This is a genomic window from Fictibacillus sp. 7GRE50 (genome assembly GCF_015903875.1).
Classification (GTDB): Bacteria; Bacillota; Bacilli; order Bacillales; family Fictibacillaceae; genus Fictibacillus; species Fictibacillus phosphorivorans.
The window spans coordinates 1,382,749-1,436,365 of the sequence record NZ_JACZDW010000001.1 but is presented as its reverse complement, the minus strand read 5'-3'; the positions used below and the strand labels follow the sequence as shown (position 1 = coordinate 1,436,365).

At 40.6% G+C, this 53,617-nt stretch carries 50 protein-coding genes, 4 tRNA genes and 1 riboswitch; of the genes, 42 read left to right on the top strand and 12 right to left on the bottom strand.

What is annotated here, in order from left to right; all coding sequences use genetic code 11:
• Window positions 1-205 precede the first annotated feature (205 nt).
• From IHV12_RS07000 to dnaA, 8 genes are all read right to left on the bottom strand, one after another.
• The gene (locus IHV12_RS07000) at window positions 206-1,324 is read right to left on the bottom strand and encodes an HD-GYP domain-containing protein (RefSeq protein ID WP_197132720.1); all 1,119 of its coding nucleotides are present in this window, start codon (window positions 1,322-1,324) and stop codon (window positions 206-208) included.
• Between the two features lie 90 nt (window positions 1,325-1,414).
• On the bottom strand, window positions 1,415-3,967 hold the full coding sequence (gene gyrA, locus IHV12_RS06995) for a DNA gyrase subunit A (protein ID WP_197132722.1): 2,553 nt from the start codon (window positions 3,965-3,967) through the stop codon (window positions 1,415-1,417).
• A gap of 186 nt (window positions 3,968-4,153) precedes the next feature.
• On the bottom strand, window positions 4,154-6,100 hold the full coding sequence (gene gyrB / locus IHV12_RS06990) for a DNA topoisomerase (ATP-hydrolyzing) subunit B (RefSeq protein ID WP_197132725.1): 1,947 nt from the start codon (window positions 6,098-6,100) through the stop codon (window positions 4,154-4,156).
• 32 nt (window positions 6,101-6,132) lie between these two features.
• Window positions 6,133-6,402: an extracellular matrix regulator RemB gene (gene remB, locus IHV12_RS06985; RefSeq protein ID WP_066399572.1), complete on the bottom strand. Its 270-nt coding sequence runs from the start codon at window positions 6,400-6,402 to the stop codon at window positions 6,133-6,135.
• A 10-nt stretch (window positions 6,403-6,412) separates the two neighbouring features.
• Window positions 6,413-7,534 carry a DNA replication/repair protein RecF gene (gene recF, locus IHV12_RS06980; protein ID WP_197190319.1) on the bottom strand — a complete coding sequence of 374 codons (1,122 nt, stop codon included), beginning with the start codon at window positions 7,532-7,534 and terminating at the stop codon, window positions 6,413-6,415.
• Between the two features lie 11 nt (window positions 7,535-7,545).
• Window positions 7,546-7,761, bottom strand: coding sequence for a S4 domain-containing protein YaaA (gene yaaA, locus IHV12_RS06975; protein WP_066399568.1), 216 nt, complete (start codon window positions 7,759-7,761; stop codon window positions 7,546-7,548).
• Window positions 7,762-8,098: 337 nt separating this feature from the next.
• Complete coding sequence (gene dnaN / locus IHV12_RS06970; protein WP_197190318.1) at window positions 8,099-9,241, bottom strand: DNA polymerase III subunit beta; 1,143 nt, start codon at window positions 9,239-9,241, stop codon at window positions 8,099-8,101.
• 171 nt (window positions 9,242-9,412) lie between these two features.
• Window positions 9,413-10,768: a chromosomal replication initiator protein DnaA gene (gene dnaA / locus IHV12_RS06965; protein ID WP_066399562.1), complete on the bottom strand. Its 1,356-nt coding sequence runs from the start codon at window positions 10,766-10,768 to the stop codon at window positions 9,413-9,415.
• Window positions 10,769-11,313: 545 nt separating this feature from the next.
• Between dnaA and IHV12_RS06960 the strand changes: the two genes are divergently transcribed.
• The 13 genes from IHV12_RS06960 to IHV12_RS06900 all read left to right on the top strand — a co-directional run bounded on the left by IHV12_RS06960 (window position 11,314) and on the right by IHV12_RS06900 (window position 22,229).
• Complete coding sequence (locus IHV12_RS06960; RefSeq protein ID WP_197190317.1) at window positions 11,314-11,568, top strand: hypothetical protein; 255 nt, start codon at window positions 11,314-11,316, stop codon at window positions 11,566-11,568.
• Between the two features lie 87 nt (window positions 11,569-11,655).
• Window positions 11,656-11,790 (top strand): 50S ribosomal protein L34, encoded by a 135-nt coding sequence (rpmH, locus tag IHV12_RS06955; protein WP_007201576.1) that lies wholly within the window; start codon window positions 11,656-11,658, stop codon window positions 11,788-11,790.
• Window positions 11,791-11,980: 190 nt separating this feature from the next.
• Window positions 11,981-12,328: a ribonuclease P protein component gene (rnpA, locus tag IHV12_RS06950; RefSeq protein WP_066399560.1), complete on the top strand. Its 348-nt coding sequence runs from the start codon at window positions 11,981-11,983 to the stop codon at window positions 12,326-12,328.
• A 4-nt stretch (window positions 12,329-12,332) separates the two neighbouring features.
• Entirely contained in the window at window positions 12,333-12,560 is a 228-nt protein-coding gene (yidD, locus tag IHV12_RS06945) for a membrane protein insertion efficiency factor YidD (RefSeq protein ID WP_082861542.1), read from the top strand.
• Between the two features lie 37 nt (window positions 12,561-12,597).
• Complete coding sequence (spoIIIJ, locus tag IHV12_RS06940) at window positions 12,598-13,371, top strand: YidC family membrane integrase SpoIIIJ (protein ID WP_197190316.1); 774 nt, start codon at window positions 12,598-12,600, stop codon at window positions 13,369-13,371.
• Window positions 13,368-14,000, top strand: a complete 633-nt coding sequence (gene jag, locus IHV12_RS06935) for an RNA-binding cell elongation regulator Jag/EloR (RefSeq protein ID WP_197132735.1) — start codon at window positions 13,368-13,370, stop codon at window positions 13,998-14,000. The genes spoIIIJ and jag overlap by 4 nt, the downstream gene beginning before the upstream one ends.
• A gap of 274 nt (window positions 14,001-14,274) precedes the next feature.
• Window positions 14,275-15,651 (top strand): tRNA uridine-5-carboxymethylaminomethyl(34) synthesis GTPase MnmE, encoded by a 1,377-nt coding sequence (mnmE, locus tag IHV12_RS06930; protein WP_197190315.1) that lies wholly within the window; start codon window positions 14,275-14,277, stop codon window positions 15,649-15,651.
• A gap of 18 nt (window positions 15,652-15,669) precedes the next feature.
• Window positions 15,670-17,556, top strand: coding sequence for a tRNA uridine-5-carboxymethylaminomethyl(34) synthesis enzyme MnmG (gene mnmG / locus IHV12_RS06925; RefSeq protein WP_197132739.1), 1,887 nt, complete (start codon window positions 15,670-15,672; stop codon window positions 17,554-17,556).
• 17 nt (window positions 17,557-17,573) lie between these two features.
• Window positions 17,574-18,290 carry a 16S rRNA (guanine(527)-N(7))-methyltransferase RsmG gene (rsmG, locus tag IHV12_RS06920; protein WP_197190314.1) on the top strand — a complete coding sequence of 239 codons (717 nt, stop codon included), beginning with the start codon at window positions 17,574-17,576 and terminating at the stop codon, window positions 18,288-18,290.
• Between the two features lie 127 nt (window positions 18,291-18,417).
• The gene (noc, locus tag IHV12_RS06915) at window positions 18,418-19,281 is read left to right on the top strand and encodes a nucleoid occlusion protein (RefSeq protein ID WP_066399545.1); all 864 of its coding nucleotides are present in this window, start codon (window positions 18,418-18,420) and stop codon (window positions 19,279-19,281) included.
• A 461-nt stretch (window positions 19,282-19,742) separates the two neighbouring features.
• Window positions 19,743-20,516 (top strand): ParA family protein, encoded by a 774-nt coding sequence (locus IHV12_RS06910; protein WP_197190313.1) that lies wholly within the window; start codon window positions 19,743-19,745, stop codon window positions 20,514-20,516.
• Window positions 20,497-21,339: a ParB/RepB/Spo0J family partition protein gene (locus tag IHV12_RS06905; protein ID WP_197190312.1), complete on the top strand. Its 843-nt coding sequence runs from the start codon at window positions 20,497-20,499 to the stop codon at window positions 21,337-21,339. The genes IHV12_RS06910 and IHV12_RS06905 overlap by 20 nt, the downstream gene beginning before the upstream one ends.
• A 155-nt stretch (window positions 21,340-21,494) precedes the next feature.
• Window positions 21,495-22,229: a DUF554 domain-containing protein gene (locus tag IHV12_RS06900; RefSeq protein ID WP_197190311.1), complete on the top strand. Its 735-nt coding sequence runs from the start codon at window positions 21,495-21,497 to the stop codon at window positions 22,227-22,229.
• A gap of 38 nt (window positions 22,230-22,267) precedes the next feature.
• Here the strand turns inward: IHV12_RS06900 and yyaC are convergent, their stop codons facing one another.
• Window positions 22,268-22,900, bottom strand: coding sequence for a spore protease YyaC (gene yyaC / locus IHV12_RS06895; RefSeq protein WP_197132746.1), 633 nt, complete (start codon window positions 22,898-22,900; stop codon window positions 22,268-22,270).
• A gap of 224 nt (window positions 22,901-23,124) precedes the next feature.
• On the opposite strand from yyaC, the gene IHV12_RS06890 reads away from it, so the two are divergent.
• From IHV12_RS06890 to dnaB, 10 genes are all read left to right on the top strand, one after another.
• The gene (locus IHV12_RS06890; protein ID WP_231618389.1) at window positions 23,125-24,009 is read left to right on the top strand and encodes a mechanosensitive ion channel family protein; all 885 of its coding nucleotides are present in this window, start codon (window positions 23,125-23,127) and stop codon (window positions 24,007-24,009) included.
• Window positions 24,010-24,023: 14 nt separating this feature from the next.
• On the top strand, window positions 24,024-24,221 hold the full coding sequence (locus tag IHV12_RS06885; protein WP_066244210.1) for a DUF951 domain-containing protein: 198 nt from the start codon (window positions 24,024-24,026) through the stop codon (window positions 24,219-24,221).
• A gap of 197 nt (window positions 24,222-24,418) precedes the next feature.
• Window positions 24,419-25,516, top strand: coding sequence for a redox-regulated ATPase YchF (gene ychF, locus IHV12_RS06880; protein WP_137791310.1), 1,098 nt, complete (start codon window positions 24,419-24,421; stop codon window positions 25,514-25,516).
• Window positions 25,517-25,897: 381 nt separating this feature from the next.
• Complete coding sequence (rpsF, locus tag IHV12_RS06875) at window positions 25,898-26,188, top strand: 30S ribosomal protein S6 (protein WP_066399533.1); 291 nt, start codon at window positions 25,898-25,900, stop codon at window positions 26,186-26,188.
• A gap of 21 nt (window positions 26,189-26,209) precedes the next feature.
• Complete coding sequence (gene ssb / locus IHV12_RS06870) at window positions 26,210-26,755, top strand: single-stranded DNA-binding protein (RefSeq protein WP_066399530.1); 546 nt, start codon at window positions 26,210-26,212, stop codon at window positions 26,753-26,755.
• Between the two features lie 57 nt (window positions 26,756-26,812).
• Window positions 26,813-27,046 carry a 30S ribosomal protein S18 gene (rpsR, locus tag IHV12_RS06865; protein WP_066399523.1) on the top strand — a complete coding sequence of 78 codons (234 nt, stop codon included), beginning with the start codon at window positions 26,813-26,815 and terminating at the stop codon, window positions 27,044-27,046.
• Between the two features lie 458 nt (window positions 27,047-27,504).
• Window positions 27,505-28,449: a YybS family protein gene (locus tag IHV12_RS06860; RefSeq protein WP_197190310.1), complete on the top strand. Its 945-nt coding sequence runs from the start codon at window positions 27,505-27,507 to the stop codon at window positions 28,447-28,449.
• A gap of 11 nt (window positions 28,450-28,460) precedes the next feature.
• Entirely contained in the window at window positions 28,461-30,434 is a 1,974-nt protein-coding gene (locus tag IHV12_RS06855) for a DHH family phosphoesterase (protein ID WP_197132751.1), read from the top strand.
• Window positions 30,431-30,874 (top strand): 50S ribosomal protein L9, encoded by a 444-nt coding sequence (rplI, locus tag IHV12_RS06850; protein ID WP_197132754.1) that lies wholly within the window; start codon window positions 30,431-30,433, stop codon window positions 30,872-30,874. Before IHV12_RS06855 ends, rplI begins: the two co-directional genes overlap by 4 nt.
• A gap of 252 nt (window positions 30,875-31,126) precedes the next feature.
• Window positions 31,127-32,491, top strand: coding sequence for a replicative DNA helicase (gene dnaB, locus IHV12_RS06845; RefSeq protein ID WP_144696584.1), 1,365 nt, complete (start codon window positions 31,127-31,129; stop codon window positions 32,489-32,491).
• 16 nt (window positions 32,492-32,507) lie between these two features.
• On the opposite strand, the gene IHV12_RS06840 is transcribed toward dnaB, so the two are convergent.
• On the bottom strand, window positions 32,508-32,912 hold the full coding sequence (locus IHV12_RS06840; protein ID WP_197190309.1) for a UPF0158 family protein: 405 nt from the start codon (window positions 32,910-32,912) through the stop codon (window positions 32,508-32,510).
• 218 nt (window positions 32,913-33,130) lie between these two features.
• Between IHV12_RS06840 and IHV12_RS06835 the strand changes: the two genes are divergently transcribed.
• The 15 genes from IHV12_RS06835 to rlmH all read left to right on the top strand — a co-directional run bounded on the left by IHV12_RS06835 (window position 33,131) and on the right by rlmH (window position 46,198).
• A complete protein-coding gene (locus IHV12_RS06835) occupies window positions 33,131-34,417 on the top strand; it encodes an adenylosuccinate synthase (protein WP_197132760.1) in 1,287 nt (428 codons plus the stop codon).
• Window positions 34,418-34,604: 187 nt separating this feature from the next.
• Window positions 34,605-34,680: transfer RNA gene (locus IHV12_RS06830), tRNA-Lys, on the top strand.
• A gap of 17 nt (window positions 34,681-34,697) precedes the next feature.
• A tRNA-Glu gene (locus tag IHV12_RS06825) sits at window positions 34,698-34,772 on the top strand.
• Window positions 34,773-34,811: 39 nt separating this feature from the next.
• A tRNA-Asp gene (locus IHV12_RS06820) sits at window positions 34,812-34,887 on the top strand.
• A gap of 7 nt (window positions 34,888-34,894) precedes the next feature.
• A tRNA-Phe gene (locus IHV12_RS06815) sits at window positions 34,895-34,970 on the top strand.
• A 465-nt stretch (window positions 34,971-35,435) separates the two neighbouring features.
• The gene (locus IHV12_RS06810; protein ID WP_197190308.1) at window positions 35,436-36,011 is read left to right on the top strand and encodes a glycerol-3-phosphate acyltransferase; all 576 of its coding nucleotides are present in this window, start codon (window positions 35,436-35,438) and stop codon (window positions 36,009-36,011) included.
• Between the two features lie 202 nt (window positions 36,012-36,213).
• The gene (locus IHV12_RS06805) at window positions 36,214-37,674 is read left to right on the top strand and encodes a peptidoglycan DD-metalloendopeptidase family protein (RefSeq protein WP_197190307.1); all 1,461 of its coding nucleotides are present in this window, start codon (window positions 36,214-36,216) and stop codon (window positions 37,672-37,674) included.
• Window positions 37,675-38,129: 455 nt separating this feature from the next.
• On the top strand, window positions 38,130-38,834 hold the full coding sequence (yycF, locus tag IHV12_RS06800; RefSeq protein WP_066244253.1) for a response regulator YycF: 705 nt from the start codon (window positions 38,130-38,132) through the stop codon (window positions 38,832-38,834).
• 5 nt (window positions 38,835-38,839) lie between these two features.
• Window positions 38,840-40,675: a cell wall metabolism sensor histidine kinase WalK gene (gene walK / locus IHV12_RS06795; protein ID WP_197190389.1), complete on the top strand. Its 1,836-nt coding sequence runs from the start codon at window positions 38,840-38,842 to the stop codon at window positions 40,673-40,675.
• Window positions 40,672-42,078, top strand: a complete 1,407-nt coding sequence (locus IHV12_RS06790) for a YycH family regulatory protein (RefSeq protein WP_197190306.1) — start codon at window positions 40,672-40,674, stop codon at window positions 42,076-42,078. The genes walK and IHV12_RS06790 overlap by 4 nt, the downstream gene beginning before the upstream one ends.
• The gene (locus IHV12_RS06785) at window positions 42,075-42,914 is read left to right on the top strand and encodes a two-component system regulatory protein YycI (RefSeq protein WP_197190305.1); all 840 of its coding nucleotides are present in this window, start codon (window positions 42,075-42,077) and stop codon (window positions 42,912-42,914) included. The genes IHV12_RS06790 and IHV12_RS06785 overlap by 4 nt, the downstream gene beginning before the upstream one ends.
• 16 nt (window positions 42,915-42,930) lie before the next feature.
• Window positions 42,931-43,728 (top strand): MBL fold metallo-hydrolase, encoded by a 798-nt coding sequence (locus IHV12_RS06780; RefSeq protein ID WP_197132778.1) that lies wholly within the window; start codon window positions 42,931-42,933, stop codon window positions 43,726-43,728.
• A gap of 156 nt (window positions 43,729-43,884) precedes the next feature.
• Complete coding sequence (locus tag IHV12_RS06775) at window positions 43,885-45,093, top strand: S1C family serine protease (protein WP_197132790.1); 1,209 nt, start codon at window positions 43,885-43,887, stop codon at window positions 45,091-45,093.
• A gap of 380 nt (window positions 45,094-45,473) precedes the next feature.
• On the top strand, window positions 45,474-45,638 hold the full coding sequence (locus IHV12_RS06770; protein WP_231620646.1) for a CxxH/CxxC protein: 165 nt from the start codon (window positions 45,474-45,476) through the stop codon (window positions 45,636-45,638).
• An 80-nt stretch (window positions 45,639-45,718) separates the two neighbouring features.
• The gene (gene rlmH, locus IHV12_RS06765) at window positions 45,719-46,198 is read left to right on the top strand and encodes a 23S rRNA (pseudouridine(1915)-N(3))-methyltransferase RlmH (RefSeq protein ID WP_197190387.1); all 480 of its coding nucleotides are present in this window, start codon (window positions 45,719-45,721) and stop codon (window positions 46,196-46,198) included.
• Here the strand turns inward: rlmH and IHV12_RS06760 are convergent.
• Window positions 46,170-46,544, bottom strand: coding sequence for a hypothetical protein (locus IHV12_RS06760; RefSeq protein ID WP_197190304.1), 375 nt, complete (start codon window positions 46,542-46,544; stop codon window positions 46,170-46,172). The genes rlmH and IHV12_RS06760 overlap by 29 nt on opposite strands.
• Window positions 46,545-46,957: 413 nt before the next feature.
• Between IHV12_RS06760 and IHV12_RS06755 the strand changes: the two genes are divergently transcribed.
• The 4 genes from IHV12_RS06755 to IHV12_RS06740 all read left to right on the top strand — a co-directional run bounded on the left by IHV12_RS06755 (window position 46,958) and on the right by IHV12_RS06740 (window position 52,291).
• Window positions 46,958-48,469, top strand: a complete 1,512-nt coding sequence (locus IHV12_RS06755; protein ID WP_197190303.1) for a protein kinase domain-containing protein — start codon at window positions 46,958-46,960, stop codon at window positions 48,467-48,469.
• A gap of 94 nt (window positions 48,470-48,563) precedes the next feature.
• Entirely contained in the window at window positions 48,564-49,943 is a 1,380-nt protein-coding gene (locus IHV12_RS06750; RefSeq protein ID WP_197190302.1) for an SIR2 family NAD-dependent protein deacylase, read from the top strand.
• 174 nt (window positions 49,944-50,117) lie between these two features.
• A riboswitch (glycine riboswitch) is annotated at window positions 50,118-50,196 on the top strand.
• Between the two features lie 130 nt (window positions 50,197-50,326).
• Window positions 50,327-51,673, top strand: coding sequence for an amino acid permease (locus tag IHV12_RS06745; RefSeq protein WP_197190301.1), 1,347 nt, complete (start codon window positions 50,327-50,329; stop codon window positions 51,671-51,673).
• Window positions 51,674-51,811: 138 nt separating this feature from the next.
• Window positions 51,812-52,291 carry an SRPBCC family protein gene (locus tag IHV12_RS06740; RefSeq protein ID WP_197190300.1) on the top strand — a complete coding sequence of 160 codons (480 nt, stop codon included), beginning with the start codon at window positions 51,812-51,814 and terminating at the stop codon, window positions 52,289-52,291.
• 217 nt (window positions 52,292-52,508) lie between these two features.
• On the opposite strand, the gene IHV12_RS06735 is transcribed toward IHV12_RS06740, so the two are convergent.
• Complete coding sequence (locus IHV12_RS06735) at window positions 52,509-53,432, bottom strand: DMT family transporter (RefSeq protein WP_197132801.1); 924 nt, start codon at window positions 53,430-53,432, stop codon at window positions 52,509-52,511.
• Window positions 53,433-53,617 lie beyond the last annotated feature (185 nt).

Sequence of the window (53,617 nt, the reverse complement as noted above, 5' to 3'; positions counted from 1 at the left end):
GTTCGCCGTTTTGTTTTGGCGACTTTAATAATATATCACGCTGAAGCACTAGAGTCAATAGCTTTCTTTAACTTTTTTTAAAAACATTTCATTGTGAAACATTTCATCGTGCTAACAGTTTATATTGTGCTGTTTCTGAGACAGCTTGATTAGTTTACCACGGTTACCAACCCATGGCAATACCTAAATTAAAAAAGCTTCTATCCTATGATAAAAGCTCTTCTATAAAGAGATCGTTGCGGTTTTTAAGTGCGATGATATCACCGTTTGTTTCTAACTTGATCATTGGTCGTGTCGGTTGGCTTTCTTCTATAAAGACGATCTCACCGATATCATAGTTTGTAAGTCTAACACGGCTGCCCACTGATAAGGTGGAAAGACCCGCTATCATAGCTTGCATAACTTGATGATCAAATTTCCCAAACTGATCTTTCATCATCATCTCAAGCACTTTAAAAGGAGACTGCTTGCTTCGATATGGTCGTTCGGCAGTCATGGCTAAGTAAACATCAGCAACTGCTAGAACTTTACTAAATGGATGAAGCTTGTTTCCTTGAACTTTTAAAGGATAGCCTGACCCATCTGTTCGTTCGTGATGTTGAAGGACACCGAGAAGAACACCTTCTTTAATAGAGGGAATCTTTTTCAGCATGTTGTAGCCTTGAATCGTGTGTTTCTTCACTTCATCAAATTCAGCTGTCGTTAATGACCCGCTCTTTTTTAATAAAGTAGGCTGGACTTTTGCCATGCCGCAATCGGACAACACGCCTGCTAGGCCGATCTGTATGCAATCTCCGCTAGAGAAGTTTAACTTTTTAGCCAGGAACGTGCTAAGGATGCCTACTGCTATTGAATGGTGGTACATATAATCAGCACTCGTAGCGTAGTGGTGTAGCAAGAGGATCTCTTTCGGTACACTCGATCCTTTCTCTAATACAGGAAGAACACTCTGACGTACTTCGAGCATATCGACCCCACTGCCAGATTGCCAGTTTGTAAACAATTGCTTATAACGTTTTACCGTTTGCATATATAGCGCTGGAAAAGAAAGCTCTTCTTTTTGAGGCACTTGGGTATGTATTTGTTCTTCAGATATCGTCGCATCACTTCTATGATTCAGTGAATCTTTTACTCCACGTGTTGTGTTCACACCGAAAGTTGACTCATTCAACACATCTATCTCTTCGATCTGAAAACGAGTAAGTACGCGCAGATGCTCAACATTCAATCTCGTGTTTTTATTGACGATCGGCTGATTAGTCATCGAGAAGACATCCTGAACCAGCATCTGCCCGGCCTTAGCTTGACTCGTTTTTATCTTCATACAAAAAAGCTCCTTTTATTTGGAAGGTCATAATTTTATTTTACATATAAAAAAGAGGAAAATGTAGATACATTTTCCTCTTTTTAGAAATTATTCGTTATTCTCTTCGTTTGTGTCTGTTTCTGGAGCTGTTGTTTCTTCAGCAGGTGCTATACCTTCTTCACCTTCTGTAATGATTGGGTTACCTTCTTCATCCAGCAACTCATCCGTTTCTTCTTCACGTTCTACAACAGCTACTGTTGCTACGTGATTCGTATCATTCATAGTCATCAATCTAACACCTTGAGTGTTACGTCCCATTTGGGAGATGCCTGAGATGTTCATACGAATGATGATTCCTTTTGCTGTAATGATCATAAGGTCTTCTTCGTCCGTTACAGTTTTAAGCGTAACAACTGGACCGTTCTTTTCAGTGATGTTTACGGTTTTAATTCCTTTACCACCACGTGACTGAAGACGGTATTCACTCATAGGTGTACGTTTTCCGTAACCTCTATCTGTAACGATCAAGATATCTTGCGTCTCATCTAAGACTTCCATACCTACAACCGCATCGTCATCACCAAGAGTGATCGCTTTAACACCCGTTGCTGTTCTACCCATTGATCGAACATCTGTCTCTTGATAACGAATCGACATCCCTTGTTTCGTTCCGACGATGATATCTTTTGTTCCATCTGTTAAACGAACGCCCATCAGCTCATCTTCTTCACGAAGGTTTATCGCAAAAAGACCACCTTTACGGATGTTGCTATAAGCTGATAACGGAGATCGTTTCGTGATTCCTTGCTTCGTCATGAAGTTAAGGTAGATCTCATCACTTTCCATGTCTTCTACAGGAATGACAGCAGAGATCGTTTCACCTTGCTCGATCTGCAGCAAGTTGATGATTGGAATTCCTTTTGCTGTTCTGCCGTATTCAGGAATCTCGTAGCCTTTTAGCCTATAAGCCTTCCCTTTATTCGTGAAGAACAGGATGTAGTTGTGCGTATTTGTCGTAAACAACTGTTCAACAAAGTCATCCTCACTCGTGCCCATTCCTTGGATCCCTTTACCACCACGACGCTGTGAGCGGTAAGTAGAGATCGGAAGGCGCTTGATGTAGCCTTTGTTCGTTAATGTAATTACGATATTTGAACGAGGAATCAGATCTTCGTCTTCAATACTATTAAATCCTACAGAGATGATCGTACGTCTAGGGTTGTCGTACTTCTCTTTGATCTCGATAAGCTCTGTACGAATGATCTCAAGAATTCTTTGTTCATCTGCAAGAATCGCTCTCAATTCCGTGATTAAAGCAACAAGATCATTGTATTCGTTCTCGATCTTGTCTCGCTCTAAACCTGTCAAACGCTGCAATCGCATATCTAAGATAGCTTGAGACTGCTCGTAACTTAATTCAAACTTCTCCATTAAGCCTTCACGTGCAAGGTCCGTTGTTCTTGAAGCACGGATAAGTGCAATTACTTCATCTAGATGATCCAGTGCGATACGAAGACCTTCTAGGATATGAGCTCTTGCTTCTGCTTTTTTAAGATCAAATTCCGTACGGCGACGGATGATGACTTGCTGATGCTTCAGATAATGGTACAAACATTCTTTGATGTTAAGAACTTTTGGATGTCCATCAACAAGTGCAAGCATATTAATACCAAAGCTTGTCTGTAGTGCTGTCTGTTTATATAAATTATTTAAAATAACATTTGCATTCGCATCACGGCGTATCTCCATCACGATGCGCATACCGTTACGGTCAGACTCATCACGAAGATCCGTGATCCCTTCAATCTTTTTATCACGAACGAGCTCAGCGATCTTTTCGATCAAACGAGCTTTGTTTACTTGATAAGGAAGTTCCGTTACGATAATCGCTTGTTTTCCGCTAGGCATCTCTTCGATTTCAGCTTTTGCGCGGATAATGATAGAACCTCTTCCAGTTGTGTAAGCTTTGCGAATTCCTTCACGTCCTAGGATTTCACCTGCCGTTGGAAAGTCTGGGCCTGGAATAATTTCCATGAGTTCAGGAATCGTGATATCCGGATTTTCACTTACTGCTAAAATTCCATCGATGACTTCACCTAATTGATGCGGCGGAATGTTCGTTGCCATACCAACCGCGATCCCTGCAGCACCGTTAACGAGCAAGTTCGGAAAACGAGCAGGTAATACAACCGGTTCTTGTTCAGATCCATCATAGTTATCTTTGTAGCCGATCGTATCTTTGTTGATGTCTCGTACCATTTCCATGGCGATCTTAGACATACGTGCTTCTGTGTAACGCATCGCTGCCGCTGCATCGCCGTCGACTGAACCAAAGTTACCGTGACCATCGATCAGCATGTGGCGGAAGTTGAAATCCTGTGCCATACGAACCATCGTGTCGTATACAGCAGAGTCACCGTGAGGGTGGTACTTACCGATTACTTCACCAACGATACGAGCAGACTTTTTGTACGCTTTATCAGCCGTCATGCCAAGATCGTTCATCGCATAAAGGATACGTCTGTGAACAGGCTTTAATCCGTCACGCACATCTGGCAAAGCTCGGCTGACAATAACACTCATGGCATAATCCATGAACGATGCTTTCATTTCCGTACTAATATTAATTTCTTTAATCCGGGAACGTTCCATTTCAGACATTCATTTTACCTCCATAACCTCTTTAGAACAGGTTTTTAAAGCCCCCTAATTCGGCTCTTAAACGCACCGAAACTGGACCTTGTCCAGCTTCAGTATCTCTTATGTTCAGCTTTTGCAATGTTTACCGCTAAGCATTTTATATGATTATTTACTTTAAAGTAACTGCTTACCGCAAGCGTGCCTCACTTATATATCTAAGTTCGTCACATATTGTGCGTTTTCTTGGATAAAGTCACGGCGCGGTTCAACTTTGTCACCCATTAAGATATCGAACGTTTCATCAGCTGCCATCGCATCTTTCATTTCCACTTGCAGCAATGTACGTGTCTCTGGGTCCATTGTCGTTTCCCATAACTGAGATGGATTCATCTCACCTAGACCTTTATAACGCTGAAGCTGAGGCTTAGGCACTTGCGGAAGTTCAGCTAGCAACTTTTCAAGTTCTTTATCGTTGTAGGCATACTCTATACGTTTACCTTGCTGTATCTTATAAAGCGGAGGCTGTGCGATATAGATATAGCCGTGTTCAATAATCGGACGCATATATCTGAAAAAGAACGTTAGAAGCAACGTACGGATATGTGCACCATCGACATCGGCATCTGTCATGATGATGATCTTGTGATAACGTGCTTTTGTTATATCAAACTCATCGCCGATTCCTGTTCCTAAAGCCGTGATGATCGCACGTACCTCGTTATTTGAAAGGATCTTATCTAGTCGTGCTTTTTCAACGTTGATAATCTTACCGCGAAGTGGCAAGATCGCTTGGAAATGACGGTCACGTCCTTGCTTTGCCGAACCACCGGCAGAGTCACCCTCAACCACATAGATCTCAGAGATGCTTGCATCTTTAGAAGAACAGTCTGCCAGTTTACCAGGCAGTGACGATACTTCTAACGCACTCTTACGTCGTGTTAGTTCACGTGCTTTTTTAGCAGCAACACGCGCACGTAGTGCCATCATCCCTTTTTCAACGATTGATTTCGCAACGACCGGATTCTCGAGCATGAAGGATGAAAACGTCTCTGAGAAGATAGATTCTGTAATCTGTCTTGCTTCAGAGTTTCCGAGCTTCGTTTTCGTTTGCCCTTCGAACTGAGGATCAGGGTGTTTGATCGAGATGATCGCTGTTAGTCCTTCACGAACGTCTTCACCTGTTAAGTTCGTATCATTGTCTTTGAACAGATTGTTCTTGCGGCCATAATCATTAATCACACGTGTTAGTGCTGTCTTAAACCCTGACTCGTGCGTACCGCCTTCATGTGTATTGATGTTGTTCGCGAACGAATAGATGTTGCTTGCGTAGCTGTCGTTGTATTGGAATGCGATCTCAACCGAGATGCCGTCCTTTTCCCCTTCAACGAAGATCGGTTCTTCATGCAGCACTTCACGTGTACGGTTGATGTGTTCTACATAAGATTTAATCCCGCCTTCATAGTGGTATTCCTTTACAACTGGCTCTTCACCACGTTTGTCTTCAGCAATGATACGAAGACCACGGTTTAAGTATGCCAGTTCACGAATACGGTTTGAAAGAGTAGGGAAATCATATTCTAATGATTCAGTAAAAATTTCAGGGTCTGGTTTGAAGTGAGTACGAGTACCTGTTTTGTCAGTTTCGCCGATAACTTTGAGATCTGCAGTCGGCACGCCGCGTTCATAAGATTGATAGTGCAGTTTCCCGTCACGAGATACGGTAACTTCAAGCATCGTAGACAAGGCATTAACAACTGAGGCACCAACACCATGCAGTCCGCCTGATACTTTATAACCTCCACCGCCAAACTTTCCTCCGGCATGGAGAACCGTCATGATAACTTCTAGAGCAGGTCTTCCCATTTTTTCATGCATACCTACTGGGATACCACGTCCGTTATCTACTACCGTGATGCTGTTGTCTTCTTCAATCGTAATTCGAATCGTGTCACAATGACCCGCTAAGGCTTCATCGATCGAGTTATCGACGATTTCCCATACAAGATGGTGAAGACCGCGTACGTTCGTAGCACCGATATACATCCCTGGACGTTTACGGACGGCTTCAAGACCTTCAAGTACCTGGATATTACTTTCATCATAATTTTGCTGTTGTTCTAACTGTTGTTCAGTCGTCAATTCGTTCACCTTCATTCCGGTTTAAAAACGCTTTATTTATAAAACCTTTATTTTATATTCCAGCCATTTTCAAGTTCGAGGCGATCAGAGGCTCTCTTTTTTAACGTAGAGGCAGAAAGAGGAGATAGATAGATCGTTTTATCTGTAATGATTACAGATTTTGCAGCATTTCCGCTTAAATCGGTCAGTGTCTGATTGTTCTCATGCTTTTTAAGAAACTCTAAAGCTAACTCAGAAGCCTTTAACGCATTGATATCCAATATCGCCAGCACATCTTTTGAATGAATAACTTCTTCATCACCTAAATGCAGAAGCAATGTCCTCACCTCATTTCAAACGTTCTATAGAGCCTGCGTGAACTTTGTAAGTTGCGGCTTTCTCAAGTGTTTCGTGGTGTATCCCTTCCACACTAGTCGTTGTAACAAAGGTTTGTACTTTACCTTGAATCGTATTTAAAAGATGCGATTGTCTGAAATCGTCTAGTTCAGATAACACATCGTCCAACAATAGTATCGGGTATTCTCCGACTTCTGAATGAATCAGATCAATTTCAGCGAGCTTTAAAGAAAGAGCAGTCGTTCTTTGTTGTCCTTGAGATCCGAATGTCTGCACGTCTTTTCCGTTCACTGAAAAAAGCAGATCGTCCCGATGAGGACCAAATAAAGAAGTTCCTCGGTCAATCTCTTTTTCTTTTATTTTACCAAACTTTAGATGAAACGCTTCTATCATTTTCGACAAGTCGAGCTCATCGCATACCTCTACAGTTGGTTTGTAATGAATTTTTAGAGTTTCCAATCCTCTCGATATCCCGTGGTGGATCGGTTCTGCCCAACTTTGAAGCTTTTCCATGTATTTCATACGTTTCAACGTCACTCTGGCTGCTTTATCAATAAGCTGTTCTGTTAAGATCTCGAGCATCGTCATGTTTTGCTGACTTTTGTTGCGATACATCTCTCTTAATAAAGAGTTTCGCTGAGATAAAATCTTTTGGTACACAGAAAGGTCATTTAAATAAACCGCGTTAACCTGTCCGATTTCCATGTCAATAAAACGACGACGCACCTGTGGACTGCCTTTTACAAGATTAAGATCCTCAGGTGCAAACATAACCACATTTAGATGTCCAACGTAATCGGTTAACCGTCGTTGTTCAATGCGGCTGATTTTCGCTTTTTTTCCTTTTTGTGAGATGACGAGACTTAAATCAAAAGAACTGTTTCTCTTTTTGATGCTACCCTCTATTTTAGCATATTCTTCGTCCCAAGATATCAACTCTTTATCTTTTGCTGTTCGATATGATCTTGCCATGGCCAAAACATAGATGGATTCCATGACATTTGTTTTTCCTTGTGCATTCTCACCTAGAAAAACATTGACCTTATTCTCGAATTCCAGAGATTGTTCTTTATAGTTTCTGTAATTCCTAAGCTGAAGCTTTTCAATATGCAAAGGGATACCCCCTATTCCGTTGTTACCTTGAACTCTCCTACTTCTGGAATGGACACGACATCACCCGCATATAGTTTCTTACCTCGGCGTGTTTCATGTTCTCCGTTCACAAGAACTTCATGTTCTGCTAAATACCATTTTACCATTCCTCCCGATTGGATGACATCGGTAGTTTTCAACAGTTGTTGAAGGGTGATGAATTCAGTGTTGATCTTTACGTTTTCCATTTTTTAAAAAACCTCCTGGTTGTTGCTTTGTTGTCTCAGTTGTCTCAATGGTGTTATTGAAAGGTTGATCTACGTTCCAGGTTGCTCGCTTTCCGGGGGGCGTGCGGTGAGCCTCTTAGTGCTTTGCACTATTAAGAGTCTCACCTGTCCCGCTGATCCCCCAGGAGTCTCGCACCTTGCACTCCGATCAATACTCAATGATGTAAATATACAAAGATTTAAAAATATACAATCCACAATCTGTTAGTGAAAATCATCTCACACTTACTAGTTTCTCCAAAAAACGTTGGACTTAGAAAGAAAAGAAAGCCACCGGTGATTCCGGCAGCTTTATATTTTAGTAAGTTCTTACAGGCAAGATTAATTGGCGGATCGAATCGTCTGATACGGGTTGGATAAGAAACGGTCTCATCGCACCTGTGAACAGGATGCTGATCTCCGTGCAATCCATCACTTTTAGAGCTTCCATCACATATTTTGCGTTGAATGAGATTTTCAGCTCTTCTCCCTCAATCTCCTCTGCGATCATGTGTTCAAATACTTTACCGATTTCTGGAGAATTTGAAGAAAGTTCGATTGTTTGGTTATCGAGTGTTGCTAGTTTCACGACGTTGTTTCTTCCTTCTCTAGCTAATAAAGAAGCACGGTCGATCGCTTGTAAGAATTCCTTCGTCTTCAACACGAATGTAGTCTTGCTCTCTGAAGGAATCAGTTTTGAAGTATCCGGATAGTTACCGTCTAATAATCTTGAGAACAATAAGATGTTTTTAGCTTTGAACAAGATCTGATTGTTCGTTACAACGATTTGAACCTTTTCAGCATTCTCATCAAGAATCTTTGAAAGTTCGTTCAAGCTCTTTCCAGGAATCACGACGTTCTGGAAGGAAAGCTCTTCACTTTGAGAATCAATCGGCATTTTTCGTTCAGCCAAGCGATGACTATCTGTTGCAATACAGTTTAGAACACCGTCAGTTAACGTCCAGTTAACACCTGTTAGGATAGGGCGTGTTTCTGAGGTGGACACCGCAAAGACAGTTTGGCGAATCATTGCTCTCAACAGATCACTTTGGATCTCAAAGACTAAATTCTCTTCGATCTGCGGTAATCTAGGGTATTCTTCAGGATCTAATCCTAAAAGGCTAAATTCAGAAGCGCCTGAACGAAGAGTCGTTTCAAATCGCTCACCTACTTCAATCTCAACAGAATCGTTCGGAAGTTTTTTAACGATCTCTGAAAAATAACGAGCTGGAAGTACAACACTTCCTTCTTGCTTCACTTCGATATGTACAAGATCTCCTTCTTCAACCGGTATCAGTCGTTCAATTGAAATATCAGAATCACTACCAGTCAGATGAACACCGTCATATGTTACTTCCATCTTGATTCCCGTAAGAATCGGAATTGTTGTTCTTGAAGATACAGCTTTCATTACATCTTGAACAGCTTCGATCAACTGGTTTAATTGAATCTTAACTTTCATTATTTTGCCCCCCTGATATTTATTAAAATCTTTTAAAAAAATAGTAGTAATAGTACTAGGCGCTGTGAATGTGTGGATAACCCTAGAAAACAAAGATAGAACAGCCTATCCACATGTGGACAGACTGTGTATAAAGTAACTGAAGTTATTCACAGTATTCAGTGCGCTTATTTAATTCGATTTAAGCTGATCGTGAATTTCTTGCACTTTTCTTTGCAAAACATGATCCGTAATTAGCATAGTAGAGATCTTTTCATGAGCATGAAGAACCGTTGTATGGTCTCGACCACCAAATTCTTCACCAATCTTAGGTAAAGAATTATCTGTTAGTTCACGTGAAAGATACATCGCGATCTGTCTAGGAAAAGCTACAGACTTTGTTCGTTTCTTCGCTGTGAAATCTTCTAACTTCACATTGTAATGCTTGCCAACTACTTCTTGTATATGATGAATGGTCAATGTTCTTGGCTTTGCAGAAGGAATAATATCGCGAAGTGCTTCTGCTGCAAGATCTGCATTCATATCTTGGTTAATTAGAGATGAATAAGCGACAACGCGAATGAGTGCTCCTTCTAACTCTCTAATGTTCGTATCGATCTGATTCGCTATATAAAGCATCACTTCGTTTGGAATATCAAGGCCTTCTGCTTTTGCTTTTTTCCGCAAGATTGCGATACGCGTTTCTAAGTCAGGAGGTGTGATATCCGTAATAAGTCCCCATTCAAAGCGGGAACGAAGTCTGTCTTCTAATGTCGGAATCTCTTTTGGAGGTCGATCACTAGAGATGACAATCTGCTTACTTTCTTCATGAAGTGCATTAAACGTATGGAAAAATTCCTCTTGCGTTTGTTCTTTTCCTGCAAGGAACTGAATATCATCTATTAAAAGCACGTCCACACTGCGAAATTTGTTGCGGAACTCAACCGTTTTATTGTCACGAATCGAGTTGATGAACTCGTTCGTAAATTTTTCGGAGGATAGGTATACGACCTTCGCCCCAGGATTATGTTCCAATACATAATGGCCGATCGCATGCATTAAATGCGTTTTTCCTAATCCAACGCCCCCATAAATAAATAGCGGGTTATAAGCTTTTGCTGGTGCTTCAGCAACAGCTAATGATGCGGCATGAGCAAAACGGTTTCCAGAACCGATAACGAATCGGTCAAATGTATATTTTGGATTCAACATACTTTGAGAAACTTCTTCGTGAGGCTCGTTTGCTGCTTTTGGGGCTTTTTTCATGGAAAGTTCCAGATCTAAGTCTAGTTCTGTCTGATTTTGTGGAATGATGAACTTTACGTCAAGTGCTGCTCCTGTTACGTCCAGCAGCGTCTCAGAAATGATACCTGCATATCTGGATTCTAGCCAGTCACGGGCAAACTCATTTGGCGCAGTAATGACGAGCGTATCATTTTGTAAAGCATGTGCCGTTGTTGATTTTAACCAAGTCTCAAAGCTAGGCTTACTGACTTTTGTTTCGATCGCAGCAAGTGCTTTGGACCATAGGTCGTTTATGTTTTCCAACCAATTTACCCCCCTTATCTCTTTCGAATCATCCTATTTCAGCAGTCATTTCCCTGTTGTATAAGAATTGTACACCCAGTGAATACCTATGAATAAAAATAAAAAGTCCACACCTTATGTGAATGATAATTAATATAGTAGATAATAGGATTATGAACAGTAAAACCATGTCTGTGGACAACCTTTATAACAGCTTTTGATAACTGTCCACAAGTTTATCCACAGGTTGTGAATAACTTTATTAGCAGTGCAGGTTGTTAACGAGTTAAAACACAACAAGCATATCAAAAATAATCAGGCTTGGCAACGAGTTATTGTTACTTATCCACAACGCCCATACCTTGTGTAGAAAAGTTGTCCACAACACTAGATTTTGTGTAAAACGTGTCGATAATTGGTGTGGATAATGAAAAGTATGTCGAAAAAGATGTCCACAGGTTAGGTCATGAAGATTTTGGTGAAGCTTGTAGAAGGATCATATGGAGATATAGTTGTCCATGATAATTGGGAAGCTGCGGTGAATCGTTAGCTCTGCAAACTTTGGTTTGATTCTAAAAGAGTGTTTTGTTTCTATTTACTTCGTTGGTTTGTTGATTGGAATGGAAGGTGCGAGACTCCTGCGGGACAAGCGGTCAGGTGAGACACTTAAGGGCGCAAAGCGGCAAGTGGCTCACCGCCTGCCCCGCGGAAAGCGAGCAGCCTGGAATGGAAATCAACTACTTTCAAGAACTTCACTAGCATTTCGAAACAGAGATCATCACTTTCAAAGGCAAAAAACTTGCAAAAAAACACAAACTTAAAATCCGGCTTGACAAATTTATGGGTCAGTCATTATACTTTATTAGACTGTCTTTTATAAGAGATATCCTCAGGGAGGTGTAATATACATGAAACCTACATTTCAACCAAACAACCGTAAGCGTAAGAAGGTACATGGTTTCCGTGCACGTATGGCTACTAAGAACGGTCGTAAAGTTCTAGCTCGCCGTCGTCAAAAGGGAAGAAAAGTGTTATCCGCATAGGCCACTGACATCAGTGGTCTTTTTTTACTTTTATAGAGAGAATTTTGCTCACTCCGAGTCCGTATTTTCTGTACGATGTCGTTTTTTCGAAGTAAAAGGTTTTATATGAACCAAACAGGCCGATACTGGGTGATGATCGAAACAAAAAGACTTTGGAATGAGATTGCATAATTGATGGAGTGTTAAATGAATGAAGAAAGAACAACGCATCAAAAAAAATGAGGAATTTCAAGAAGTCTTCAAAAAAGGAAAATCAACGGCTAATCGCCAATTTGTAATATACAGTTTAAGAAAAGAAGATCAGCCTGTTTTTCGCATCGGTCTTTCTGTCAGCAAAAAAGTTGGAAAAGCTGTTACGAGAAACAGAATTAAACGATCAGTTAAAGAAATCTTCCATAAATATAGTGAACAGCTACTCTCAGGCAGGGATTACGTGGTTATCGCGAGAATACCTACTGCTAATATGGACTTTCACGAGATGGAAAAAAGTCTGCTTCATGTTTTGAACAGAGCGAACGTTTTAAAAAAGAGGGTGTAAAAAAATGAGATCCTTATTTATAGGGATTATTCGTTTTTACCAGCTATGGATTTCCCCGCTAACACCGCCTTCATGCCGCTTTTATCCGACCTGCTCGCATTACGGTATAGAAGCTTTCAGGCGTCACGGTGTATTTAAAGGAATGTGGCTAACTTTTGTCAGAATTTCAAAGTGCCATCCTTTTCATCCCGGAGGCGTTGACCTCGTGCCTGAAAAAAGGGACAATAAATAATTGAGATAAGATTTATGATTTTAAGGAGGATAAGAGTGTGCGTAAGAAAATAGGTTTACTGATTGCCCTTTTCGCACTCATGGCTGTCCTATCTGGATGTGGATCGATGAATGATCCCATTACTAGTGACAGCACTGGAATTTGGGACACATATTTTGTATATCCGTTATCATGGTTGATCACATACTTTGCGACCTTAACTGGTGACAACTACGGATTAGCGATCATTATCGTAACATTGATCATCCGTACAGCGCTTCTTCCATTAATGATTAAGCAAACACGCAGTTCAAAAGCGATGCAAGAGATCCAACCTGAAATTCAAAAGCTTCGTGAAAAGTACAAGTCAAAAGATGCGAACACTCAACAGAAGTTACAGCAAGAAACAATGGCGTTATTCCAGAAGAACGGAGTTAACCCGCTTGCTGGATGTTTACCTTTATTGATTCAAATGCCGATTCTTTTAGGTTTTTACCATGCGATTATGCGTACGGGTGAAATCGCAAACCATAATTTCCTTTGGTTTGACTTAGGAGATCCGGATCCGTTTTATATCTTACCGTTAGTAGCCGGTATAACGACATTCTTACAACAGAAGATCATGATGGGCGGAATGGACAACCCTAATCCGCAGATGAAGATGCTTTTATACATCATGCCAGTTATGATCGTTGTATTTGCGATTAATTTCCCAGCTGCACTATCTCTATATTGGGTGATCGGTAACATATTCATGATCGGACAGACATATTTCATTACGACCCCAATGAAAAAGAAAGAAAACCAAGTTGATGGGGGAGCTAAAAAGTGAAAAAGGTACAGGTAACAGGGAAAACGGTTGAAGAAGCAGTAGCAGCAGCACTAGAACAACTTCAGACTTCAAAAGATCAAGTAGAGATATCCGTTCTTGAAGATTCCAAAAAAGGTTTCTTTGGACTTGGCGGGAAGCCAGCAGTTGTTGAAGTAACAGTGAAAGCTGATCCTGTTAAATCCGCGATCGACTACCTTAAGGATGTTACATCCAAAATGGGAGTGCCCGTTACCATCACACAGCGACAGGAAAATGATCATCTTGTGCTGGATTTATCCGGTGACAAAATTGCGATTTTAATTGGAAAACGTGGACAAACGCTTAATGCGCTTCAGCTTTTAACGAATATGGTTGCAAATTCTGATCCTGCAAGCAAGCATGTGAAAATTGTGCTTGATGCTGAAAACTATCGTACCAGAAGACAGGAATCACTCGAGCGATTAGCTGAGCATTCTGCACAAAAGGTATTTTTTACGAAGAAAAGCTTTGCTTTTGAGCCGATGCCTGCTAATGAACGAAAAGTGATTCATTTAGCACTCAAAGAAAACAGAGATGTTGAGACTACGTCTGAAGGGGTAGAACCTTTTCGTAAAGTCGTTATCCGCCCAACATCCTCAAGCAAAAGATAAAAAAGCTTCAGAGGTTTATCCTCTGGAGCTTTTTGTTTGCGTCATCTAATAGCTACTAATCTTAAGTTAATGGCACGAGCACATTTAAACTCGTTTTAAGGCTTGATTTCAGCCACGTTTTCTTTACTGTGAGCACATTATGCGATACACTATTTTTTATTGTGGATATTTATGTCCATTTTTACTAAAACCTTATCACAGTAAGTATTTAAGGCCATACTAAAGGTAATTTATATAGAGCGAAAGTAAAGAGGAAAGCCGAGGTGAAACAACAATGGAATTTGATACGATCACAGCGATCTCTACTCCGATGGGAGAAGGTGCGATTGCGATCGTTCGTTTGAGCGGACCTGACGCAGTAGCCATTGCAGATAAAGTGTACAGCGGGACAAAACGTCTCTCTGAAGTTGATACACATACGATTCATTACGGAAAATTGATTGATCCGAAACTCGATCAAGCGGTAGAAGAAGTGATGATCAGCGTCATGCGTGCACCACGAACGTTTACGCGGGAAGATGTTGTTGAGATTAACTGTCATGGAGGGTTAGTTTCTGTGAACAGAGTTCTTCAATTGATTCTTCAGCAGGGAGCGCGCTTAGCTGAACCAGGAGAATTCACGAAGCGAGCATTCTTAAACGGCAGGATTGATCTATCTCAAGCGGAAGCGGTCATGGATTTGATCCGTGCGAAGACAGACCGTGCGATGAACGTAGCCCTCAACCAGATGGAAGGCCGTTTATCTTCACTCGTTATGCGTCTTCGACAAACGTTATTAGAAACAATCGCCCATGTAGAAGTGAACATCGATTATCCAGAGTATGATGCAGAAGAGATGACTCATTCTTTATTGAACAACAACCTTTTGACTGTAAAAAAAGAAGTGGAATCGATACTGCAGACGGCAAGTCAAGGGAAGATCCTTCGTGAAGGGTTGTCTACGGCGATCATCGGAAGACCGAACGTAGGTAAGTCCTCACTCATGAATGCACTCGTTCATGAGAATAAAGCGATCGTAACCGATATTGCGGGAACAACACGTGACGTTATTGAAGAGTACGTGAACGTAAGAGGTGTTCCTTTAAGACTCGTTGATACAGCAGGGATTCGTGAGACGGAAGACATCGTTGAAAAGATCGGTGTTGAAAAATCACGTAAAGTATTAAAAGAAGCAGATCTCATTCTGCTAGTTATCAATGGGAATGAAGTGCTCTCACTTGAAGATGAGAACTTGTTCCGTGCAGCTGCAGGACTCGATAAGATCGTCATTATCAATAAAACAGATCTTGAACTGAAAGCAGATATGAATCGAATAAAGGAACTATCTGAGAATTCACCCGTTATCTCAACATCTTTAGTAAAAGAAGAGGGAATCGATGAATTAGAGCAAGCGATCGCAAACCTGTTCTTTGCAGGCGGAATTGAAGCTAATGACTTAACATACGTATCCAACTCAAGGCACATCGCACTTCTGCAGCAGACGATTCATCATATTGATGAGGCGCTCGGCGGCATTGAAGCGGATCTACCTATTGATATGGTACAGATCGATATAACAAGAGCTTGGGAGATACTCGGAGAAATCATAGGAGACACGGTTTCAGAGAGTCTGATCGACCAATTGTTCTCTCAATTCTGTTTAGGAAAATAAAAAAAGGAGGAAAAAACGATGGGATATAAAGCAGATACGTTTGATGTGATCGTTGTTGGTGCTGGACATGCCGGGGTTGAAGCTGCACTAGCTTCTGCTCGTATGGGCGCTAAAACCTTATGTCTAACATTGAATCTAGATACAGTCGCCTATATGCCGTGTAATCCGTCAGTAGGCGGACCAGCTAAAGGGATCGTCGTTCGTGAAGTTGACGCACTTGGCGGAGAGATGGCACGCAACATCGACAAAACACACATTCAAATGCGTATGCTGAACACAGGTAAAGGGCCAGCGGTACGTGCACTGCGCGCGCAAGCAGATAAATACCTGTATCAGCATGAAATGAAAAAAACGATGGAAAACACAGAGAACCTTACGTTACGTCAAGGGATGGTAGAGCGTCTGATCATCGAAGACGGCGTATGTAGAGGTGTTATCACAAAAACCGGAGCGGAGTATGCGGCAAAAGCGGTCGTACTAACAACCGGAACGTACTTAAGAGGGAAGATCATCATCGGAGAGCTCGCCTATGAGAGCGGACCGAACAATATGGCTCCTTCAATCAACTTGTCTTATCATCTGCAAGAGTTAGGCTTTGATATGGTGCGTTTTAAAACAGGAACACCGCCGCGCGTTAATAGCAAGACGATTGATTATTCAAAAACAGAAATTCAGCCTGGTGACGATGTACCTCGTGCTTTTTCTTATGAAACAACCGAGTACATCACAGATCAGCTTCCTTGCTGGTTAACGTATACAGGTGACGAAACGCATCAGTTGATCAACGGAAACCTTCATCGTTCACCGATGTATTCAGGAATGATCGAAGGTACTGGACCGAGATATTGTCCATCGATCGAGGATAAAATTGTACGGTTCAATGATAAGCCAAGACATCAGATCTTCTTAGAGCCAGAAGGACGCAACACGGAAGAAGTATACGTTCAAGGTCTTTCAACAAGTCTTCCGGAAGATGTACAGAAGCGAATTTTAGCAACGATTCCTGGTCTTGAAAAAGCAGAATTGATGCGTGCAGGATATGCGATTGAGTATGATGCGATCGTTCCCACACAGCTTTGGCCATCTCTTGAGACGAAGCGCGTGAACGGTTTGTTTACAGCAGGGCAGCTGAACGGAACGAGCGGGTATGAAGAAGCAGCGGGACAAGGACTCATGGCGGGAATCAACGCTGCGTTAAAAGTTCAAGATAAAGAGCCACTTGTGCTTGATCGTTCTGAAGCGTACATCGGAGTATTGATCGACGATTTAATCACAAAAGGAACGAACGAACCGTATCGCCTTCTAACATCACGTGCGGAGTACCGTTTACTGCTTAGACACGACAACGCAGATCTGCGCTTAACGAAAAAAGGTCATGAAATCGGACTGATACCAGAAGATCGTTACGAACGCTTTGTAGAGAAGAAAGCATTAATTGCGCAGGAAATAGACCGACTCGAGCATGTTTCGATCAAACCGAACGAAATCGTGCAGCAAGTTCTTGCAGAGTCACAATCGACTCCGTTAAAAGAACCAATGTCGGCAGCTAGCTTGTTAAAGCGCCCTGAGATCACATATCCGGTCATTCATAAACTCGTACCAGCAGAAACTGCCTTACCGGAAACGGTGATGGAGCAGGTTGAGATTCAGGTGAAATATGCAGGATATATCGATAAACAGCTCGCGCAAGTAGAAAAGATGCGCAAGATGGAAAACAAAAAGCTGCCTGTAGATCTTGATTACATGGCAATTAACGGACTAGCTACAGAAGCAAAACAAAAACTTCACGAAGTTCGGCCTCTTTCTGTCGGGCAGGCATCACGTGTATCAGGGGTAAACCCAGCAGATATCTCTATTCTGTTGATCTATCTCGAACAAGGTAAACTGGCGAAGATCGCCCGTTGAGGGGGAACGTGAAAATCATGAATATAGAATTGTTTCAAACTTCCTTAAAAGAAAAGGGAGTCGAATTATCAGAAAAGCAGCTATCACAGTTCGAAACGTATTATAACCTGCTCGTTGAGTGGAACGAAAAAATGAATCTTACAGCGATCACAGAAATAGAAGAAGTGTATTTGAAACACTTTTATGATTCTGTGACGGCAGGTTTTTATTTTAACTTTAATCAAAGTATCACAGTGTGCGATGTGGGGGCTGGAGCTGGGTTTCCAGCCATACCACTAAAGATTGCATTTCCAGAGATCAAGCTAACAGTCGTTGATTCTCTGAATAAACGCATTGGTTTTTTACAGCACGTAGTAGATGAACTTGGTTTGGAGGATGTTTCTCTGTATCATGACCGTGCAGAAACATTTGCGCACCGTCCAGAGTTTAGACAGACGTTCGATCTTGTGACGGCTCGTGCGGTTGCTAGACTGTCAGTTTTATCAGAACTTTGTTTACCACTCGTGAAAATTGGTGGGCACTTCTTGGGAATGAAAGGTGCTAACCTTCCTGAAGAAGTGAGAGACGGAGAAAAAGCAGTCAAACTTTTAGGCGGCAGAGTTAAAGATATTCATTCGTTCGTATTGCCGATCGAGGAGAGCGAACGCAATATCATTGTGATTGATAAAGTAAAAGAAACACCAAAGAAGTTTCCGCGTAAACCAGGAACGCCAAACAAATCTCCTATTTCATAATCTGATGCTGTGTTTCTGTGTGAAACACAGCTGTTACATAAAAGAAAGATTTTTACAGACTTGCAGGATTATTGAACTAGAGAGAAGAATTAGTTAACAGGCAGATTACAAAAGGTGGTGTATTCGCATGAAGCATCCTTTTTCACGTTTATTCGGCATCGGCGAAAAGAGCCAGCAAACCTTAGATCCAGAACCAGCTGAAAAAAACGACAACGAAGAAGTACTTCAACTTCCGGTTCAAAGAATCATACCCAACCGGTTTCAGCCTCGTACGGTTTTTATAGATGAACGAATTGAAGAGTTATCACAGACGATCGAAGCTCACGGAATCATTCAACCCATCGTCGTTCGAGGTATCGGCGACGACAAATACGAGCTGATCGCGGGCGAACGTAGGTGGCGTGCTGTCCAAAAGCTCGGGTGGGAAAAGATTCCTGCGATCATTAAAGAGATGGACGACTCGCAAACGGCTTCTGTAGCACTTATCGAGAACCTTCAGCGAGAAGAGTTAACCGCTATTGAAGAAGCGATGGCATATGCTAAGCTTCTAGAATTGCACGGACTTACACAAGAAGGCCTTGCTCAAAAGTTAGGGAAAGGTCAGTCTACCATTGCAAATAAGCTGCGTCTGTTAAAGCTTCCGCAGTCTATTCAAGATGCACTTTTGCAGAAAAAAGTGACAGAACGTCATGCTCGGGCATTGATCGTTTTGAAATCTCCTGAAAAGATGGAGGCCGTTCTCCAAGAAATCATCGAAAAGCAATTGAACGTGAAGCAAACAGAAGAACGTGTGAAACGAATGATCGAATCTGAAACAGCAGAAAAGAAGCCTCAGTCGCGTCGTAAATCCTATAGCAAAGATATGCGACTAGCGATCAATACGGTCAGACAATCGGTTGACATGGTCGTGCAAAGCGGGCTATCGATCGATACTGAAGAAGAAGAGCATGAGGAGTTCTATCAGTTCACGATTCGCATTCCAAAAAAATAAAAAGATAAGGCCATCAGCTTGAATGGGAGCTGGTGGTTTTTTTGTTGGCTTTTTGAGTGCTGAGGGCCGGACGAAGTAAAGCTCAAATGGGATGGGTGTGGGGTATCTGGCATTCTGTGAATGTCGATTGATGTAGACTCGCGGATAAACAGGAAAAATTCGCGGGATTATCGCCAAAACTCGCGGAATTAAGTCGAAAAATTCTTGAATAGATGCTAGAATTTGAGGGGTTTTAGGTGGAATACCCCTCTCCGTATAGGCGGTAATCAGCTTCTAAAGCCTAAAAAGCCATTTCTTCAATTTTTTCTATCTTAAATTCCTGAAGTGGCCGGATTCTAGAAGTAATAAGTTGAGAAGTGGACAAAATAAATCCTTCTTTTTCTATAATTCCGTACGTCATTTTATTTTCTTCGTGATAGAATAATAGATAATGAATGTTTTTAAGTGAGGTAGGTGACAACGTGGCCAAGACCATTGCAGTAGCCAACCAGAAAGGCGGAGTCGGAAAAACGACTACGTCGGTCAACCTTGGTGCATGCTTAGCATATTTCGGTAAAAAAGTATTGCTCGTAGACATAGATCCTCAAGGGAACGCAACAAGTGGTGTAGGTGTAGATAAAGGGGATATTGACCAATGTATCTACAACGTTCTTGTTGAGGATGTGGAAGTTAAAGATGTAATCGTCGAGACCATCTGTGAAGGTTTACATATCCTCCCGTCGACGATACAGCTTGCTGGAGCCGAGATCGAACTCGTACCCACGATCTCTCGTGAAGTTCGGTTAAAAAGAGCGTTAGAAAAGGTAAGTACCAATTATGATTTTATTATTATTGATTGCCCGCCATCATTAGGGCTGCTTACCATTAATTCATTAACGGCTTCTGATTCAGTCATCATACCTGTACAGTGTGAATATTACGCACTAGAAGGATTAAGCCAGCTTTTAAACACAGTACGACTTGTACAAAAACACTTAAATACCGACTTGATGATTGATGGTGTACTGCTTACTATGCTCGATGCACGTACAAACTTAGGTATTCAAGTTATTGAAGAAGTAAAAAAATATTTTCAAGATAAAGTGTATGAAACAATCATACCAAGAAACGTTAGACTATCAGAAGCGCCGAGTCACGGGAAACCGATTATTATCTACGATCCAAAATCCCGAGGTGCTGATGTTTATTTAGATTTTGCGAAGGAAGTGATCGGCATTGGTGAAAGGGTTAGGTAAAGGGCTGCATGCCTTCTTTCCTCCAACAGAGGCAGGAGAAGAAGAGCAGATAAAAGAAGTCAGTATATCAGAGCTAAGGCCAAATCCGTATCAGCCCCGAAAAGTTTTTGACCAAAAAGCCATTGAAGAACTAAAAGAATCCATTATCGAACATGGTATTCTTCAACCAATTGTTGTACGGAAAAGTATTAAAGGATTTGAAATCGTTCTAGGGGAAAGACGATTCCGCGCAGCTTCAGAAGCCGGATTAAAAGAGATCCCTGTAATCGTAAAAGATTATGACGAACAAAAAATGATGGAAGTTGCTCTTATCGAGAACTTACAACGGGAAGATTTGAATCCTGTTGAAGAGGCTCAAGCGTATCAGAAGCTGATGGAACACTTAAAACTCACGCAAGAAGAGTTAGCTTCCCGCGTTGGGAAGAGCCGTCCTCATATCGCAAACCATATTCGTTTGCTTCAGCTTCCAAAACCTGTTCTTGAACTTTTATCCAACGGACAACTATCAATGGGGCATGGACGAGCACTGCTCGGTCTTAAGAAAAAGACGAAGATGCAGCCAGTCGTTGAACGGGTAATGAATGAAAACTTAAACGTGAGACAGCTTGAAAAATTAATCTCTGATATTAATTTGAATGTTTCACGTGGAACAAAGAAAAAAACAGTACCAGCGAACGTCTTCTTCCAAGAAAAAGAATCTTCGTTACGAGATCGTTTTGGTACTTCTGTTTCGATTAAGAAATCAAAACGAAAAGGTAAGATCGAGATCGAGTTCTTTTCACAAGATGATCTAGAACGCATTTTAGAACTGTTAGAAAAGTAAGCAGAAAACCATCGCTGAGGTGGTTTTCTTTTTTGCTATTTCTTAAAGAGTTTTGATTAACAGTTTAGCACTATTGATTCAATTGAAAGTATGGACCTTGATTCTTTCGTTATAGTAATCAAAGATGAACTGCTTAGATAGGAGAGCATAAAAAAATGTCACTGTTAGGAACGATAGTAAATGGTATTGCCATTATTGCAGGAAGCTTTTTAGGATTATTTTGGACAAATATTTCGGATCGTTATAAAGATACGATCTTACAAGCGATGGCTTTGGCTGTTACGATTTTGGGAATCGGAATGGGGCTGAAGAGTGAACAGTTCTTAATCGTGATCGCAAGTTTGGCGGTCGGCGGCGCTCTTGGAGAGTGGTGGAATCTTGAAGAGCGATTGAACGCGATCGGCAAGTGGCTAGAAACTAAGGTAGGAAAACAAGATAAGGGCTCGGTTGCCACCGGTTTTGTGACAGCCACACTTGTTTTTGTTGTTGGAGCGATGTCAATCGTAGGTGCTCTCGATAGCGGGCTAAGACAACAGCATGATGTTCTATATACAAAGGCATTGATCGACGGATTCTGTGCGATCCTATTTACTTCAACGCTTGGCATCGGAGTCATGTTCTCTGCCATACCCGTCGTTTTATACCAAGGAATAATCGCCTTGATGGCTACACAGATCGATCGCTTCGTTTCTCAAGAATTGATGGACGCCTTGATTGTAGAGATAACGGGAACGGGTGGAATCATGATCGTCGCGATCGGACTGAATTTGCTTGGCATTGCTAAGATTCGTGTCGCGAACCTTCTGCCAGGTCTACTCATCGCAACGATTTTAGTTTTTATCGTTGAAAAATGGGAAAGTATTTTAGCGTTCTCGCAAGGATTGATTTAAAAAAAGCCGCTTCTATTTGAACGTAGAAGCGGCTTTTGTTATTGAATTTTATAAATGTCTTGTGAACGAGATTCGGTGCTTGCTATCATGTTTTTTTGTTGAATCTTTTTGCGTAAACAAGCCATATGAAGAGAATCAGCGATCAGATCAGCCATCTTCATCACAATGCTGAGTCGTGTGTTTTGAAGGACAAAATACTCCATAAACCCACTCACGTTTACGATACCTGTAATGTGCATATCACCCACTGGAGGCAGCTGTTTGTTAACGCCAGCTCCTGGTTTAACAGGACCATCGTTGATCGAGACCATGCCTACGTGGTTTAATCGACCTAAGCAAGCATCAATTCCTATAACAAAAGCACCTGGATGCTCAATCGCAATCATCTTTAGCTTTTCTTCTAAATTAACCGCGTGAACGGGGTCATCTAGTGTGCCGTAAACAAAGAACGGGAAAGTATCTTTATTATGCAATTTTGTACCAACAAGCGGGCCTAATGCATCGCCTGTCGATCTGTCTGTTCCTATACAGACAACGACAACTGGCTGATGAGTTGATTCCGGAAGCATAGGTAATATTTGTTCGGTGATTCTGAGCATCGCTTCCTTGTCTTCGTGGTGCAATTTATATTGAATGGGTTTCCCTAATCCCAGCTTCCGTTTGAGGAACATGACATCCTCTCCTTTATAATGGTTCTACTAGTATACGGAAGAAATCCTTTTCTTATACATGGTAGAATACAATAATCACAGACTTTTGTTTAAAGTCTATACCCGTTTCCTATGCACTCGTAACTCTAGAAGTTTTTCTTAACAGTAGATCACATATTTACATTTGATATTCTTAGCAAAAGCTGATTAAATAATTTCATAATCAAAGAGAGGAAGATGACCCATTGGCAGGTGCTAACTTACCAGAAACAGCAGAAAAAGCTGTCACGATTTTTTCCGATAAAGAATGGTGGACAGGCATTGCTACGACGAGCTTAAAGATCGTAGGAATCATATTACTCGCTATTATTTTCAAATACATCGTAAAAGCAGCGATTGCTAATGTTTTTAAAGTCCGGCTGAAATCTCCTCTGCGTTTAAGTGAGAGAAGAGAGAACACCCTATTTAGACTGTTAGATAACGTTGCTTCTTATGTTATTTATTTTGTGGCGATCTTGACCATATTAACGGAGTTCGGTGTAGATATTAAAGCGATTCTTGCTGGTGCTGGAGTGGTTGGTCTAGCGATCGGTTTTGGTGCCCAAAGTCTTGTAAAAGATATCATTACAGGATTTTTCATCATTTTCGAGAACCAGTTCTCTGTTGGAGATACGGTACGGATCACAAACTTTGAAGGAACCGTTGAAGAAATTGGATTAAGGACGACAAAAATTAAAAGCTGGACAGGAGAATTGCATATCCTGCCGAATTCGTCTATCACAGAAGTTACGAATTTTTCTGTTCATAACAGTATTGCGGTCGTTGACTTGAGTATTGCTTATGAAGAGGATATCGATAAAGCGCAAAACATTATCCAGGATGTCGTGAAGAACGCTAAACCAAACTATCCTGAGATGGTTAAAGAACCAGAAGTATTAGGTGTTCAGATGCTTGGTGCATCAGAAGTTGTAATCCGTGTTACAGCAGAGGTACTTCCGATGACACACTTCAAGATTGCACGTGAACTCCGTAAAACGTTAAAACACGAGCTTGAAAGAGCAGGAATTGAGATTCCTTATCCTAAAATGGTCACGTATCAAAAAGAACCGGTGCCAAAAGAAAATAAATAAGGGAGAGCTGAAGTATGCAGCAAAAAGAATTTCAACTTCACGATGAAGTAGAAATGAAGAAGCAGCATCCATGTGGAACGAATCGTTGGAAAGTGATTCGCATGGGTGCGGATATAAGGATTAAATGCATGGGATGTCAGCATAGCGTGATGTTGCCAAGAGCGGAGTTCGCTAAGAAAATTAAGAAAGTCTTATCCTCTCCAGGCGAGTAACAATTCCTGTTTCACGTGAAACAAAAAACACGCGATATAATTTTATAAAATGATTAAACGTTCGAACCGGGTTACACGACCCGGTTCTTCTTGTTTTTTAAGATGATAAAACCTATAATTGGGAAGGATATTTTTTTATTACAATGAAAAGTCTTAGGATTTCTAAGCTTTATATAAAACAGAGGAGTGAATGAACAGTGGCTCTTACAACTGGAATCGTTGGTTTACCGAACGTTGGTAAATCTACATTGTTTAATGCTATTACACAAGCAGGTGCTGAATCTGCTAACTATCCGTTCTGTACGATCGATCCAAACGTTGGAATCGTTGAAGTACCTGACCACCGTCTTCAAAAATTAACAGAGATGGTACAGCCGAAAAAAGTAGTACCTACAACTTTTGAGTTTACAGACATCGCTGGAATCGTAAAAGGTGCGAGTAAAGGAGAAGGGTTAGGAAACAAATTCTTATCTCACATCCGTCAAACAGATGCGATCCTTCAAGTTGTTCGTTGTTTTGATGATGAAAACATCACGCACGTTCACGGAAAAGTTAATCCGATCGATGATATTGAAGTTATCAACCTAGAGCTTATCTTTGCAGATCTTGAGTCTATCGACAAGCGTGTTGCACGTGTTGAAAAGCTTGCAAAGTCTAAAGACAAAGAAGCTGTAGCTGAGTTTGCTGTTCTTTCAAAGATCAAAGAAGCTCTTATGCAAGAACTTCCTGCACGAAGTGTTGATCTAACACCTGAAGAGAAGAAGATTGTTCACACGATGCACCTTCTTACAATGAAGCCGATTCTTTACGTTGCTAACGTAAGCGAAGATGAGCTTTTAGAAGGCACGAACGAGCATGTTGAAGCAGTTAAAGAATATGCGGCACGTGAAAATGCTGAAGTTATCGTAATCTGTGCAAAAGTGGAAGAAGAAATCGCTGAGCTTGATGGCGACGAAAAGATGGCATTCTTAGGAGAACTAGGCATTGAAGAAGCAGGTCTTGATAAGCTGATCCGTGCTTCATATTCTCTTCTTGGTCTAGCTACTTACTTTACAGCGGGAGTTCAAGAAGTACGCGCATGGACGTTCCGTAAAGGGATGAAGGCTCCTGCATGTGCAGGAATCATTCACACGGACTTTGAAAGAGGATTTATCCGTGCAGAGATCGTAGCTTATGATGATCTGATGGCTGCTGGCAACATGGCAGCTGCTAAAGAAAAAGGTAAAGTACGTCTTGAAGGTAAGGAATATGAGATGAAAGATGGAGATGTTGTTCATTTCCGTTTTAATGTTTAATAAAAGACTGCTGAGAAGAGGTTGATTTCCGTTGCAGGTGCTTCGCTTTCCGCGGGGCAGATGGTGAGCCACATTCGTACGTTTCACTCTTAAGTGTCTCACCTATCCACCTGTCCCGCAGGAGTCTCGCACCTTCCACTCCAATCAACTAGTCAGTGAAGTTTTTAAATAAACGAATCCGAAGCAATTTAGAAAAACGAAGGAAAAGTTATCGCTTTTCCTCTTTTTTATGCTTTTTTCGAGAGATGCTTGTTTTATACAGGATGTTTTGATATAATTCTTTATTGTGAGTTAATTGTCAACAAATACTGTTATGATGATTTTCTCCTTGCCCTTAAATATTTGTTTTTGGGCCGCTTAGACCAAAAGGAGGTGAACGGAATGAAAAAGTACGAAATTATGTACATCGTCCGTCCGAATATCGAAGAGGAAGCTCTTAAGGCAACGAAAGAGCGTGCGAAAAGCATCCTAACTGACAACGGTGCGGAGATCGCGAACGAAAAGGAAATGGGTAAAAAGCGTTTAGCTTACGAAATCAATGACTTCCGCGATGGATATTACACGCTATTGGAAGTTAACGCTCCAAACGAAGCGATTAATGAATTCGACCGTCTTATGAAGATCAACGAAGATGTTCTTCGTTTCATGACAATCGTAGACGAAAGAAATTAATCCTTTAAGGAGTGGTTCTGAATGCTAAATCGAGTAGTACTGGTGGGACGTTTAACAAAAGACCCAGAATTAAAGTACACTCCAAACGGTGTGGCAGTTGCTAACTTCACACTTGCTGTCAATCGACCTTTTTCGAATCAGCAAGGTGAGCGCGAAGCAGATTTCATTAACTGTGTCGTATGGCGTAAGCCCGCTGAAAATGTAGCGAACTTCTTGAAAAAGGGATCGCTTGCAGGAGTGGATGGACGTTTGCAAACTCGTTCTTACGAGAACCAGCAGGGTCAAAGAGTGTATGTTACTGAAGTAATGGCAGAAAGTGTTCAATTCCTTGAACCTAAAAACGCTAATGCTGGAGGCCAGCAATATCAAGGCAACAGCAACAACTTTGGTGGACCATCAAATGACCGCGGATTTGGGCAGCAAAATCAGAACCGCAGCTATGGAAGTGACAACGGCTTTGGAGGACAGCAACAACAGCAGAATCCAAAACGTAATAACTTCAACGATGACCCGTTTGCAAATGATGGCACACCGATCGACATCTCTGATGACGATTTGCCATTTTAAACTAACGTAAACTATGAATCGGAATATATAAAATAAAATTAAAGGAGGGGACCAACTATGGCTGGACGTCGTGGTGGACGCCAAAAGCGTCGTAAGGTTTGTTTCTTCACTGTAAACAAAATCACTTACATCGACTACAAGGACACTGATCTTTTAAAGCGTTTCGTTTCTGAGCGCGGTAAGATTCTTCCTCGTCGTGTAACTGGTACATCTGCTAAATATCAACGTCAATTGACTCGTGCGATCAAACGCTCTCGTCACATGGCATTGTTACCATATGTATCTGAATAAGATCGTTTAAAGAACGCAGCTGGGTTTCCTGGCTGCGTTTTTTGTGTTCAAAGATAGTAGTGAGTGTCTGATTTTGTCGAGGATTGTAGACTCGCGGATAAAAGCCTAAAACTCGTGGATAAACCGCTAAAACTTTAGGATTCAGGCATGAAATATGTGGATTGGAGCTCAAAACTTTTGGATTTCTCATTTATACTCATGAAAAAACGGCTTTGAAATGGCCGAGTCAGCCTCTATTGAACCATCGTAGTAGCTTCCCACACCATCTCATAACATTTTCACACATCATTTCCATGAAAACAGGTGAATATCACCTATTTCTGACCCTGCTCAAGCAAACCTTCCATAATTTGTTTACTTCTCTTCAAGTACGTCTATGCTAGAATTATCGTTTAAGTTGAATTACAGCGGTTATGTCACTACAATTAGAACATATGAAGAATTTTATGAGGTGAATCATGCGCAATACTAAAGTATTGGTGGAAGGTGCCGTTGTTTCGGGCATTTATACGCTTCTTTTTTTGATCAGTATGTACATACCGTTGTTTAGCTTGGTCTCGTTATTTATTTTGCCGCTCCCGTTTATCATTTATCTGTACCGGCAAGATCTTAAAGCGGGATTACTCCTATGGGCGGTCACATTTGGTGTGTCGCTGGCGTTTGCGGGGCTTAACGGTATCATTGTTACCCTCTTTGCTGGTTTGACCGGAATTGTGATGGGGGAACTTTATAGAAGAAAAAAACCAGCGTTTGCGGTTCTGCTTGGAGCGAGTTTGTCGAACATCGTGAACATGTTAGGAACGCTCGCTATCGCTCAAGTATTCATGGGCATCAATTTTGTAAAAGAATTAGAGACTCAGTTTCAAAGTGCGATAGGAACAGCGGAGGATTTATATAAATCCGGTGGACAAGATCCTACCCAGATTGAGAAATTTAAAGAGCAAGCGGAGTTAATTCCGATGATGCTTCCGACATATATTATCGGAGGAGCTGTCATCCTTGCCTTTTTAACGCATATCGCCGCAAGAATGCTGATGAAAAGAATGCGTTATGATGTTCCGTCGTTCCCTCCGTTTCGTGAGTGGAACCTGCCAAAATCGTTTTTGTGGTATTATATTATAGCGATTGTTTTAACATTCAGTATGCCTGAAAAGGGTACGTCTTTATATATTGTAACGATAAATTTGTATATGATATTATCGTTTGTACTTATATTACAAGGTTTCACAGTTATTTTTTATTATGCCTGGATAAAGAATTGGAAGAGAAAAAGAATCATATTGTTGATTATACTCTTGTTTTTGCTGAACTCTTTCCTGCCGATTCCTCTGGAAGTCGTTAAATTCTTAGGTATAATTGATTTAGGGTTTATGATCAAAAAACGGTTGAAACCAAAACAGTAGGAGCTGAAAGTATGCCAAAGTTTTTACTAAAACGGTGGCATGGTTATCCCGTCATCGCCTTATTTGTAACTTCTGTTGTTCTGGTAAGTATCATCACGTATTTTCATTGGATGATTGGAATGGCAGGCTTCGTGCTGCTAGGCGGTTTGTTTTATTATGCCATGAAAGCCGAAGCTAGTTTTCAGGAGGAGCTGGGCGATTATATTTCGACGCTTTCTCACCGCTTGAAGAAGGTGGGAGAAGAAGCGTTGATGGAAATGCCGATCGGGATTATTTTGTATGATGAGGATTTTAAGATCGAATGGGCGAATCCATACATGGGAGCCCTTATTGAAGAAGAGTCCTTTATCGGCCATTCTCTAAACCATGTTTCAGAAGAACTGATTCCTCATATCAAGAGTGATGCGAAGGAAGAAGTTATAAAGATTAATACACATAGATTTCAAGTGAACTTCAAAAAAGAAGATAGACTGCTTTACTTTTTTGATGTGACCGAGCAGTTAGATCTTGAACGTTTGTATGATGAAGAACAAACGGTCATGGCGATTATCTATCTCGATAACTATGAAGAAGTAACGCAAGGACTAGATGACCAATTTCGATCAACAATCAACTCAAAAGTTACGTCTGTGTTGAATGAATGGGCGAACGTACACGGCATCTTCTTAAAACGAACGTCTTCTGAGCGATTTTTAGCTGTATTCAACCAACGAATCCTTTATGAGTTGGAGAAAAATAAATTCAGCGTACTAGATGAGGTTAGAGAATCTACAGCTAAGCAGAATATCTCCCTTACGCTCAGTATCGGGGTTGCAGCTGGGACATCGTCACTGCCTGAGCTCGGACAGCTATCTCAATCGAGTCTAGATCTTGCTCTTGGACGCGGAGGCGACCAGGTTGCGATCAAACAGACGAACGGAAAAGTACGTTTCTATGGAGGAAAAACAAATCCTGTTGAAAAACGTACGCGCGTCCGTGCCCGCGTCATCTCACATGCTCTGAGTGAATTGGTGGCAGATAGTGACAAGGTGATCATCATGGGGCATAAGAATCCTGATATGGACTCAATTGGTTCTGCGATCGGAATCTTAAAGGTCGCGCAAGTGAATGGAAAAGACGGGTATATCGTACTTGACCAAGCCAATATCGATATCGGCGTTCAGCGCTTGATGGATGAGCTGAAAGAAACAGAATCGATTTGGAAGTTTTTCATCTCGCCCGAAGAAGCGCTCGAGCTCGCATCGAGAGACACGCTTCTAGTCGTAGTTGATACACATAAACCGACGATGGTTATTGAAGAGAAACTGTTATCCAAGCTTGATCATGTCGTGGTCATCGATCACCATCGCCGTGGTGAGGAGTTTATTAAAGATCCGGTGCTTGTATACATGGAGCCGTATGCTTCATCTACAGCAGAACTCGTAACAGAACTTCTCGAATACCAGCCGAAGAGACTGAAGATGCGTATGCTAGAAGCAACAGCCCTTCTTGCAGGTATTATCGTTGATACGAAGAGTTTCACCCTCAGAACAGGATCTCGTACGTTTGATGCTGCATCTTATTTAAGAGCGCATGGTGCGGACACGATTCTTGTTCAAAAGTTTTTAAAAGAAGATTTAAACACGTATACAAGACGTTCCAAGCTCATTGAGAGTTCGGATGTTTATAAAAAAGGCATCGTCATTGCCAAGAGCTCTCCTGAGGATGCGTACAATCAAGTCGTGATCGCTCAGGCGGCAGATATACTATTAACTATGAACGGCATTCAAGCATCTTTTGTTATTGCAAATCGCATTGACGGCAAAGTAAGCATCAGTGCTCGTTCGCTTGGGGACATCAACGTGCAGATGATCATGGAGAGACTGGAAGGCGGAGGACATCTTACGAACGCTGCCTGCCAGATTGAGAACAGCTCGATTGATGAAGCAGAGATACATTTAAAACGTATTATTGATGAGTATATTGAAGGGGGAGAAGAGGAATGAAAGTAATTTTTCTTCAAGATGTAAAGGGTAAAGGCAAAAAAGGCGAGGTTAAGAACGTTTCTGAAGGCTATGCACGAAACTTCTTATTTCCGAAGAACTTAGCTTCAGAAGCTACATCAGGCGCTATGGCAACACTTCAAGGCCAACAGAAGAGCGAAGAGAAGAAACAACAAGCTCAATTAGAAGAGGCTGAAGCTTTAAAAGCAAAGCTTGCTGAGATGACGGTTACGATCAAAACGAAAACAGGTGAAGGTGGCCGCGTTTTCGGTTCTGTGACAAGTAAACAGATCGCTGATGGCTTGAAAGAGCAAGGGATCAAGATTGATAAGCGTAAGATTGAGCTTGCTGAGCCGATTAAAGCACTTGGTTACACGAATGTTTCGATTAAAGTGCATCAACAGGTTACGGCGACTGTAAAAGTACACGTAACAGAAGAATAAAAGAGCCGGGTTTTCCCGGTTTTTTTGCGGGCCAAGAAAGCGTTGATCTCCGTTTCAGATGCTCGCTTTCCGGGGGGCGTGCGGTGAGCCTCTTAGCGCATAGCGCTGTTAAGAGTCTCACCTGTCCCGCTGATCCCCCAGGAGTCTCGCATCTTACACTCCGATCAACCTGTTCATGGAGCCAAAACCAAACTAATTTAAAGCTCTTAAACCATATACGAACGATTACTAGTAAGGAAAGGAGGAACTAACATGAGTGATTTATTTGCTGACCGTATACCGCCGCAGAATATTGAAGCGGAGCAGGCTGTTCTTGGTGCGATCTTTTTAGAGCCCGAAGCTCTTATTACGGCATCTGAGATTCTGCTTCCGGAAGATTTTTACCGTGCTACTCATCAAAGAATCTATCGCGTGATGCTCGATCTTAACGCAAAAGGCGAGCCGGTCGATCTTATCACCGTTACGTCAGAGCTTCAGGATAAGAACCAGCTGGATGAAGTCGGCGGCTTGTCCTTCTTAACGGAGTTAGCCGATAGTTCTCCGACGGCTGCGAACATTGAGTATTACAGCAAGATTGTTGAAGAAAAGTCTCTGCTTCGCCGTTTGATTCGTACAGCGACTGATATAACAGCTAACAGCTATGCGCGTGAAGAAGAAGTAGAGGCGATCTTAAACGAAGCGGAAAAGTCGATCTTAGAAGTAGCAAACCGGAAGAACACGAGTGCTTTTACAGCGATTAAGGATGTCTTGGTTCACGCTTACGACAACATTGAAGCCCTTCATAACCGTAAAGGTGATATAACGGGGATTCCGACTGGCTTTAATGACCTGGACCGAATGACGGCTGGCTTTCAGCGAAACGATCTGATCATCGTTGCCGCTCGTCCATCCGTAGGTAAAACCGCGTTTGCTCTGAACATCGCGCAGAACGTTGCAACAAAGACAGAGGAGAATGTAGCGATATTCAGTCTAGAGATGGGTGCTGAGCAGCTTGTTATGCGTATGCTCTGTGCAGAGGGTAATCTCGATGCACAGCGTCTTCGTACAGGGTCATTGTTACCCGAAGACTGGCAGAAGCTTACGATGGCTATGGGAAGCTTGTCAGCGGCAGGTATCTATATCGATGATACACCGGGTATTCGTATTAACGATATTCGTGCGAAATGTCGTCGTCTGAAGCAGGAGAAAGGCCTAGGAATGATTTTGATCGATTATCTGCAGCTTATTATGGGTAGCGGGAAATCAGGCGAAAACCGCCAACAGGAGGTTTCTGAGATCTCTCGTTCACTAAAAGCACTTGCTCGTGAGCTGGAAGTGCCGGTTATCGCCCTTTCTCAGCTATCTCGTGGTGTTGAATCCCGTCAGGACAAGCGTCCGATGATGTCCGATATCCGTGAATCAGGTTCCATCGAGCAGGATGCCGATATCGTTGCCTTTCTTTATCGTGACGATTACTACGATAAAGAATCAGAAGCGAAGAACATCATTGAGATCATCATCGCTAAGCAGCGTAACGGTCCAACAGGAACGGTAGAGCTCGCTTTCGTAAAAGAATATAATAAGTTCGTTAACCTGGACAGGCGGCACGATGAGAGTGCCATACCGCCGGGAGCATAAAAAAAGCAGCTGGGATTTATTCCGGCTGCTTTTGCATTTCTATTACTTTATTTTCTATTAACCACATTTCTATTCTGTTTTTCACTTTATCTTTTTGAAACGTCTGCCATTTCTCATGTAAACCGAGCTCAATCACTTTATCGGTAAAACGTTTGAAAGGCTCATCCTCATTTAAAGCGTGAAGCAGTTCGCTGTTTTGATGAAAGCTCTCAAATTCAACCATCCAGCTGAAGGATTCAACGTTCATCACCTTTGGAATCTCAATAAATCGGTCTGGTTCTTCGGCATCTAAAAATTCTAGGTTGGGATGGCCACCGGTTTCGATCGCATCAAGCAGTATCGTTTGTTCATTTTTGTCTAAATAATAGATGTGGTTTGCTTTTATATCCATATAAGCCACCATTAATTTTTCGATAAGCAAGTAATCGTACCTCCTAAAAAAGGTGAATACTACAGGATACGATAAGGTTTTCGATCTTCTGGCTATAGAAATGTAAAATTATTACGAACGAAAATATTAATTTATCTTTTAATGTTCGTGTTTTTGATTGACTTCTATCAGATATATTGCTAAACTAAGCTTGGTTTTCAAGATTAGATGATAAATTCGTCAATCGTTAATTTCATGGAGGTGCAACCATGTCATCAGTAGTAGTAGTAGGAACACAATGGGGAGATGAAGGAAAAGGTAAGATTACCGATTATCTCTCAGAAAAAGCAGAAGTAGTAGCTAGATACCAAGGCGGTAACAACGCTGGTCATACAATCGTATTTGAAGGTAAGAAGTATAAACTTCACCTTATTCCATCTGGAATCTTTTATAAAGATAAAATCTGCGTGATCGGAAACGGAATGGTTGTCGATCCGAAAGCAGTTCTTGAAGAGCTTGCTTATCTACACGGCCACGGAGTAAGTACGGACAACCTTCGTATTTCTAATCGCGCGCACGTGATTCTTCCTTATCACCTTCGTCAAGATATCTTAGAGGAAGAGAGCAAGGGTGCTAACAAAATCGGCACAACGAAAAAAGGAATCGGTCCTGCATACATGGATAAAGCAGCTCGTATCGGAATCCGTATCGCTGACCTTTTAGATCGTGAAGAATTTGAAGAGAAGTTAGAGCGCAACTTAGCGGAAAAGAATCGTTTATTCGAACGCATCTATGAATCAGAAGGCTTTACGAAAGAGCAGATCTTAGATGAGTATTATGAATACGGTCAACAAATTAAAAAATATGTAGTCGATACATCAGTTGTTCTAAACGATGCATTGGACGATGGACGTCGTGTTCTATTTGAAGGCGCACAAGGTGTTATGCTTGATATCGACCAAGGAACATATCCATTCGTTACGTCTTCAAACCCTATCGCAGGGGGAGTAACAATCGGTTCTGGTGTTGGTCCTTCTAAGATCAACCATGTTGTTGGTGTTTCAAAAGCGTATACAACACGTGTTGGTGATGGTCCTTTCCCGACTGAGCTTCATGATGAGATCGGTAACCAAATTCGTGAAGTTGGCCGTGAGTACGGTACAACGACAGGACGTCCGCGTCGTGTAGGTTGGTTTGACGCAGTAGTTGTTCGTCATGCTCGCCGTGTTTCAGGGATCACGGATCTTTCTTTGAACTCAATCGACGTTCTAACAGGTATTGAAACGTTGAAAATCTGTGTAGCGTACAAATACAAAGGTGAACTAACGTATGAATTCCCAGCGAGCCTTAAAGAGCTTGCTCAATGTGAGCCTGTATTCGAAGAAATGCCAGGCTGGACAGAAGATATTACAGGTGTGAAAGATCTTGGAGAGCTTCCAGAGAACGCGCGTCATTATGTAGAGCGTATCTCGCAAGTAACTGGTATTCCACTTTCTATCTTCTCAGTTGGACCAGACCGTAACCAAACAAACATGGTACGAGGCGTATTCGCTTAAAAAATTAGTAGCCCCTTGGTGAAACGAGGGGCTTTATTTTTGATGAATTAGAAATGCTTTTGTGAGTATTTTTAAGGATTCCAAAGTTTTTTTGAAAAATATACAGAAAACATATTGCCAAAGCTTAAATATCGTGATAAAGTAACACTTGTCGTGAAAAAACGACAAACGTTTTAAAACAAAGCACGAGCCATTAGCTCAGTTGGTAGAGCATCTGACTTTTAATCAGAGGGTCGAAGGTTCGAATCCTTCATGGCTCACCACTTTTTTTTAAAAAAGTGGCCCGTTGGTCAAGCGGTTAAGACACCGCCCTTTCACGGCGGTAACACGGGTTCGAATCCCGTACGGGTCACCATTATTTCTTTAAGTAAAGTAAATAAAAGCATTTAAAAGTGGACTCGTGGTGTAGTGGTTAACATGCCTGCCTGTCACGCAGGAGATCGCCGGTTCGACCCCGGTCGGGTCCGCCACTTTTATGGCTCGATAGCTCAGATGGTAGAGCAGAGGACTGAAAATCCTCGTGTCGGCGGTTCGATTCCGTCTCGAGCCACCATTTTACTTTAAATCCTAAAACATGTTGCATGTTCCTTGAAAAGGGAGCATGCTTTTTTTTATTTTTGTTTGCGTATGGTCGATCGCCCTTAGTGGAGGGTATGTAGCAAGGACGTCTTTGTCGAGAATGATCGAATGGCCTTTATTTTTTTTCTTAGACTTAATTGCTATCGATTTCGACTTAATTTTTTTATTTCGACTCAATTGCATCAAGATTAGACTTAATTAACAGCTCAAGTACCACGTGGGGTATCAACACTAACCCCTTCCGGCAGCAGAAACAACACCGATACACCTCCAAAAAAGCATGCACAGAGACATGCACAGCACAAATCAGCTTATCCACACTAAGATTTATATCATTTTCACACCAACCATATACTTTTAATGCTGATAAAGAGGGATAAGTACTCAATCGTTCGAATATAGTGTATCAATTGGGATGAGGAAGGTAGTGATCATACAGATGGAATTTGAATGGGCGCTGTATTTGATCGCGAGTTACCTTGTTGGTTGCATCATGACAGGGTTTCTTGTAGCAAAGCTTATAAAAGGCGTTGATTTACGATTGTTAGGCAGCGGAAATATAGGAGCACGGAATGCTGGAAGAGTATTAGGGCCATCAGGATTCGTACTCACGTTAGCTGGCGACATCTTAAAAGCGGCTGCGGTCGTTTGGGCAGGCATACAATTTCAATATCCCCCATATATACAGCTTCTTGGTTTTCTAGCGGTGATTCTCGGACATCTCTATCCCATCTTTCTTCGTTTTCATGGAGGGAAAGGAGTCGCTTCTTTTATCGGAGGGATGATTATTTTTCACCCCATATCTGCTGTTCTTGTAGCAGCTGCATTTCTGCTCTTTTATGGAATTAAAAGAAGTCTAACTGTAGCGGGACTTTTTGCTTTTGCGCTCACTCCTTTCTTCTACTGGCTGTTTGAAAAGCAGTGGCTAGAGACGTTACTCCTGATTCCAATCAGCTTCCTTGTTGTGTATGTTCAAAAAGAAGATATAAAAGAGCGCATCAAATTAACGGAATAGGTGTTAAATAAGGGTATAAATCGGTGAATTTATACTCTTTTTTATGTCGTTTATTTACAGTTGCATTACAAAATCCCTGAAATTCTGACAAAGCGAAATTCCTTATGATAGGATACTAGAGGTGCTAAAGGCATAAAGAGTAGTAGGTCTTTAGGCATATTTTAGAGATCATAGAGAGAATCTTTAGGGGGAAATAGAAAAAGTGAACAGTCGAAAAACCACTGAAAGATTTATTAAATATATCGCACTGCCGTTCGTTGCAGTGATTTTAATAGTGTCAGCATTCACGATGAATCCATCGAACACATCTGCGAGTAGCGACGATAACCAGTTGATCAAGACGGTTTATCACGTTTATGTAGATGGAAAGAAGGTTGGAACGGTTCGTGAAGAAAGTGTTGTCGATGAGACAGTCGACCAAATTCTCCAACAGGCAAAAGGTAGAAAGAATAACTTTGCTTTTGCGGTGAGAGAGTCTATCGAGCTTAAGCCTGAAAAGATGTTCAGACCAGAGTTTGATAACGAAGAAGTAAGAGAGAACTTGAAGAAGCAGCTAACGGTTGAAGTGGAGGCTTATCGTTTAGTCGTTGGCGGACAAACTGTTGCGTATGTTTCTAGCAAAAAAGAAGCAAAAGATACGTTGCTGAAGCTAAAGCTCGAACATGTTTCAAAAGCCGAGCTAGATGACATCGAAAAAAAGAAAGCTGAGAACGAAAAGCTTGAAGTACCGGACTTAAAACCGGGAGAACGTAAAGTGGTTGATATCGACTTTTCAGCGCCAGTTCTTATTCAAAAAGCGCAAACATCTATCAGTAAGCTCGTTACGGTAGATGATGCCATTTCTTCTTTGAAAGAAGGCAGTCTGCACAAAAAAGAGCATGTGGTTCAAAAAGGAGAAACAGTTCAATCTATCCTAGAAAAATATCACTTAACGATGGATCAGTTATTCACGTTAAACCCAAGGCTTATGTTAGTACCAGTTGTTCGTACAGGACAGGCAGTAACCGTTACTGAAAAAGAGCCTTATACCGAGGTCCTTGTGTACGAAGCTACACGTGTTCAGAATGAACTTCCTTTCCAGGTTGAGAAACAAGAAGACAGTACGTTGGAAAAAGGACAGATCAAAACCGTTCAAAAAGGACAAGTTGGATTAGAAGATATTACGTATACAACAAGAAAAGCCGACAGCAAAGTGCTTCAAAAAGAGATTTTAGAGAAGAAGCAAGTGAAGGCACCAGTTACGGAGATTCAAAAGATTGGTACGAAAGTGATTCCTTCTAAAGGGACAGGCACTCTTTCATGGCCGGCTGTAGGTGGATATATTTCTAGCCATAAAGGCACGCGCTGGGGTAAAGAGCATAAAGGAATGGATATTGCTCGACCTTCAGAACGTTCGATCTTAGCTGCAGACAACGGTAAAGTTGTTTCTGCTGGGTGGGATGGAGATTATGGAAACAAGATCATTATTGATCACAACAATGGTATGAGAACCATTTATGCGCATCTTGATTCTATTTCTGTTTCATCAGGTGATGTGGTGCAGAAGGGGTCTAAGATCGGTGTGATGGGTTCAACGGGTCAATCGACTGGAGTGCATCTGCATTTTGAAGTGTATGAGAATGGTGTTCTTAAAGATCCAGCTGATTTTGTAAGTGAAAATTAAAGAAGTAATGATTAAAGTAATATGAAAGTAGGTTGATTTCCGTTTCAGGTTGCTCGCTTTCCGCGGGGCAGGCGGTGAGCCACTTGCCGCTATGCGCCTTTAAGTGTCTCACCTGACCGCTTGTCCCGCAGGAGTCTCGCACCTTCCACTCCAATCAACTATTCATTGATGAAAAGTAATAAACAAAATGTCAAAAACCTCTTAGGATTAACAGCTTCCTGGGAGGTTTTTCATGCTCAAAACGAATTGAATTACTTTCAGGATTTATTTCACACAGCGAACTTTCGACGGTGATCTTATGTGATACCAACTTTTCTTTGTCTAAAATTAGAAGGTTTTGCTAGTAGTATGGAGAAAGTTTCAACTGTGATAAAATAGTAGAGATACCATATAATCGATACTACAAAATATTCTGCTATATATAAAATAGAGTTTCTGAAAGAAGGAGCGTTCCCATGGATAAGAAAATTCTCGTTGTGGATGATGAAAAGCCCATTGCAGATATTCTGCAGTTTAATCTTGAAAAAGAAGGCTTTACTGTAAGCTGTGCGTATGATGGCATCAATGCGTTAGAAAAGGTAGAGAAAGAGAAGCCGGATATGATTTTACTAGATATCATGCTTCCGCTAAAAGACGGCATGGAAGTTTGCCGTGAGATTCGTAAAAAGTATGATATGCCAATCATCATGCTTACAGCAAAAGACTCTGAAATTGATAAAGTATTAGGCTTAGAGCTTGGGGCCGATGATTACGTAACGAAGCCGTTCAGCACACGTGAATTAATCGCACGTGTTAAGGCTAACCTGCGCCGTCATCAGCAGGAATCTGAGCGTGAAGTAGATGAAAACAATGAGATTACGATCGGTTCTCTTACGATTCATCCTGATGCGTATATCGTGACCAAACGTGGCGAGACGATTGAGTTAACACATCGTGAATTTGAACTGCTGCATTATTTAGCAAAACATATCGGACAAGTGATGACGCGTGAACACTTGCTTCAAACGGTATGGGGATATGATTATTTTGGTGATGTAAGAACAGTCGATGTAACGGTTCGTCGTCTGCGCGAGAAAGTAGAAGATAATCCAAGTCACCCATTATGGATCATCACAAGACGCGGAGTGGGGTATTACTTAAGAAATCCTGATCAGGAGTAGTCATGATGGATAAAGTCAATTTTTTTAAATCAATACACGTTAAGTTTGTATTGATTTATGTTTTGCTCATTTTAATAGCCATGCAAGTGATCAGTGTTTATTTTATTAACAACTTAGAATCTGATCTTCGGCAGAGCTTTTCTAAATCACTCTACGATAGAGTGAATTTATTAGAGTTTAACGTTGAGCAAAAGATGAAGGATAAAGATAAGGGTAGATACAAGTCTGAAAATGATATAGATGGTGAACCAGCGTTATTGCTTAGAAAAGACATTCAAGCACTAATTGACGAGGAGTTCGAAGAGAAAGAGATCCAGGTACTTAATGAAGACGGTATGGTGCTTGCGAGCAATAAACCGCAGTTGGTGGGGCAGATTAGCTTCAATCCTAAGATTAAGCTTGCTCTTGAAGGAACGGTTGATGATGAAATCATGCTTCATGAAGGTGAGCGGGTGATGGTACTCGCCAAACCGATCAAGATTGATGCTACAGGAGAGAACATTGGCGCCATCTATTTAGTAGCTTCTATTGAAGGTATTTTTAAACAGATTTCTCGAATCAATAGCATTCTAGTGACCGGAACCGTAATCGCACTTATTATAACCGGACTGCTAGGGGTCTTTTTGGCACGTACGATCACAAGGCCTATGGCTGATATGAGAAAGCAAGCCCTTGTTATGGCAAGAGGGGACTTTTCTCGAAAAGTTCAGCTGTATGGAGACGATGAAATCGGTCAGCTTGCTATGACCTTTAACAATCTAACAACAAAGCTGCAAGAGGCAACAGCTATCACAGAGAGCGAACGAAGAAAGCTGCGTTCCGTTCTTACGTATATGACAGATGGTGTGATTGCGACAGATCGTGACGGAGCAATTATCCTGATGAACGACCGGTCTGAAGAGATGCTGAACATCTCTAGACAGAACGCGCTAGGAACGCCTCTTATGGAGCTATTGCGCTTAAATACGGAATACACGTGGGAAGAACTTTATAACGAATACGAATCTATGCTGCTTGATTTTAGTACGAACGATTTGCATTATGTGGTGCGAGCAAACTTCTCCACGATACAAAAAGATGACGGGCCAATCAATGGTCTTATTTGTGTTCTTCATGATGTTACTGAGCAGGAACAGATCGATAACGAGCGACGTGAGTTTGTGTTCAACGTTTCGCACGAATTAAGAACACCGCTGACGACGATGAGAAGTTATCTGGAGGCGCTGGCTGAAGGGGCGTGGCAAGATGAGAACATCGCTCCGCGTTTTTTAGAGGTTACTCAGAATGAGACTGAACGTATGATCAGACTCGTAACTGATTTGCTTCAATTATCGAAAATGGACAGCAAAGATTACCGATTTAACTTTTTTGAAATTGATCTGGTCGAATTCTTGAACGGCATCATCGATCGTTTTGAGATGCTTGAAAAGGAAAACATTGAACTTTCTAGGTCCCTGCCTAAGCACAAGATCAACGTTCAGTTGGATACCGATAAGATGACACAAGTGCTTGATAATATCATCTCGAACGCGATGAAATATTCGCCTGAAGGTGGAACAATCACCTTTAACGCTTCCGTGATCGGCCGCAAGGTGAAGGTAAGTATTTCAGATCAAGGTGTTGGAATTCCGAAGAATAACGTTTCTAAGATCTTTGATCGATTCTTTAGGGTAGACCGTGCTCGTTCTCGAGATATCGGAGGCACAGGCCTAGGTCTCGCGATCGCAAAAGAAATCGTACTTGCGCATGGCGGAGACATCTGGGCAGAAAGTGAGTGGGGCCAAGGAACGACCATCCACTTTACTCTTCCTTTAAAAAAGGTTAAGGAGGGGCTGCAATGAACTGGTTAAAGTGGATTACACATGCAAAAGAAGTGATCACCTTTTTCAAGAAGAATTACGAACATATCAAGTCTATCGCGCTCACTGTCTTGATCGGTATGAGCCTTGTTCTTACATGGAGCTTGTGGACATTCAAGCCAAGCTATCCATCGTTAGAAGGAGCTCGAATCGTTAAAAAACAGGAAGTTGATATCGAAGCAAGCGTTAAGCAACTTGTATACCCTACACAGGTGATTTACCATAGTGGGGATGAGTTGTACGGACTTGAAGCAAGTAATTTAATGAAAGAATTTCATATGGGCTTGAACGAAACGAAATTTACGTTTGATACAGGTTCTAGAAATAATCGTGCTTTTGATCCAGATGAAAAGTTTTTACGTGACAACAAGTATGTGGAGATTATTTTTCCAGCAGGCATGAGTCAGGATATCTATAAAGAAATCTTCTCGTTTGAATCCGAGATACAAGCCACTAAACCACAAAATGTAGACCGAATCTTTTTATATCAAAATAAAATGACAGATAGTATCGAAGGCTATCTAGTTTCTTATCAAAATAAAAAGATGCAAAAGATAAGGGCAACGAATAATCAGCTAAATCCTTTAATAAGAGATATGGATAAGTGGGTCGATACAGGAAACTTAATCCCTTATATCCAATATGATATTGAGGATGACGGAAAAGAAGGACAAGCAGAGATCTTAAGAAGATTTTATTTTCCTAAGGAGTCTCTGTCCTTGACCCGTTATACGTACTTTTCAAAAGCAACAGGCGAAGATACGTATGAAATGTATAAAAAAGCGCTGTTTAAAGATCCGTTAGCGGTAAAAAGTGCTTCTGATAAAAACCAGATCACATATGCTGATGGAACAGCGGCAATGGTTGTGAACGAATTGCAAAATCGTTTCACGTTTACTAACTTTGCAGGAAATCGAAATCCAAATACAACACCAAATATTTCACCACTCTATCAATCCTTAGACTACATCAATACGCACGCAGGGTGGGGAAATCCGTATATTCTTTCCGGTCTATCAACGTATTCCGCAAATTTCTGGCTGTTTGTTGAGAATTTGCCTGTGTTGGATCCGGAGATGCAGATGAGCCTAGTGTGGTATGAAAACGAGCTTAAGGAATATCAGCGCTCACTCGTTCAGTTACAACTCGACCAACAGTCTTATCTTTCACAGAAGGTAAACATCCAATCAGGGCTAGATGTTATTAAAGAGCTTGAAGAAAAAGATTACAACCAGAACTATGTACAAGATGTACGAATTGGATTCACGATGAAAAAGCAAAAAGAACCACATGTCTATAAATTAGAGCCACAATGGTTTATTAATTATGATGCTAAAGGATGGCAACCGTTATTTTCACAGACTGGAAAGGAAGGATTTAATTGAATTGGCAAAGAACAAAAAGCATTTTTATCCTTACCTTTCTTGTCTTAAACCTATTCTTGGGTTACCAACTCTATCAAAAGAATGACATTAACAACATCTCGAGACTTACAGATCAGCCTTTAGAAGAGCGGTTAGCGAATAACGAAATCTCACTATCCGAAAAGCTGCCGAAATATAGAGAAAAACAAACTTTAATCAGTGCCCAGCGTTACAAGTTTTCAGAAGAAGAAAAGAAGTCTCCTGAAAAAAATGTATCGCTGGATAAGGAAGCGAGCACTGACATCACCCTTCAATATGATCTTAGTAAACCGATGGATCTTCCGAAGAAGGATACAAAAGATTTGATCTCAGAGCTTAATCAATTTGCAGAAGATAACATAACCCGCGGTAAAGAATACGCATTTTATGAATGGGATAAAAAGAGCAATATCGTCTGGTTTACGCAAGTCTATCAAGAGAAAAAGGTCTTTTATAATCCTACTAATTTTGGCATTGTTTCTGACGGAAAAGATTTCGATGTGCCGAACGGAATGATTAAGTTTAAGCTTGATGACAAAGGAAATCTTACTAGTTTAACGCAGACCTATCTATTTATTACAAGACAGGGTGCTTTTCAACAGATCATCTCACCTAGTAAGGCGCTTGAGAAACTATTAGAAACGAACCTTCAAAAAGGTGATCATATACAAAAAGTAGAGCTTGGCCACTATAGCCTTGTAGGTGAAGGAGAAGTTCAAGTTTATACACCTACGTGGTTTATAAAAACCAAGAACGGACAGTATTTAGTTAATGCGACTGACAGTTCCATTCAAGTTTTGACGGAAAAGGCAGAGTAGAGAGGAACATGCGGTTATGAGTTTAAAATTTAGCGTTCTTGCAAGCGGCAGTTCGGGAAACGCCGTTTACGTTGAAACCGAACAAACACGCTTGCTCGTCGATGCGGGTTTAAGTGCCAAACAGATTCAGATATTATTTGAAAAAGCAGCATGTGGTGAGGTGGCGGACATTGATGGAATCCTCGTTACGCACGAACATAGCGATCACATAAAAGGACTCGGTGTGCTGGCTCGAAAGTTTAAGCTGCCGATTTATGCGAACAAAAATACGTGGAATGCCATGAACGGTTTGATTGGGGAAGTGGCGACCGAGCAAAAATTTGAGTTTGAGATGGAAAGTGTGAAAACATTCAACGATCTAGAAGTTGAATCCTTTGGTGTGTCACATGATGCGGCGGAACCGATGTTCTACGTGTTTCATCACAACGGAAGAAAGCTTGCACTCATGACGGATACGGGCTATGTGAGCGATCGTATGAAAGGTATCATTCGTGACAGCCACTCGCTCGTGATTGAATCGAACCATGACATCAACATGCTTATGATGGGGCGTTATCCGTGGAACATTAAACGCCGTATTCTAGGCGACCATGGTCATATTTCGAACGAAGATTGTGGACATGCTCTCGCTGATGTAATCGGTGACGGTACCAAACATATCTACCTTGCTCACTTGAGTAAAGATAATAACATGAAGGATATTGCTCGTTTAGCGGTTGAGCAGACGTTAAAAACGTACGATATTTCAGCGGGTGAACAAGTAATTCTTCACGATACAGATGCGAGCCAGCCAACAAAATTAGCTTTAGTCTAAAATACTTACTTGTTTAAAGTAAGCCGTTTCCGGAAATAACAATAAGTGTGGGAAATTATGAAAAATAACCCAAAATGTCCATAATTTCAGGACTAATTGCTTATACTAGGTTATGAATTCATCCATTTTATTGTTGAAAGGAACGGTGAGGAGCATATGGGCTATTACGATGATGATTATGAATCACCATCTCGACAAAAAGGAAACCGCGGAGGAAAGTTTCTACCAGCATTGCTAGGAGCCATTCTAGGCGGTTTGCTTGTCTTATTTACAGTACCTGCACTAGGAGGAGCTGGTCTTTTACCAGACAATCTGTATCCTCCGAATGAAGAACAAAACGGTCTAGGTACTGACGAAAATGTGGAACAGCGAAAAGTGGATGTCGATTTAACAACGAATGTAACAGATGCCGTTGATAAAGCATCTGGAGCGGTTGTGGAAGTCATCAACATTCAGCAGACTGATTTTTGGAGCCAGCAGCCAGCGGGCACAGGATCAGGTGTTATTTATAAAAAAGAAGGCAACAAAGCGTATGTGGTAACAAATGACCACGTTGTTGCGGACGCAAACCAGATTGAGATCACGCTAAGCAATGGCACGAAGCTTAAAGGTACTTTACGCGGAACAGATCCTCTCATGGACTTAGCTGTTGTTGAAATCGATGGCAGCAAAGTGGACAGTGTAGCGGAATTTGGAGTGTCAGGTGACTTAAAACGTGGTGAGCCGGCAATCGCAATCGGTAACCCGCTAGGAAACTTCCCTGGATCAGTCACACAAGGTATCGTATCAAGTGCGGACCGTTCGATTCCAGTTGATCTGGATCAAGACGGAAACCCAGATTGGCAAGCTGAAGTTATTCAAACAGACGCAGCGATCAACCCTGGTAACAGCGGAGGTGCTTTAATTAATATCTCCGGTCAGGTAATAGGGATCAACTCTTCTAAAATCGCGCAGAACGAAGTAGAAGGAATCGGATTCGCTATTCCATCTGATGTAGCAAAACCAATCATCGAAGACCTTGAGAAGTATGGGGAAACACGCCGACCGTTCTTGGGCGTTAACATCATTCCGCTTTCTCAAGTGAACACATATCAGCGTGAGCAAACACTAAAGATTCCAGACAGCGTACAAGAAGGTGTCGTTGTTATGGAGATCACGTCAGCTTCACCAGCAGCTCGTGCGGGTATTAAGGAAATGGACGTTATTGTCGAGATGGGTGGCGAGAAGATCAAAGACCCAATCGCTCTTCGTAAGTTCCTTTATACAAAAGCGAAGATTGGTGATGAGGTGGATGTGACGTTCTATCGTGATGGGAAGAAGAAGACCGTGAAAGTTGAATTGAGCGGTGGTAATCAATCTCAATAAAAGCGGGAAACAGGGGGCTTTAGGGTCTCCTGTTTTTTTGTTTGTTGGTGCTAGTGTCTTTTGGGAGTGAGTTGATTTCCGTTTCAGGTTGCTCGCTTTCCGCGGGGCAGGCGGTGAGCCACTTGCCGCTATGCGCCATTAAGTGTCTCACCTGACCGCTTGTCCCGCAGGAGTCTCGCCACCTTACACTTCAATCAACTTGACGGTGAAGAATGAAAATAAAAGACAAAAGATAAGAAATACAAATACCCCTACCATTTAAGAAAAATCTAATGGTTGATTCAACATGTGGACAACTTTATTTTAGCGGATTGTTTACACACAGCTGTAAATTCGTTAGTGTAATAAGAAGAATTGTGGATAAGTTAGGAGTGAAAGATTTGATTATTATTTGCTGCAAAGACCATGCTGAGCTTGCGATTGACATCATTGTGGATGAGTTTGAAACACCACCAGTAGTTGAGTTACTAACAGAGAATGATGAGTTATCAACAGGTTGTGAATACTGCGATAACAAAGGTGCATATAAAGTATCGAACATATGAACGCCTACAAGATATAGCACTAATTGTGCATATGTGGATAAGTTCTGGGGATAACTTATTTGAAAGGAAGTTTTCAACAAGTGAATATTTCAATCGTTTCCGTAGGGAAATTAAAAGAAAAATACTTAAAACTAGGTATTGATGAATACTTAAAGCGACTAGGACCTTATGCAAAAGTAGAAATCATCGAGGTTCCTGATGAAAAAGCACCAGAAACCTTAAGTGATCAAGAGATGATCATGGTTAAAAACGCTGAAGGTGAAAGGATTCTAGCAAAAATTGGTCAAGATGTGCATGTGATTGCAATGGCGATTGAAGGAAAGGCTGTCTCATCTGAAGATTTGGCTAAGAATTTAGATCAGCTTGCGACTTATGGGAAAAGCAAAGTGGCATTTGTCATTGGAGGATCCCTAGGGTTAAGTGACGCTGTAATGAAGCGGGCGAATGAGAAGATTTCATTTGGGAAGATTACGTATCCGCATCAGTTGATGAAGTTGGTGCTTGTTGAGCAGATTTATCGGGCGTTTCGGATTAATCGAGGGGAACCGTATCATAAGTAAATGTGGTTTCTTGTAAAGAATAGTACTTATGTAAACCAAAGACCCAAATTGGTCTTTGGTTTGTTAAAATGCTATTTAGATAGGGTAAATTCAATTTCACAAACTTCATGTTTGAAGAGTCATATATTTCTACCCACCATCCATGAACATCAGGATATCTCTGCCCATCAAATGTTTCTACAAGAGAAAAGCTATATGCATTATCTTTTGGAAGATTTATATTTCTAACATCCCTACGATAATCTTTGTTTTTTTCCGTAATAAATTCTTTTAATTCATCATGATTAAACTTTGAAAATAAGTTATCTCCGTAAATATTATCTTCAATTTTGTAAAATGTGACCAAATTTTACTTGTCTCCCAGGTAACCAATAATTTCACCATATCTTTTATTGATAAATACTATCTTCTTATTTCCATTCGCAGAGTTTCTTGGTATTAAAGTTAAATCTATTAACATTTGACATTGAGTTTTATCATTTCCAGGATAATATCTCCAAAGTGCTTTATCGCAATGTACTTCTAAACTTGGAGAAGGATTTTTTTATATATTCTTTATAAACAGTGGTACTGGTGTTAATAATTCCTAATACTAAACCAATAACAGCTTTAACCGTAGTAATGGGCACTTTAAAACCTCCTTAATTTCTAATTTCACAATATAAGAAAATACTGGTAAAATTAAAGGTTTTTTGTTGAATATTGTATAATTAGTAAATGAAAAATATTAATTAGACTTATAAGTGTGGGGGTGTTGAGTTGATCTCTGAAGAAATTTTAAGAAGTATAGCTGACCTTTTTAATGGAGATACAGAAGAAGATTTTTTTAAATATAAGTCAGGACCTCAATTGGTAGATTTTTTTAATACCCATTTTGGTTATGAAGATTCATATGGCCAAGGTTTTCCTTCAAGATGGTATTTTACTCTAGATAAACTTGTAGACCAAATAAATAAGAAAAAGATTGATAGATTCTTTAGCATAGTCCTAAGTAAAAGATATTTGATGGTTGAAAAGCAAATTTCAGAGGTTAATGCAGTGGTTTTAAGTGAAAAGATCCATCAAAATATGAATAATCTTTTAAAGCCAAATGGATTAGTTATTATAAAAAAAGAAGACAGATTCGAGCTTGTCAATGAAGATGAAGATTTGGTGTACGTAGGAGAAGGGGGATTTGCAACAGTTTATAGAAGGAAATCTAACGGACTAATAGTTAAGAAGTTAAAAGAAGAATTTCTTGTAAAGCAGGATATTAAGAGCCGCTTTAAAAGAGAGTACAATATAACAAAATCCTTAAATGATGTACCAGGAATTATTGAAGTTTACGATTTTGATTTAGATGACTATTCCTACACAATGAAATTCGCTGAGCAATCATTGTTTGACTATGTTTCAAATTATGCTCACGACTTTGATACCCAAAAGACTATGATTCGCCAAATACTTTATGTAATGGGTAAGGTACATGAAAGGAATATTGTACATAGAGATATTAGCCCACATAACATCTTGATAGTTAATGGAAGGTTACATATTTCTGATTTTGGACTAGGTAAAGATTTAGATATGTTTCATTCACATAGAACTGCATATACAAATTCATTTGGACAGTTATTTTATTGTGCCCCTGAACAATTTATGCAATTGAAAGAGGGGGATAAAAAAAGTGATGTCTATTCTTTAGGGAGACTTATAAATTTTATAGTAGGAAGCGACCCTAGAAATTATAATCATATACTTAGAAATGTTACAGAAAAAGCTACGAATGAAAATTTATTATACAGATTTAAAGATGCAAAAGAGCTTTTAGAAGCTGTAGAAAAAACAATCTCTTACCATGAAAATAATGAAAAAATTCAAGAGGTAAAAGAAAAAATTAAAAATGACTTTTACGATGAAGATGTAGAAAATTATATTTATGGTTTAAGTGCGATAGAGTTATGTAAGGATTTAGTTAATATTCCTCAATTTATTAATTCAATTATGAAGTTCATCGAAAACAATGATAAACGCAGTTTAGAAATAATGAAGATGATTGAAGATTCCTTTCGTGAGTATTGCGGCTTCTCATTTTCTTCATACGATATATTCTCGGACCTAGCATATCGGATTCTAAAGTCTAATGGGTTTTCATACTTAACTAAAGAAACTGCTGCAAGGATATTAAACACAATTGCTACCGATGTAAACCGATTTGAATCGCAAAGATTAATTGAAAGATTAATAGAGAGTGGCATAGAGCCAAGTATTGAAGATATTCTTTCCGTATAGTTTAACATCATAAATATTTGACAATGTATTTGTGAATTTATAAGCAAGTCATCTTAATCATTTCATCAATTAGGGTATAGGGGAGTAATTTCTTATGGAAGAACACTTAACCAAAGAGTATGTATTTTATGAGCTTTATAAAGCATATAATTATGGTAATTTAGGTTTATTTATTGGTGCAGGTTTCTCTAAAGCAGTAGTTGATAATGGGATAGATAATAGAGCCCTTTCTTGGGGGGAGTTAATTGATAAGGTTTGTGAGCATCTAAATGTTAATCTTCCAAACAGTGAGGATATTAAAGGAATGTCCTACCCAGAGGTAGCAACAAAAATTTGCGAAAAGATTGCAGAGCAAGAAGCAATAAATTACTTTGAAGCTAAAAATATCTTCAAAAAAGAAATTTGTGATTTTACAAATTGGCTTCCAAGTGAAGAAAAAAGGGACACTTTTAGTGATCATTTAATTAAAATAAATCCTTCATGGATTATTACTACGAACTATGACTTAGTAATAGAAAGATTATTAACCGGTAGAAGTAACACTCTGAGTCCAAAAGATTATTTAACACATCCCAAAAATATAATTCCTATATATCACTTGCATGGTGTTCGTCATGAACCTGAATCAATAGTTATTACCCAGGATGATTATATCCCTCTTTTTAGACCAAATGAGTATAGACAAACTAAATTAGCTTTAACAATAAAGGAGTCTACAACTTTAATTTTGGGTTACCAATTAGGCGATGTAAATGTACAGTCTGCTGTTGACTGGTCAAAAAATATATTCCCAGAATCAAAAGAATATCCACACGAAATTATACAGGCTATACGTAAGAGTGAACCTTCAAGTGAACCATATAGAAATATTAGTGGAAATATAGTTATTGAAATAAATGAAATTGAAGATTTCTTACAGGAATTAATCGACTTTTTCATCGTACGAGAAAATGAACATTTTATTGAAATAGAAAAAATTAATAAATTAATAGGTAAATTAACAGAAAATAAAGCTGAACATGTTGACAAATTTATAAAGAGCCAAGAATTAAGATTAAGTTTACTAAAATTACTATCTAGGTTTGAACAGCACATGGTTACTCCGTATATTGACTTCATGTCAGCCTGTATAGATAAAACATGGGCGAATTCCGCACCAGACGGAGCTTTCGAGGCATATGACGACAATCTAAGAATTCTTCTTGATATAGTTATAAACTATGAGTATAAAAAAATGCCCCCAGCTTTATATGAGTTTGTTTGTTATTCGCTGGATAGAGTGCTTGAGTATGTTGGAGATTATATTAGTCCTATACCATATGGGAAAAGCTTTAAAGCAACTAGTACTTGGCATAATAAGAAAAAAGAAATACCTCAAGTAATGTTAGAACAATTTTATCATTTTTCGAAATACAAGTATCCCCGCCTCTACAAAAAGGTAAGCGTCCTATTACCTGAATTTAGTAAAAACTAATTTTAAATTTAGGATTGGAAAATGAAATAATACTAGAAAAAACCTCATTTAGATATTTACACAAGATTGACCAGTTGACAAAACCCCAACTCCGTAATAGTATTGAAAATTATATTTAGAACTATTAAAACTTATAGATAGCAAGCTATGATTGCTGTAGGTCGTACTACAGCAGGAGCAGCTTCTGGAGAGACCGCTATAATAGCGGCGCCGAAGGGTTCACAATCTCAGGCAAACGGACAGAAGAGTATCGAATTTTGACTTTGTTGTGCCTGTCATATCTAGCGCAGTGAATGCTTTTTTCATATTCTAATGTACAAGAGATTGGAGATTCCTCCAGTCTCTTTTTTGTTTGATTTGCATCTTAGAAGGAGGATTCATACGTGTCACAGCAAGAGTTGAAGAGAGATTTAGCTAACCGTCATGTGCAGCTGATTGCTATTGGCGGAACGATTGGTACGGGGTTATTTTTAGGTTCAGGAAAAGCGATTCAGCTTGCCGGGCCGTCTGTTATATTTGCTTATTTGATCGTTGGGGTCGCATTGTTTTTCATGATGAGAGCGCTAGGGGAACTGCTGCTTTCGAACGCAGGTTATGAGTCGTTTACCGATATAGCGGAGGACTATCTTGGTCCGCGAGCTGCTTTCATCACAGGTTGGACGTATTGGTTCTGTTGGATCATGACTGCGATGGCCGATGTGATAGCGGTCGGTGTCTATGTTCAATATTGGTTTGATATACCGCAGTGGGTTCCGGCGATTGTTTGTTTGCTTCTTTTACTTGGACTGAACCTATTAACGGTAAAGCTTTTCGGTGAATTGGAGTTTTGGTTCGCATTAATCAAGGTGATTACGATTCTAGCGTTAATTGTGATAGGCGTAGTTCTACTCGTTATGGGTTACCAGACGGATGCGGGAACGGTTTCCTTAGGCAACCTGTGGGAACATGGAGGTATGTTTCCTAATGGTGTGACTGGTTTCCTACTCTCGTTCCAAATGGTTGTGTTCGCGTTTGTGGGAGTGGAGTTAGTCGGTGTAGCGGCAGCAGAAACGTCTAATCCAAGAAAGAATATCCCGTCTGCGATCAATAAAATTCCACTTCGAATTCTATTTTTCTATGTTGGCGCATTGATTGTGCTGTTCTGCATCAATCCATGGACAGAGTTAAACGCAACGGAAAGTCCGTTTGTTAAAACGTTTAGCTTGATAGGGATTCCGCTTGCAGCTGGGATTATCAATTTCGTTGTACTGACTTCAGCGGCATCTGCCTGCAACAGCGGGTTGTTCTCAACGAGTCGTATTCTTTTTACGTTAAGCAAGAGTGAGCAGGCTCCTCGTTCTTTTAAGAAACTAACGAAAAATGCTGTGCCAGGAAACGCGTTATGGGTTTCGACTATAGTTGTTTCAGTTGGAGCGCTCCTCAGCAAGCTTATTCCAGAGCAAGCTTTTGGCATCGTAACGACCATCAGTGCCATCTGTTTCATCTGGGTGTGGAGCGTAATCTTGATTAGCCATATTAAATACCGTAAAACACGATCTGACCTGCACAAGAAGTCAACGTTCAAAGCACCTTTTGCTCCATTCATTAATTATGTGGTGCTCGCGCTGTTTGGGTTAATTTTGATCGTGCTGCTCGTGGCAGAAGCTACACGTCCGGCGTTATTGCTGACACCAATTTGGTTTATTTTATTATTTTTCTTGTATGCTTTTAAAAAACCTATGCTGAAATAAAAGGATTGGTTATTTGGAATGCATCATTGATCTGGATCTTTAGAGACATCTTACATTTTATAAGTAGCATCTTTAAGCAGGTGATAAGTAGGAAGCGACGAATTTTCCTTTAGAGTTAATTACAAGGAGGTTTTTAGGGTGAATTTGTCAAGAAACCGGAGAACAGATACTGCTTCAAAAGTGATCCCAGTTCCACCTCAAATCGTCTATCTAGCTATTATAAATCCGGATTCACTAATTCAATGGCTGCCGCCTGAAGGGATGTCGGGTAAAATTGATACCTATGATTGCCGTGAAGGAGGAGCTTATAAAATGACTCTTACTTATGAATTGGATGAGTTAATTCTTGGCAAAACGTCGGATAACACCGATGTGGCGGAAGGAACATTTTTGGAGCTGGTCCCAAACCAGCGAATTGTTCAATCTGTTAACTTCAATTCCGAAGATCCTGCTTTCTCGGGTGAGATGATACAGAAATGGATATTGGAAGATGTTTCGGAAGGCACTAATGTTACAATCGTTTGTGAAAACGTACCAGAAGGTATTCGTAAGGAAGATCACGACACTGGACTAAGATCCACGCTAGAAAATCTTGCTGCTTTTACTGAGAAAATGTAAATAGACACATGTAATTTATCGGATTAACAAGCCAGAGTTTTTTAAATCTCTGGCTTGTTTCAGTTATTTTATTGATCAGCATGTATCTTTTTGTTTTTTAGTTTAGGGGCGCGGGAACGGTTCTCGTGCTTCTTATTTTATAATTAGATGGAAAGGTGAATCCTTTAGTGTTTACAGTTGTAAGCTAGGAAGCAGCAGAACCGTCCCTTTGATTTCCCTACCTCCTCGCACTCCATCGATTTATCAGTCCAACTAGATGACCATTTACGAAAATAACCCCAAGGATAATGATTGCTCCACCTAAAATACTGGTATAAATAACCTTTTCATGTAGAAGTAGCACGGCTGCTATCAGTGTAGAGACTGGTTCAAGGTATAAGAAAACAGATACTTGAGTGGCCTCCAACACCTCTAATGCTTTTGCCCAGTACCAGTAGGCAATACCGGATACAAAGACTCCAAGGAAGATAAGATGAGCCCATTCTACTCCATCTAGAAGAGTAAGCTTTTCCCAACTTTTGTTCTGAAAGATGAATGGGAGAGTAAGCAAAAGTCCCAAAGTACTCATGTAAAAGGTGAGGACCAATGCAGGCAATGGCACTTTTAGGCTTTTTAGTAAAACTGAATAAATGGCCCAATTTAAGGTACTGAGAACCATCAGTAGATACCCGATGTTGATCGAGAATCCTAATGACCTGTCTCCACCTGCTGTTGTGACCAGCAATACACCACTAATGGCCAAAATAATTCCAATAGCCTTTGGAAATGTCATCTTTTCATGCAGAAAGACCATGGAAAGAACGACGGTAAAAATCGGGGATAACGTAATGAGCCAGCCTGCAGAGGATGCATCAATGGATAAAAGCGCGCTTGCCTGAATAACTTGATGAAGAAAAACACCAAGAATCCCTAATACGATTAAATGAGGGATATATTGTATCGGCAGCTTCATGGAATGTTCCTTTTTTACAAGGATAAGTACTAATAAAAATAATGCACCTATACCAAAACGGATGACCAGAAGTGTAAAGGGATCAAGCTTGTCCAATACCGCTTTAGTCGAGACAAAGGATATTCCCCAAAGGCTGATGGACATGGTGGCATACAATGAGGCTCCTAGCATTTTTCGAAATGAAATCATAGATAGGCTTTCCTTTCCCAGTCAATTGTTCTACCATCTTATGCTTGTCCTCGAAAAAACATGAGGATGAGAAGCTTAGCTAGGGTCAAGAAAGTTCTTGTGAAAAGAGGGGAAGGAAGCGGCAGAACGCGCCGATATCTAATAATCATACAAGTGCAAAGGGGATAGAAAAAGGATGATAAATG

Bases quoted from the DNA above. Each gene is read 5' to 3' on its own strand.
- IHV12_RS07000 (WP_197132720.1), bottom strand. From the start codon at position 1,324: ATGAAGATAAAAACGAGTCAAGCTAAGGCCGGGCAGATGCTGGTTCAG.
- gyrA (WP_197132722.1), bottom strand. From the start codon at position 3,967: ATGTCTGAAATGGAACGTTCCCGGATTAAAGAAATTAATATTAGTACG.
- gyrB (WP_197132725.1), bottom strand. From the start codon at position 6,100: ATGAAGGTGAACGAATTGACGACTGAACAACAGTTAGAACAACAGCAA.
- yaaA (WP_066399568.1), bottom strand. From the start codon at position 7,761: ATGGAAAACGTAAAGATCAACACTGAATTCATCACCCTTCAACAACTG.
- dnaN (WP_197190318.1), bottom strand. From the start codon at position 9,241: ATGAAAGTTAAGATTCAATTAAACCAGTTGATCGAAGCTGTTCAAGAT.
- rpmH (WP_007201576.1), top strand. From the start codon at position 11,656: ATGAAACCTACATTTCAACCAAACAACCGTAAGCGTAAGAAGGTACAT.
- rnpA (WP_066399560.1), top strand. From the start codon at position 11,981: ATGAAGAAAGAACAACGCATCAAAAAAAATGAGGAATTTCAAGAAGTC.
- yidD (WP_082861542.1), top strand. From the start codon at position 12,333: ATGAGATCCTTATTTATAGGGATTATTCGTTTTTACCAGCTATGGATT.
- mnmE (WP_197190315.1), top strand. From the start codon at position 14,275: ATGGAATTTGATACGATCACAGCGATCTCTACTCCGATGGGAGAAGGT.
- mnmG (WP_197132739.1), top strand. From the start codon at position 15,670: ATGGGATATAAAGCAGATACGTTTGATGTGATCGTTGTTGGTGCTGGA.
- rsmG (WP_197190314.1), top strand. From the start codon at position 17,574: ATGAATATAGAATTGTTTCAAACTTCCTTAAAAGAAAAGGGAGTCGAA.
- noc (WP_066399545.1), top strand. From the start codon at position 18,418: ATGAAGCATCCTTTTTCACGTTTATTCGGCATCGGCGAAAAGAGCCAG.
- IHV12_RS06900 (WP_197190311.1), top strand. From the start codon at position 21,495: ATGTCACTGTTAGGAACGATAGTAAATGGTATTGCCATTATTGCAGGA.
- yyaC (WP_197132746.1), bottom strand. From the start codon at position 22,900: ATGTTCCTCAAACGGAAGCTGGGATTAGGGAAACCCATTCAATATAAA.
- IHV12_RS06885 (WP_066244210.1), top strand. From the start codon at position 24,024: ATGCAGCAAAAAGAATTTCAACTTCACGATGAAGTAGAAATGAAGAAG.
- rpsF (WP_066399533.1), top strand. From the start codon at position 25,898: ATGAAAAAGTACGAAATTATGTACATCGTCCGTCCGAATATCGAAGAG.
- ssb (WP_066399530.1), top strand. From the start codon at position 26,210: ATGCTAAATCGAGTAGTACTGGTGGGACGTTTAACAAAAGACCCAGAA.
- rpsR (WP_066399523.1), top strand. From the start codon at position 26,813: ATGGCTGGACGTCGTGGTGGACGCCAAAAGCGTCGTAAGGTTTGTTTC.
- IHV12_RS06860 (WP_197190310.1), top strand. From the start codon at position 27,505: ATGCGCAATACTAAAGTATTGGTGGAAGGTGCCGTTGTTTCGGGCATT.
- IHV12_RS06855 (WP_197132751.1), top strand. From the start codon at position 28,461: ATGCCAAAGTTTTTACTAAAACGGTGGCATGGTTATCCCGTCATCGCC.
- rplI (WP_197132754.1), top strand. From the start codon at position 30,431: ATGAAAGTAATTTTTCTTCAAGATGTAAAGGGTAAAGGCAAAAAAGGC.
- dnaB (WP_144696584.1), top strand. From the start codon at position 31,127: ATGAGTGATTTATTTGCTGACCGTATACCGCCGCAGAATATTGAAGCG.
- IHV12_RS06835 (WP_197132760.1), top strand. From the start codon at position 33,131: ATGTCATCAGTAGTAGTAGTAGGAACACAATGGGGAGATGAAGGAAAA.
- IHV12_RS06810 (WP_197190308.1), top strand. From the start codon at position 35,436: ATGGAATTTGAATGGGCGCTGTATTTGATCGCGAGTTACCTTGTTGGT.
- yycF (WP_066244253.1), top strand. From the start codon at position 38,130: ATGGATAAGAAAATTCTCGTTGTGGATGATGAAAAGCCCATTGCAGAT.
- walK (WP_197190389.1), top strand. From the start codon at position 38,840: ATGGATAAAGTCAATTTTTTTAAATCAATACACGTTAAGTTTGTATTG.
- IHV12_RS06790 (WP_197190306.1), top strand. From the start codon at position 40,672: ATGAACTGGTTAAAGTGGATTACACATGCAAAAGAAGTGATCACCTTT.
- IHV12_RS06780 (WP_197132778.1), top strand. From the start codon at position 42,931: ATGAGTTTAAAATTTAGCGTTCTTGCAAGCGGCAGTTCGGGAAACGCC.
- IHV12_RS06775 (WP_197132790.1), top strand. From the start codon at position 43,885: ATGGGCTATTACGATGATGATTATGAATCACCATCTCGACAAAAAGGA.
- IHV12_RS06750 (WP_197190302.1), top strand. From the start codon at position 48,564: ATGGAAGAACACTTAACCAAAGAGTATGTATTTTATGAGCTTTATAAA.
- IHV12_RS06735 (WP_197132801.1), bottom strand. From the start codon at position 53,432: ATGATTTCATTTCGAAAAATGCTAGGAGCCTCATTGTATGCCACCATG.